44 protein-coding genes and 1 tRNA gene are annotated in these 54,629 nt (G+C 72.9%); 35 read left to right on the top strand and 10 right to left on the bottom strand.

What is annotated here, in order from left to right; genetic code table 11:
• The 4 genes from AC060L_RS02120 to vioD all read left to right on the top strand — a co-directional run.
• Positions 1 to 5,676 (top strand): amino acid adenylation domain-containing protein (locus AC060L_RS02120; RefSeq protein WP_483796615.1); only part of this gene is annotated, 5,676 nt, incomplete at its 5' end.
• A gap of 42 nt (positions 5,677 to 5,718) precedes the next feature.
• Positions 5,719 to 12,957 carry an amino acid adenylation domain-containing protein gene (locus AC060L_RS02125; protein WP_483796616.1) on the top strand — a complete coding sequence of 2,413 codons (7,239 nt, stop codon included), beginning with the start codon at positions 5,719 to 5,721 and terminating at the stop codon, positions 12,955 to 12,957.
• A gap of 88 nt (positions 12,958 to 13,045) precedes the next feature.
• Positions 13,046 to 14,200 (top strand): guanitoxin biosynthesis L-enduracididine beta-hydroxylase GntD, encoded by a 1,155-nt coding sequence (gntD, locus tag AC060L_RS02130; RefSeq protein ID WP_483796617.1) that lies wholly within the window; start codon positions 13,046 to 13,048, stop codon positions 14,198 to 14,200.
• A 50-nt stretch (positions 14,201 to 14,250) separates the two neighbouring features.
• Positions 14,251 to 15,438 carry a capreomycidine synthase gene (gene vioD / locus AC060L_RS02135; RefSeq protein WP_483796619.1) on the top strand — a complete coding sequence of 396 codons (1,188 nt, stop codon included), beginning with the start codon at positions 14,251 to 14,253 and terminating at the stop codon, positions 15,436 to 15,438.
• Between the two features lie 158 nt (positions 15,439 to 15,596).
• On the opposite strand, the gene AC060L_RS02140 is transcribed toward vioD, so the two are convergent.
• Positions 15,597 to 16,589 (bottom strand): LuxR C-terminal-related transcriptional regulator, encoded by a 993-nt coding sequence (locus AC060L_RS02140; RefSeq protein WP_483796620.1) that lies wholly within the window; start codon positions 16,587 to 16,589, stop codon positions 15,597 to 15,599.
• A 211-nt stretch (positions 16,590 to 16,800) separates the two neighbouring features.
• Between AC060L_RS02140 and AC060L_RS02145 the strand changes: the two genes are divergently transcribed.
• Positions 16,801 to 17,103 (top strand): hypothetical protein, encoded by a 303-nt coding sequence (locus AC060L_RS02145; RefSeq protein WP_483796621.1) that lies wholly within the window; start codon positions 16,801 to 16,803, stop codon positions 17,101 to 17,103.
• A 95-nt stretch (positions 17,104 to 17,198) separates the two neighbouring features.
• The gene (locus tag AC060L_RS02150; protein ID WP_483796623.1) at positions 17,199 to 17,387 is read left to right on the top strand and encodes a hypothetical protein; all 189 of its coding nucleotides are present in this window, start codon (positions 17,199 to 17,201) and stop codon (positions 17,385 to 17,387) included.
• A 511-nt stretch (positions 17,388 to 17,898) separates the two neighbouring features.
• On the opposite strand, the gene AC060L_RS02155 is transcribed toward AC060L_RS02150, so the two are convergent.
• On the bottom strand, positions 17,899 to 19,128 hold the full coding sequence (locus AC060L_RS02155; RefSeq protein WP_483796625.1) for a helix-turn-helix domain-containing protein: 1,230 nt from the start codon (positions 19,126 to 19,128) through the stop codon (positions 17,899 to 17,901).
• Positions 19,129 to 19,528: 400 nt separating this feature from the next.
• Here AC060L_RS02155 and dpgA point away from each other — a divergent pair, with 400 nt between their 5' ends.
• From dpgA to AC060L_RS02210, 11 genes are all read left to right on the top strand, one after another.
• The gene (gene dpgA, locus AC060L_RS02160) at positions 19,529 to 20,641 is read left to right on the top strand and encodes a 3,5-dihydroxyphenylacetyl-CoA synthase DpgA (RefSeq protein WP_483796626.1); all 1,113 of its coding nucleotides are present in this window, start codon (positions 19,529 to 19,531) and stop codon (positions 20,639 to 20,641) included.
• A 103-nt stretch (positions 20,642 to 20,744) separates the two neighbouring features.
• The gene (gene dpgB / locus AC060L_RS02165; RefSeq protein ID WP_483796627.1) at positions 20,745 to 21,422 is read left to right on the top strand and encodes an enoyl-CoA-hydratase DpgB; all 678 of its coding nucleotides are present in this window, start codon (positions 20,745 to 20,747) and stop codon (positions 21,420 to 21,422) included.
• A 3-nt stretch (positions 21,423 to 21,425) separates the two neighbouring features.
• The gene (dpgC, locus tag AC060L_RS02170) at positions 21,426 to 22,817 is read left to right on the top strand and encodes a (3,5-dihydroxyphenyl)acetyl-CoA 1,2-dioxygenase DpgC (protein WP_483796628.1); all 1,392 of its coding nucleotides are present in this window, start codon (positions 21,426 to 21,428) and stop codon (positions 22,815 to 22,817) included.
• 44 nt (positions 22,818 to 22,861) lie between these two features.
• Positions 22,862 to 24,319 carry an aminotransferase-like domain-containing protein gene (locus AC060L_RS02175; RefSeq protein WP_483796629.1) on the top strand — a complete coding sequence of 486 codons (1,458 nt, stop codon included), beginning with the start codon at positions 22,862 to 22,864 and terminating at the stop codon, positions 24,317 to 24,319.
• 78 nt (positions 24,320 to 24,397) lie between these two features.
• Entirely contained in the window at positions 24,398 to 24,529 is a 132-nt protein-coding gene (locus tag AC060L_RS02180; RefSeq protein ID WP_483796631.1) for a hypothetical protein, read from the top strand.
• A gap of 212 nt (positions 24,530 to 24,741) precedes the next feature.
• Positions 24,742 to 24,867: a hypothetical protein gene (locus AC060L_RS02185; RefSeq protein ID WP_483796632.1), complete on the top strand. Its 126-nt coding sequence runs from the start codon at positions 24,742 to 24,744 to the stop codon at positions 24,865 to 24,867.
• A 55-nt stretch (positions 24,868 to 24,922) separates the two neighbouring features.
• Positions 24,923 to 25,054 carry a hypothetical protein gene (locus tag AC060L_RS02190; protein WP_483796633.1) on the top strand — a complete coding sequence of 44 codons (132 nt, stop codon included), beginning with the start codon at positions 24,923 to 24,925 and terminating at the stop codon, positions 25,052 to 25,054.
• 79 nt (positions 25,055 to 25,133) lie between these two features.
• A complete protein-coding gene (locus tag AC060L_RS02195; protein ID WP_483796635.1) occupies positions 25,134 to 25,280 on the top strand; it encodes a hypothetical protein in 147 nt (48 codons plus the stop codon).
• A gap of 93 nt (positions 25,281 to 25,373) precedes the next feature.
• Positions 25,374 to 26,543 (top strand): SagB/ThcOx family dehydrogenase, encoded by a 1,170-nt coding sequence (locus tag AC060L_RS02200; RefSeq protein WP_483796637.1) that lies wholly within the window; start codon positions 25,374 to 25,376, stop codon positions 26,541 to 26,543.
• Positions 26,540 to 27,601 carry an alanine racemase gene (locus AC060L_RS02205; protein WP_483796638.1) on the top strand — a complete coding sequence of 354 codons (1,062 nt, stop codon included), beginning with the start codon at positions 26,540 to 26,542 and terminating at the stop codon, positions 27,599 to 27,601. Before AC060L_RS02200 ends, AC060L_RS02205 begins: the two co-directional genes overlap by 4 nt.
• Positions 27,598 to 28,893 carry an MFS transporter gene (locus AC060L_RS02210; protein WP_483796640.1) on the top strand — a complete coding sequence of 432 codons (1,296 nt, stop codon included), beginning with the start codon at positions 27,598 to 27,600 and terminating at the stop codon, positions 28,891 to 28,893. Before AC060L_RS02205 ends, AC060L_RS02210 begins: the two co-directional genes overlap by 4 nt.
• 23 nt (positions 28,894 to 28,916) lie before the next feature.
• Here the strand turns inward: AC060L_RS02210 and AC060L_RS02215 are convergent, their stop codons facing one another.
• The 3 genes from AC060L_RS02215 to AC060L_RS02225 all read right to left on the bottom strand — a co-directional run bounded on the left by AC060L_RS02215 (position 28,917) and on the right by AC060L_RS02225 (position 31,609).
• Complete coding sequence (locus tag AC060L_RS02215; RefSeq protein WP_483796641.1) at positions 28,917 to 30,521, bottom strand: Eco57I restriction-modification methylase domain-containing protein; 1,605 nt, start codon at positions 30,519 to 30,521, stop codon at positions 28,917 to 28,919.
• 87 nt (positions 30,522 to 30,608) lie between these two features.
• Positions 30,609 to 31,133 (bottom strand): hypothetical protein, encoded by a 525-nt coding sequence (locus AC060L_RS02220; protein ID WP_483796642.1) that lies wholly within the window; start codon positions 31,131 to 31,133, stop codon positions 30,609 to 30,611.
• 29 nt (positions 31,134 to 31,162) lie between these two features.
• Positions 31,163 to 31,609, bottom strand: coding sequence for an SRPBCC family protein (locus tag AC060L_RS02225; protein WP_483796643.1), 447 nt, complete (start codon positions 31,607 to 31,609; stop codon positions 31,163 to 31,165).
• Between the two features lie 344 nt (positions 31,610 to 31,953).
• Between AC060L_RS02225 and AC060L_RS02230 the strand changes: the two genes are divergently transcribed.
• Complete coding sequence (locus AC060L_RS02230; RefSeq protein WP_483796645.1) at positions 31,954 to 34,425, top strand: helicase-associated domain-containing protein; 2,472 nt, start codon at positions 31,954 to 31,956, stop codon at positions 34,423 to 34,425.
• 21 nt (positions 34,426 to 34,446) lie between these two features.
• On the opposite strand, the gene AC060L_RS02235 is transcribed toward AC060L_RS02230, so the two are convergent.
• Positions 34,447 to 35,862: an aminotransferase-like domain-containing protein gene (locus tag AC060L_RS02235; RefSeq protein ID WP_483796646.1), complete on the bottom strand. Its 1,416-nt coding sequence runs from the start codon at positions 35,860 to 35,862 to the stop codon at positions 34,447 to 34,449.
• A 93-nt stretch (positions 35,863 to 35,955) separates the two neighbouring features.
• On the opposite strand from AC060L_RS02235, the gene AC060L_RS02240 reads away from it, so the two are divergent.
• Together AC060L_RS02240 and AC060L_RS02245 are read left to right on the top strand one after the other, a co-directional pair.
• Positions 35,956 to 36,825: an SCO6745 family protein gene (locus AC060L_RS02240; RefSeq protein ID WP_483796647.1), complete on the top strand. Its 870-nt coding sequence runs from the start codon at positions 35,956 to 35,958 to the stop codon at positions 36,823 to 36,825.
• A 53-nt stretch (positions 36,826 to 36,878) separates the two neighbouring features.
• Positions 36,879 to 37,466 carry an HhH-GPD-type base excision DNA repair protein gene (locus tag AC060L_RS02245; RefSeq protein WP_483796648.1) on the top strand — a complete coding sequence of 196 codons (588 nt, stop codon included), beginning with the start codon at positions 36,879 to 36,881 and terminating at the stop codon, positions 37,464 to 37,466.
• A 24-nt stretch (positions 37,467 to 37,490) separates the two neighbouring features.
• Here AC060L_RS02245 and AC060L_RS02250 read toward each other — a convergent pair whose 3' ends face one another.
• Positions 37,491 to 39,869: a GH92 family glycosyl hydrolase gene (locus AC060L_RS02250; RefSeq protein ID WP_483796649.1), complete on the bottom strand. Its 2,379-nt coding sequence runs from the start codon at positions 39,867 to 39,869 to the stop codon at positions 37,491 to 37,493.
• A gap of 117 nt (positions 39,870 to 39,986) precedes the next feature.
• Here AC060L_RS02250 and AC060L_RS02255 point away from each other — a divergent pair, with 117 nt between their 5' ends.
• The 4 genes from AC060L_RS02255 (at position 39,987) to AC060L_RS02270 (ending at position 43,485) form a co-directional block, all read left to right on the top strand.
• Positions 39,987 to 40,694 carry a rhomboid family intramembrane serine protease gene (locus AC060L_RS02255; protein WP_483796651.1) on the top strand — a complete coding sequence of 236 codons (708 nt, stop codon included), beginning with the start codon at positions 39,987 to 39,989 and terminating at the stop codon, positions 40,692 to 40,694.
• A gap of 108 nt (positions 40,695 to 40,802) precedes the next feature.
• On the top strand, positions 40,803 to 41,969 hold the full coding sequence (locus AC060L_RS02260; protein WP_483796653.1) for a hypothetical protein: 1,167 nt from the start codon (positions 40,803 to 40,805) through the stop codon (positions 41,967 to 41,969).
• A gap of 146 nt (positions 41,970 to 42,115) precedes the next feature.
• Entirely contained in the window at positions 42,116 to 42,412 is a 297-nt protein-coding gene (locus AC060L_RS02265; RefSeq protein WP_483796655.1) for a type II toxin-antitoxin system VapB family antitoxin, read from the top strand.
• Positions 42,413 to 42,705: 293 nt separating this feature from the next.
• Complete coding sequence (locus tag AC060L_RS02270; RefSeq protein ID WP_483796657.1) at positions 42,706 to 43,485, top strand: LytR C-terminal domain-containing protein; 780 nt, start codon at positions 42,706 to 42,708, stop codon at positions 43,483 to 43,485.
• 90 nt (positions 43,486 to 43,575) lie between these two features.
• On the opposite strand, the gene upp is transcribed toward AC060L_RS02270, so the two are convergent.
• Positions 43,576 to 44,211, bottom strand: a complete 636-nt coding sequence (upp, locus tag AC060L_RS02275; RefSeq protein WP_483796658.1) for a uracil phosphoribosyltransferase — start codon at positions 44,209 to 44,211, stop codon at positions 43,576 to 43,578.
• A 120-nt stretch (positions 44,212 to 44,331) separates the two neighbouring features.
• Between upp and AC060L_RS02280 the strand changes: the two genes are divergently transcribed.
• The 10 genes from AC060L_RS02280 to AC060L_RS02325 all read left to right on the top strand — a co-directional run bounded on the left by AC060L_RS02280 (position 44,332) and on the right by AC060L_RS02325 (position 52,132).
• The gene (locus AC060L_RS02280) at positions 44,332 to 44,640 is read left to right on the top strand and encodes a hypothetical protein (protein ID WP_483796660.1); all 309 of its coding nucleotides are present in this window, start codon (positions 44,332 to 44,334) and stop codon (positions 44,638 to 44,640) included.
• 307 nt (positions 44,641 to 44,947) lie between these two features.
• The gene (locus tag AC060L_RS02285) at positions 44,948 to 45,505 is read left to right on the top strand and encodes a tRNA adenosine deaminase-associated protein (protein WP_483796662.1); all 558 of its coding nucleotides are present in this window, start codon (positions 44,948 to 44,950) and stop codon (positions 45,503 to 45,505) included.
• A 44-nt stretch (positions 45,506 to 45,549) separates the two neighbouring features.
• Positions 45,550 to 46,059, top strand: coding sequence for a tRNA adenosine(34) deaminase TadA (gene tadA, locus AC060L_RS02290; protein ID WP_483796664.1), 510 nt, complete (start codon positions 45,550 to 45,552; stop codon positions 46,057 to 46,059).
• A 68-nt stretch (positions 46,060 to 46,127) separates the two neighbouring features.
• A tRNA-Ser gene (locus AC060L_RS02295) sits at positions 46,128 to 46,217 on the top strand.
• Between the two features lie 381 nt (positions 46,218 to 46,598).
• Positions 46,599 to 47,627 (top strand): sugar phosphate isomerase/epimerase family protein, encoded by a 1,029-nt coding sequence (locus tag AC060L_RS02300; RefSeq protein WP_483796665.1) that lies wholly within the window; start codon positions 46,599 to 46,601, stop codon positions 47,625 to 47,627.
• Between the two features lie 140 nt (positions 47,628 to 47,767).
• The gene (locus tag AC060L_RS02305) at positions 47,768 to 48,772 is read left to right on the top strand and encodes a Gfo/Idh/MocA family protein (RefSeq protein ID WP_483796667.1); all 1,005 of its coding nucleotides are present in this window, start codon (positions 47,768 to 47,770) and stop codon (positions 48,770 to 48,772) included.
• Positions 48,773 to 49,105: 333 nt separating this feature from the next.
• Positions 49,106 to 49,270 carry a hypothetical protein gene (locus AC060L_RS02310; RefSeq protein ID WP_483796669.1) on the top strand — a complete coding sequence of 55 codons (165 nt, stop codon included), beginning with the start codon at positions 49,106 to 49,108 and terminating at the stop codon, positions 49,268 to 49,270.
• Between the two features lie 87 nt (positions 49,271 to 49,357).
• Positions 49,358 to 49,663: a Dabb family protein gene (locus AC060L_RS02315; RefSeq protein ID WP_483796670.1), complete on the top strand. Its 306-nt coding sequence runs from the start codon at positions 49,358 to 49,360 to the stop codon at positions 49,661 to 49,663.
• Positions 49,664 to 49,917: 254 nt separating this feature from the next.
• Positions 49,918 to 50,973 (top strand): RNA polymerase sigma factor SigF, encoded by a 1,056-nt coding sequence (locus AC060L_RS02320; protein WP_483796672.1) that lies wholly within the window; start codon positions 49,918 to 49,920, stop codon positions 50,971 to 50,973.
• A 211-nt stretch (positions 50,974 to 51,184) separates the two neighbouring features.
• On the top strand, positions 51,185 to 52,132 hold the full coding sequence (locus tag AC060L_RS02325) for an RNA polymerase sigma factor SigF (protein WP_483796673.1): 948 nt from the start codon (positions 51,185 to 51,187) through the stop codon (positions 52,130 to 52,132).
• A gap of 12 nt (positions 52,133 to 52,144) precedes the next feature.
• Here AC060L_RS02325 and AC060L_RS02330 read toward each other — a convergent pair whose 3' ends face one another.
• Positions 52,145 to 53,077 carry a tyrosine-protein phosphatase gene (locus tag AC060L_RS02330; RefSeq protein ID WP_483796674.1) on the bottom strand — a complete coding sequence of 311 codons (933 nt, stop codon included), beginning with the start codon at positions 53,075 to 53,077 and terminating at the stop codon, positions 52,145 to 52,147.
• Between the two features lie 152 nt (positions 53,078 to 53,229).
• On the bottom strand, positions 53,230 to 53,433 hold the full coding sequence (locus AC060L_RS02335) for a hypothetical protein (RefSeq protein ID WP_483796676.1): 204 nt from the start codon (positions 53,431 to 53,433) through the stop codon (positions 53,230 to 53,232).
• 142 nt (positions 53,434 to 53,575) lie between these two features.
• Here AC060L_RS02335 and AC060L_RS02340 point away from each other — a divergent pair, with 142 nt between their 5' ends.
• Positions 53,576 to 54,544: an aldo/keto reductase gene (locus AC060L_RS02340; RefSeq protein WP_483796678.1), complete on the top strand. Its 969-nt coding sequence runs from the start codon at positions 53,576 to 53,578 to the stop codon at positions 54,542 to 54,544.
• Positions 54,545 to 54,629 lie beyond the last annotated feature (85 nt).

A 54,629-nucleotide genomic window follows, 5' to 3' on the forward strand; every position in this document is an offset into this window, starting at 1 on the left:
TTCATGACCGTCCAGGCCGCCCTCGCCGCCCTGCTCACCCGCCTCGGCGCCGGCACCGACATCCCCCTCGGCTCCGTCGTCGCCGGCCGCACCGACGAAGCCCTCGACAACCTCATCGGCTTCTTCGTCAACACCCTCGTCCTGCGCACCGACACCAGCGACAACCCCACCTACACCGACCTCATCCACCGCGTCCGCGACACCAACCTCGCCGCCTACGCCCACCAGGACCTCCCCTTCGACCGCCTCGTCGAAGCCCTCAACCCACCCCGCACCCGCAACCGCCACCCCCTCTTCCAGATCGCCCTGATCCTGCAGAACAACGCCGCCGCCGACTTCGACCTGGGCGCTGCCGCCCGGGTCACCGACGCCGACTCACCCGCGCTGGCAGCCCAGTTCGACCTCTGCCTGAACCTCCGGGAGCGGACCGGCCCGCAGGGCGAGGCGGCCGGCGTGCGGATCGAGATCGAGTACGCCACCGACCTCTACGACGAGGCGACGGCGCGGCTGTTCGGCGAGCGCCTGGTCCGGCTGCTGGAGCAGCTGGCCGCCGCACCGGCGCAGCCGATCGGCTCGGCCGAGATCCTCGCCGCCGACGAGCGCGAGCTGGTGCTGGAGCGCTGGAACGACACCGCCCGCCCGCTGCCCGCGATCACCCTGCCGCAGCTGCTCGCCGAGCAGGCCGCCCGCACGCCGCAGGCGCTCGCCGTCGAGCACGGCGACACCCGCCTGACGTACGCCCAGCTCGACGCCGCGGCAACCGCGTTGGCCGCCCGGCTGCGGGAGAGCGGGGTGCGGCACGACGACCTGGTGCTGCTCGCGCTGCCGGCCTCCGCCGAGCTCGTGGTCGCGGTGCAGGCGGTACTGAAGGCCGGCGCCGGCTTCCTGCCGGTCGATCCGAAGCTGCCCGAGGAGCGGCTGCGCGCGATCCTCATCGACGCGGCCCCCGCCGCCGTGCTCACCCGGCGGCAGGTGCTCGCCGCGCTCGGCGGGCTCTTCGACGGCTCCCCCGCGCCGGTGCTCTGCCTCGACGAACTCGAAGACGCTGCCACCGAGTTCAGCAGCGACGAGCTCACCGAGATCACCCCCGAGAGCCTCGCCTGCGCCTTCTTCACCTCCGGCTCCACCGGCCGCCCCAAGGGCGTGATGTTCGCCCACGGCCCGCTGCTCAACTACACCCTGACCATGGTGGAGGCCTTCGAGCTCACCGCCCGGGACCGGATCCTCCAGGTCGCCGCCGTCGGCTTCGACGTGCTGCTGGAGGAGCTGCTGCCGACCCTGGCGGCCGGCGCCACCGTCGTGATCCCGACCGAGCCGGTGCTGACCAGCGGCGCCGACCTGGCCGACTACGTGACCGAGCACCGGATCACCGGCCTGGAGCTGACCACCGCCTACTGGCACGAGTGGGCGCACGAGCTGCACACCGCCGGCCGCACGCTGCCGGCCGGCTTCCGCTTCGTCGCCACCGGCGGCGAGCGGATCCTGCCGGAGCGCCTGGAGATGTGGGAGCGGCAGCCGACCCGGCTGATCCACGTCTACGGTCTGACCGAGGTCTCCTGCACCTCGACCACCGCCCTGCTCGGCTCGCAGGGCGGCCGGACCGAGGCGCTCGCCGCCCCGATCGGCCGGCCGCTCGCCAACACCCGGGCGTACGTGCTGGACGAGGCACTGCGCCCGGTCCCGGCCGGCATCGCCGGCGAGCTCTACCTGGGCGGCGGCGGCCTGGCCCGCGGCTACGTGGGCCGCCCCGGCCTGACCGCCGAGCGCTTCCTCGCCGACCCCTTCGCGCTCGCCCCCGGCGCCCGGATGTACCGCACCGGCGACGTGGTCCGCTGGACGGCCGAGGGCGAGCTGGAGTTCGTCGGCCGCTCCGACGAGCAGGTCAAGATCCGCGGATTCCGGATCGAACTCGGCGAGATCGAGGCCGCGCTGGCCCGCGAGGACGGCGTCGCGCAGGTCAAGGTCGTGGTCCGCGAGGACCGGCCCGGTGACAAGAGGCTGGTCGGCTACGCGGTGCCCGCGCCGGGCGCCCGGCTCGACCAGGAGCAGCTGCGCGGCGCGCTTGCGGCCACCCTGCCCGGCTACATGGTGCCGGACGCCGTGGTCATCATGGACGCCTTCCCGCTGAACCCGAACGGCAAGGTGAACCGCGCGCAACTGCCCGTCCCGCAGTACCCGGTGGCGGCCGGCGGCGGGCGCGCGCCGCGCACCCCGCAGGAGGAGATCCTCTGCGGCCTCTTCGCCGAGGTGCTCGGCCTGGCGAAGGTCGGCGTGGACGACGACTTCTTCCGGCTCGGCGGCCACTCGCTGCTCGCCACCCGCCTCGCCAACCGGATCCGCACCGCGCTGGGCGTCGATCTGCCGGTCAGCGCGCTCTTCGAGACGCCGACCGTGGCCGGCCTGGCCGGTTCGGTCTCGGCCGACGGGGCCCGCCCGGCGCTGACCGCCCGGCAGCGTCCCGAGCACCTGCCACTGTCCACCGCGCAGCGGCGGCTGTGGTTCCTGACCCGGATGGAGGGACCGAATGCCACCTACAACATCCCCCTGGTCCTGCGCCTCGACGGCGACGTGGACCCGCAGGCCCTGGCGGCAGCACTTGCTGACGTGGCTGATCGGCACGAAGCCCTGCGGACGGTGTTCCGGGAGGTGCACGGGGAGCCGGTACAGGACGTACTGCCGCTCGGCAGCGTCCGGCCGCGGCTGACCGTCGCCGCCACGCCCGCCGACGGGCTGGACGCGGCGCTGCTGGAGGCCTCGCACCTGCCGTTCGACGTGGCGGCCGAAACCCCCCTGCGGGCCTGGCTGTTCAGCACCGCCGAGACGCAGCACACGCTGCTGCTGGTGCTGCACCACATCGCCGGCGACGGCTGGTCGATGGGCCCGCTGGGCCAGGACCTGGGCGTCGCCTACGCCGCCCGGCTCGCCGGCAGCGCCCCCGACTGGCAGCCGCTGCCGGTTCAGTACGCCGACTACGCGCTCTGGGAGCGCGAGTTGCTCGGCGACGAGCAGGACCCGGCCGGCCGGGCCGCCCGCAACCTGGCGTTCTGGCGCGAGCGGCTGGCGGGCCTGCCGGAGGAGATCGAGCTCCCCCGGGACCGGCCCCGCCCGGCGGTGCCCTCCCACCGCGGCGAGACCGTGCGCACCGTGATCGAGGCGGGTGTGCACGCCAGGCTGCTGGAGCTGGCCCAGAGCGAGCGAGCGACCCTGTTCATGACCGTCCAGGCCGCCCTCGCCGCCCTGCTCACCCGCCTCGGCGCCGGCACCGACATCCCCCTCGGCTCCGTCGTCGCCGGCCGCACCGACGAAGCCCTCGACAACCTCATCGGCTTCTTCGTCAACACCCTCGTCCTGCGCACCGACACCAGCGACAACCCCACCTACACCGACCTCATCCACCGCGTCCGCGACACCAACCTCGCCGCCTACGCCCACCAGGACCTCCCCTTCGACCGCCTCGTCGAAGCCCTCAACCCACCCCGCACCCGCAACCGCCACCCCCTCTTCCAGATCGCCCTGTGCGCCGAGGACACCGCCGACGTGCGGTTCGAGGCGGCGGGGGTGTCCGCCCGGTCCACCGAGGTGGACTTCCGGGGCGCCAAGTTCGACCTGACCTTCTTCGTCAAGGAGCTGCCCACACAAGCCAGTTCGCCACAGGGCGTCGAACTGGCCGTGGAGTACGCCACCGACCTGTACGACCGGGAGACGGTCGAGCTGCTGGCGGCCCGCCTGGTGCGCCTGCTGGAGCAGCTGACCGCCGCACCGGAGCAGCCGATCGGCTCCGCCGAGATCCTCGCCGCCGACGAGCGCGAGCGGCTCCTGGAGCACTGGAACGGCGCGCCCGCCGACTACACCGCCACGGGCGTCGCCCGGCTCTTCGAGCAGCGGGTCGCGGCGGCCCCGGACGCGGTCGCCGTGTTCGTCGGCGAGCAGGAACTGACGTACCGGCAGCTGAACGAGCGGGCCAACCGCCTCGCGCACCGGCTGATCGCCGAGGGCGTCGGCGCGGAGACCGCGGTCGCGCTGCTGCTGGAGCGCTCGCTGGACGTGGTGGTGGCGACCATCGCGGTGGCCAAGGCCGGTGGCACCTACGTGCCGCTGCCCGCCGCCTTCCCGGTCGAGCGGATGCGGATGGTGCTCGACGGCACCGGCGCCAAGGTGCTGCTGGTGGACCCGGCGCACCGGGAGCACCCGGTCACCGAGGCCGGCGTGACCGTGCTGCTGCTCGACGGCGAGCACGGCCCGGGCGGCGAGCAGGGCCCGGCCGACCTGCCGGTGACCGACCCCGCGGTGCCGGTGACGCCCGAGCAACTGCTCTACGTCATCTACACCTCCGGCTCGACCGGCGTCCCCAAGGGCGTCGGGGTCAGCCACCGGTCGGTGGCCGCCTTCGCCGCCGAGCGGCTGTTCGCCACCCCGACCCAGCGCCGGGTGCTGATGCACTCCGCGCACGCCTTCGACGCCTCCACCTACGAGCTGTGGGTGCCGCTGCTGAACGGGCGGCAGATCGTGATCGCCCCGCCCGGGCGGCTCGACACCGACGCCTACGCACGGCTGCTCACCGGGCACGGGATCACCGCGGGCTTCTTCACCACCGCGCTCTTCAACCTGCTCGCCCAGGAGGTGCCGGCCGCGCTGGCCGGCCTCGGCGAGGCGTGGGTCGGCGGCGAGGCGCTCTCGCCGACCGTGATGGGCCAGGTCCGGGCCGCGCACCCGTCGCTGACGCTGTTCAACGTCTACGGACCCACCGAGTCCACCACCTTCGCGACCTGCGTCCCGATCCCGGAGCCGGCGCCGGGCAGCACCTCGGTGCCGATCGGCCGGCCGATGGACAACACCAGGGCGTACGTCCTGGACGAGCGGCTGCGCCCGGTGCCGGCCGGCGTCGCGGGCGAGCTGTACCTGGGCGGCGAGGGCCTGGCCCGCGGCTACGTCGGCCGCCCCGGGCTGACCGGCGAGCGCTTCGTCGCCGACCCGTTCGCCGCCGGGCCCGGCGCCCGGATGTACCGCACCGGCGACGTGGTCCGCTGGACCGCGGACGGTCTGATCGACTTCGTCGGCCGCGCCGACGGGCAGGTCAAGATCCGCGGCTTCCGGATCGAGCTCGGCGAGATCGAGGCCGCGCTCACCGCGGACCACGGCGTGGCCCAGGCGTTCGTCATGGTCCGCGAGGACCAGCCGGGCGACAAGAGGCTCGCCGCCTACCTCACCGCCCCGCCCAGCACCGTGGCCGACCCGGCGGCGATCCGCGAACGGCTGCGCGAGGCTCTGCCGGACTACATGGTCCCGCAGGCGCTGACCGTGCTGGACGCGCTGCCGCTGAACCAGAACGGCAAGGTCGACCGCAACGCCCTGCCCGCCCCGCTCTACCAGGAGGCGGCCGAGCACCGCGGCCCGCGCGACGAGCGCGAGCAGGCGCTGTGCGCGCTGTTCGCCGAGTTCCTCGGCCGGCCGGAGGTCGGCATCGACGACGACTTCTTCCGGCTCGGCGGCCACTCGCTGCTCGCCACCCGCCTGGCCAACCGCATCCGCACCACGCTCGGCGCCGACCTCCCGGTCAGCGCGCTCTTCGAGACCCCGACGGTGGCGGCCCTGGCAGCCCGACTCGCCACCGCCCCGGCCGCCGCGGCACGGCCCGCGCTCACCCGCCCCGCCCTGCGCCCGCGCGCCCGCGCCTAGACCTCCCGTCCAGCCGGTACATCCACGAGGACACCGATTCCCATGACTCTCGCTCTTTCGTACGCCCAGCAGCGGCTCTGGTTCATGCACCGGGTCGAGGGGCCCAGCCCGACCTACAACCTCCCGATGGCCGTGCGCCTGAACGGGCCGCTGGACCCGGCGGCGCTGGTCGAGGCCCTGGCGGACGTCGTCGAACGGCACGAGGTGCTGCGCACCGTGTACCGCGAGACCGACGGGGAACCGGTGCAGGAGATCCTCGACCGGGTCCGGCCGCAGGTCGAGCGGCAACAGGTCGCCGGCGAGCCCGAGCTGGCCGAGGCGATGGCGCAGGCCGCCCGGCACGCCTTCGACCTGGCCCGCGAGATACCGCTGCGCGCCTGGCTCTTCACGCTGGCCCCCGAGCGGCACGTGCTGCTCCTGCTGCTGCACCACATCGCGGCCGACGGCTGGTCGCTCGGCCCGCTGGCCCGCGACCTGGCCACCGCCTACCGGGCTCGCCGCAGCGGCGACGCGCCGGCCTTCGAGGAGCTGCCGGTCCAGTACGCCGACTACGCGCAGTGGCAGCGCGAGGTGCTCGGCGAGGTCGCCGACCAGGAGAGCGCCGCCGCCGCCCAGCTGGCGTACTGGCGCAGCGCCCTGGCAGACCTGCCGCCGGAGCTCGACCTGCCGACCGACCGGCCCCGCCCGGCCGTGCCGAGCCACCAGGGCGCGATCGTGCGCTGGGCGGTGGACGCCGAGACGCACCACCGGCTGCTGGAGCTCGGCCGGGAGAGCGGCGCGACGCTGTCGATGGCGGTGCAGGCGGCCGTCGCCGCGCTGTACACCCGGCTCGGCGCGGGCACCGACATCCCGCTCGGCTCGGTGGTCGCGGGGCGCACCGACGAGGCGCTCGACGACCTGGTCGGCTTCTTCGTCAACACGCTGGTGCTGCGCGCCGACACCTCGGGCGACCCGTCCTTCGAGCAGCTGCTGGCCCGGGTCAGGGACGCGGCGCTGGCCGGTTACGACCACCAGGACCTGCCGTTCGACTCGCTCGTCGAGGCGCTCAACCCGACCCGGTCGCTGGCCCGCCACCCGCTCTTCCAGACCATGGTGGCGCTGCAGAACAACGCGGCCGCCGACTTCTCGCTCGGTGACGTGGCCGGCGAGGTGGAGGAGATCCGGGCCGGCATCTCCCAGTTCGACCTGTCGATCACGGTGAACGAGCACTACGGCGCGGACGGTTCGGCCACCGGGCTGACCGGCTGGATCGAGTACAGCACCGACCTGTTCGAGCACGGCACCGCGCAGGCCCTGGCCGACCGGCTGGCCCGGCTGTTCGAGGCCGCGGCCCGGCAGCCCGCCGCCCCGATCGGCGCGCTGGAGCTGCTGGACGGGCCGGAGCGGCAGCGGCTGCTGACCGACTGGCAGGGCCCGCTGGCCGAGCCGGCGAGCCTGACCATCCCCGAGCTGTTCCGTGAGCAGGCCCGGCGCACACCCGACGCGATCGCGGTCAGCGACCGCGGCCGGAGCACCGACTTCCGCCGCCTGGACGCCGCCTCGGACCGGCTGGCCGCGCGCCTGACCGCGCTCGGCATCGGCCCCGAGGACCGGGTCGCGGTGCTCCAGGAGCACTCCACCGACGCCGTCGTCTCGCTGCTGGCGATCGTGAAGGCGGGCGCGGCATACCTGCCGCTGGACCTGCGGGCGCCGGTGGCGCGGGCCGCCGGGGTGCTGGCCGACACCGGGGCGAGCGTGCTGCTGGTGGACCGCGCGACGGCCGGGCGGCCGCTACTGGCCGAACTGCCCGAGGGCGTCCGGCACGTGCTGACGGTGGCCGACCTGGCCGACGACGCCGACCAGGCCCCGGCCGCGGCACCCCGGGTACACCCCGACCAGCTCGCGTACGTGATGTACACCTCCGGCTCCACCGGAACGCCCAAGGGCATCGGGATCACCCACCGCGACGTGGTCGCCTTCGCGCAGGACGGCTGCTGGGCCGGCCGGGCCGCCGAGCGGATCCTGATGCACGCGCCACTCGCCTTCGACGCCTCGGTGTACGAGCTGTGGGTGCCGCTGCTGACCGGCGGCCGGATCGTGGTGGCGCCGCAGGGCGGCTTCGACGCCGCCGCGCTCTCCCGCCTGATCACCGAACACGGCCTGACCAGCGCGCTGCTGACCGCCGGTCTGTTCCGGGTGATCGCCGAGGAGGACCCGCAGGTCTTCGCCCCGCTGCGCGAGGTGCTGACCGGCGGCGACGTGATCCCGGTGCTCGCCGTCCAGCGGGTGCTGGACAGCTGCCCCGGCACCGCGGTGCGGGCCACCTACGGGCCGACCGAGACCACGCTGTTCGCCACCCAGACACTGCTGCACCCGGGCACCCGGCTCGGCGCGACCGTGCCGATGGGCCGGCCGATGGACAACATGCGCGCCTACGTGCTGGACGAGCGGCTGCGCCCGGTCCCGGTCGGCGTGGTCGGCGAGCTGTACCTGGCCGGCGAGGGCCTGGCCCGCGGCTACGTCGGCCGCCCCGAACTGACCGCCGAGCGCTTCGTCGCCGACCCCTTCGCGCTCGCCCCCGGCGCCCGGATGTACCGCAGCGGCGACCTGGTGCGCTGGACCGCGGACGGGCTGCTCGACTTCGTCAGCCGCGCCGACGGGCAGGTCAAGCTGCGCGGCTTCCGGGTCGAACCCGGCGAGATCGAGCTGGTGCTGGGCCGGGGTGCGGACGTCGCGCAGGCCGCGGTGCTGGTCCGCGAGGACCGCCCCGGTGACAAGCGGCTGGTCGGCTACGTCGTGCCGGACGGCGGCGCGGCGCCGGACGCCGACGAGCTGCGCGCCCGGGTCGCGGCCGAGCTGCCGGAGTACATGGTGCCCTCGGCCTTCGTCCTGCTGGACGCGCTGCCGCTGACCCCGAACGGCAAGGTGGACCGCCGGGCGCTGCCCGCCCCCGCCGGGGCCGAGGGCGGCCCGCAGGAGCGCCGGGCACCGCGCGACGCCCGCGAGGAGACGCTCGTCGCGCTCGTCGCGGACGTGCTCGGCCTGGCGGAGGTCGGCATCGACGACGACTTCTTCGCCCTCGGCGGCCACTCGCTGCTGGCCACCCGGCTGGTCAGCCGGGTCCGCGCGGCGCTCGGCGCGGAGCTCGGCCTGCGCGCCGTGTTCGAGGACCCGACGGTCGCCCGGCTGGCCGCCCGGATCGCCCGGCAGGAGTCGGCCGGCCACGAGTCCGCAGGCCATCAGTCCGCCGGACAGGCGACGGCCGGCGCAGGCCGGCCCCCGGTGCGGGCCGCCGCCCGCCCCGAGGAGCTGCCGCTCTCCTTCGCCCAGCAGCGGCTCTGGTTCATGCACCGCCTGGACGGCCCCAGCGCGATCTACAACCTGCCGATGGTGCTGCGGCTGACCGGCGAGCTGGACCGCGCCGCGCTCACGGCCGCGCTGGACGACCTGGTGCAGCGGCACGAGGTGCTGCGCACGGTCATCCGCGACAGCGGCGGCCGCACCACCCAGGTCATCGCGCCGACCGCGTCGATGGAGCTGACGTTCAGGGACGTCGCCGCCGGTGAGCTGGCCGAGGAGCTGGCGAAGGCCGCCCGCCATCCGTTCGAGCTCGCCGACGAACACCCGGTGCGCGCCTGGCTCTTCCGCGCCGGCGAGCAGGACCACACGCTGCTGCTGCTGGTGCACCACATCGCCGGCGACGGCGGGTCGATGGGCCCGCTGGGCCAGGACCTGAGCGCCGCCTACGCCGCCCGCCTCGCCGGCTCGGCCCCGAACTGGGCGCCGCTGCCGGTCCAGTACGCCGACTACGCGCTCTGGCAGCGCGAGCTGCTCGGTGACGAGCAGCTCCCCGGCAGCATCCTGGCGACCCAACTGGACTACTGGCGCACGGCGTTGGCCGACCTGCCGGACCAGCTGGAGCTCCCGTTCGACCGGGCCAGGCCGGCGGTGCCCTCGCACCGCGGTTCGTTCGTCCCGCTCACCATCGAGGCGGACGTGCACGCCAGGCTGCTGGAGCTCGCCCAGGGCGAGCGCGCCACGCTCTACATGACCATCCAGGCCGCGCTCGCCGCGCTCTTCACCCGGCTCGGCGCCGGCACCGACATCCCGCTCGGCGCCGCCGTGGCCGGCCGCACCGACGAAGCGCTCGACGACCTGATCGGCTTCTTCGTCAACACGCTGGTGCTGCGCACCGACACGAGCGGCAACCCCAGCTACACCGAGCTGGTGCACCGGGTCCGCGACACCAACCTCGCCGCCTACGCGCACCAGGACCTCCCGTTCGACCGGCTCGTCGAGGCGCTCAACCCGGTGCGCACCCGGGCCCGTCACCCGCTCTTCCAGACCACGCTGGTGCTGCAGAACAACGCCGCCGCGGCCTACGAGCTCCCCGGACTGCACGTCGAGGACCAGGCGGTGGGCGTCGAGAGCGCCCAGTTCGACCTGATGTTCAACCTCACCGAGCGGTACGGCCCGGACGGCGCGCCCGCCGGGGTCGAGGGCGGCGTGGTCTTCGCGACCGATCTCTTCGACCGGCGGACGGTGGCCTCGCTGGCCGACCGGCTGGTGCGGCTGCTCACCCGGGCGGCCGCCACCCCGGACCTGCCGATCAACCGACTGGACCTGCTCGCCGGGCCGGAGCGCACGCAGCTGCTGCGCGACTGGAACGGCCCCGAGCGCCCGGTGCCGACGCACGACCTGGCCACCCTGTTCCAGGAGCGCGTCGCCGCCGCCCCCGACGCCGTCGCGGTCACCTCCGACCGACTGCGTCTGACGTACGCACAGCTGAACGCGCGGGCCAACCGCCTCGCGCACCGGCTCGCCACGCTCGGCATCGGCCCCGACCGGGCCGTCGCCACCCTGCTGGAGCGCTCCGCCGAGGTGGTGATCGCCACCCTGGGCATCACCAAGGCGGGCGGCGCGTACGTCCCACTCCCCTCCGGCTACCCGGTCGAGCGGATGCGGTTCGTGCTGGAGGGCACCGCATCCCACGTCCTGGTCGTCGATGCCGCGATGCGCAACCACGCGCTGGTCGCGGCCGAGCGGGAGCGGGGCACCCTGATCGTCGAGCTGGACGACCCCACGCTCGACAGCGAACCGGACACCGACCCCGGTGTGCGGATCCACCCGGATGCCCTGGCCTACGTGATCTACACCTCGGGCTCGACCGGCACGCCGAAGGGCGTGGCGGTCAGCCACCGCAACGTCGCCGACCTGGCCGCCGACGGCTGCTGGGCGGGCGGCACCCAGCGCAGCGTGCTGATGCACGCACCGCACGCCTTCGACGCCTCCACCTACGAGCTCTGGGTGCCGCTGCTGACCGGCAACCGGATCGTGGTGGCGCCGGCCGGCGCGCTGGACACCCGCGAGTACGCCCGGATCATCACCGAACAGCAGGTCACCTCCGCGCTGTTCACTCCGGTGCTCTTCAACCTGATGGCGGAGGAGGAACCCGCCGCCCTCGGACGGATGGCCCAGGTCTGGACGGGCGGCGACAACGTCCCGGTCAGCGCGGTGCAGCGGGCGATCGACAGTTGCCCGGACACGCAGGTGGTGGCGACCTACGGTCCCACCGAGACCTCCGTGATCTGCTCCTGGCACCCGATGCGCGCACCCCACCGGGTGGGCCGTTCGGTGCCGATCGGCCGGGCCATGGACAACACCAGGCTGTACGTGCTGGACGAGCACCTCGCGCCGGTCCCGGTCGGCGTCGCGGGTGAGCTGTACATCGGCGGGCCCGGTGTGGCGCGCGGCTACCTGGGCAAGCCCGGGCTGACCGCGAGCCGCTTCGTCGCCGACCCGTTCACCACCGAGCCCGGCGCCCGGATGTACCAGAGCGGCGACGTGGTGCGCTGGCTCGCCGACGGGACGCTGGAGTTCGTCGGCCGGGCCGACGGCCAGGTCAAGGTGCGCGGCTTCCGGATCGAGCTGGGCGAGGTGGAGAAGGCGCTGGCCGCCGACCCCGCGCTGGTCCAGGTCGCGGCGGTGGTCCGGGAGGACCGGCCCGGTGACAAGCGGCTGGTCGGCTACCTGGTGGCCGGTCCCGGCGAGAGCGTCGATCCGGCCGCCGTCCGGGAGCGGCTGGCCGCCGGCCTGCCGGACTACATGGTGCCCACCGCGTTCGTCCTGCTGGACGCGCTGCCGCAGACGCCCAACGGCAAGCTGGACCGCAAGGCCCTGCCCGCCCCGGACGCCACGGCCGCGAGCGGCCGGGCCCCGCGCACCGCCCGTGAGCAGCAGCTGTGCACGCTGTTCGCGGAGGTGCTCGGTCTGCCCGAGGTCTCGATCGACGACGACTTCTTCGCGCTCGGCGGCCACTCGCTGCTGGCCACCCGGCTGGTCAACCGGATCCGCCGCACGCTGGACAGCTCGCTCGCGGTGGCCGCGCTCTTCGCGGCACCCACCGTCGCCGCGCTCGCCGCGGCGATCGGCGAGGGCCACAGCGGAGCGGAGACTCCGGACGAGTCGGACGGCACCTTCGACACGGTGCTGCCGCTGCGCCCGGCCGGCGAGCGGGCGCCCCTCTTCGCCATCCACCCCGGTGGCGGGATGGGCTGGTGCTACGCCGGTCTGACCCGGCACCTGGACCGCGAAGTGCCGCTCTACGCCTTCCAGTCACGCGGCCTGGCGCAGCCGGTGCAGCTGCCGGACAGCGTCGAGGAGATCGCCGCCGACTACCTCGCCGAGATCCGCCGGATCCAGCCCTCGGGCCCGTACCGGCTGCTCGGCTGGTCCTTCGGCGGGGCGGTGGCGCACGCCATCGCGGTGCTGCTGCGCCAGGACGGGCAGGAGGTGTCCCTGCTGGCCATGCTGGACGCCTACCCGGGCGGTTCGAACGGCGAGCACGAGGTGATGGACGAGCGCTCGGTGCTCCAGCTCGCCTTCGACGGCATCGACATCCTCGACGGCCTGACCGAGGACGAGCTGCCGGTCACCCCGGCCCTGGTTCTGGAGCGGCTGCGCAGCCACGGCAGCTCGCTCAGCGCGCTGGACGAGCGCGCGGTCCGCGCTCTGATGGCGGTCACCGTCAACAACGTCCGGCTGATGCGCGACTACACGCCCCGCCCGTACGACGGCGAGGTGCTGTTCTACCAGGCCGGCCGCGAGGAGATCACCCCCGCGCAGGCCGCCGCGATGTGGAGCCCGTACATCGGCTCCTTCGACCACCACGTCATCGACGCCACCCACGCGGACATGACCAGGCCCGAGACGCTCGACCTCATCGGTCCGGCGATCGACAGCCGCCTGCGGGCCGACGACAGCCAGTCCGGGACCCGGACCGCGCTCGTCCTGACCGCCTGACCCGCCGCCGGCCGGACCGCGGCATCCCGCTCCGGCCGGCGGCGACCCACCTACTTCAGACACACCAGACCTGCCCAGGAGTCCTCCCATGCCCAGCCAGACCATGACCAGCCAGACCATCTCCGACCAGGCGCTCGTCGAGCAGGCGCTGCTGACCGACGCCTTCCTGAACGACGCCGAGCTCCCGCCGCTGGTGACCACGACCTCGCACACGAGCCCCGCCCGGGTGGCCGTGCACCGCTACCACCTGAGCCACGCGGAGGCCGAGCAGGCCCACCAGCTCGCCGCGCGCTGCCTGAGCGAGTACTCCCGAGTGGACTCACCCAGATTCCTGGCCGAGGTCGCCGTGCTGGCCCACGAACTCCCGCGCGGGCTGCGCCTCGCCGTCAACGCGGCCCGCCTCGACGACCGCAAGCACGGGCTGGTCGTCTCCGGCAACCTGATCGACGAGCAGACGCTCGGCCTGACCCCGCCGGGCTGGCAGCACGCGGACACCGCGGGCAGCAGGGTCTACGCCTTCCTGATCATGCTGTACGGCGCGCTGCTCGGCGACGTCGTCTCCTGGGCGACCCAGCAGGACGGCCGGGTGGTCACCGACGTCGTGCCGGCCCCCGGCATGGAGGACAGCCTGGTCAGCTCCAGCAGCCGCACCGAGCTGGGCTGGCACACCGAGGACGCGTTCTCCGAGTGCCGCGCCGACTTCGTCGGACTGCTCTGCATGCGCAGCCCGGAGCTGACCGCGACGACCATCGGCCCGCTGGACCTGGCCGCGATCCCGGCCGGCGTGGAGCGGGTGCTGCGCGAGCCGCGGTTCCACATCCTCCCGGACACCTCGCACGACGCCGCGCTGAACACCGACCCCGGCGAGGCCGGCCGGGCCGGAGCCTTCGGACGGCTGGACGCGGTGCGCCGCCGGCCGCCGCACATCCCGCTGCTCTCCGGCCACCCCGAGGCCCCGGTGCTGCGGATCGACGGCGACTTCGTGGTCGCGGCCGACGGCGACGAGGAGGCGGCGGAGGCGCTGAGCTGGCTCAAGGAGCACCTCAGCGCGAACCTCTACGACTTCCCGCTGTCGCCCGGCGACGTCGGCTTCATCGACAACCGCAACGTCGTGCACGGCCGCCGGCCGTTCCGCCCGCGCTACGACGGCACCGACCGCTGGCTCAAGCGGGTCAACGTCGTCGAGGACCTGCGCCGCACCCGCCCGGGCCGCAGCAGCACCAACACCCGCGTCATCGGCTGACGACACCCTCCTCAAAACCTTCTCAGGCTGACACACCCTTAGGAGTAACCATGACTTCCGACCCCACCCGTGCAGCCGGTGAGCCCCAGTTCCCCGGGGCGGCGCTCGGTGACATCGAGCCGGCCCTGCTGGAGGACTGGTTCCGCTCGCGCTACTTCGAGGCGCGCGTCGATATCTCCAGCTCGGGCATGCAGAACTACTCGCTCGGCCAGCTGCGCAAGATGCTGGACATCAGCGTGGACGAGCTCGACCTGCTGCCGTTCCGGGACAGCCCCTCGCTCGGCTGCGAGCCGCTGCGGGCCGCGATCGCCGCCCGGTACGCGCCGACCCGCTCGGAGCGGGTGATGGTGACCCACGGCTCGACCGAGGGGATCTTCCTGGCACTGTCCGCGGTGGTCCGGCCGGGCGACGAGGTGGTCGTGCTCAGCCCGGTCTACCAGTCGCTCTCCTCGGTCGCCTCGGCGCTCGGCGCCCGGCTGCGGGTCTGGGAGCTCGGCGCCGCCGACGACTTCGAGCCCGACCTCGACCGGCTGCGCGCGCTGATGTCGCCGAAGACCCGGGCCGTGGTGGTGAACTTCCCGCACAACCCGACCGGTGCCATGCCGGACCTGGCCGGCTACCACCAGCTGCTGCAGATCGTCGAGTCCGCCGGCTGCTACCTGTTCTGGGACGCGGCCTTCGGCGAGCTGGTCTACGACCGGACCCCGCTGCCGGACCCCTCGACGCTGATCGACCGCGTCGTCTCGTTCGGCACGATGTCCAAGGCCTTCGGACTGCCGGGGCTGCGGATCGGCTGGTGCATCGCGCCGCCGGACGTGCTGGCCGGCATGGTCAAGCTGCGCGACTACGTCACCATCAGCACCTCGCCGCTGAACGAGCTGCTGGGCACCCGGGTGATGGAGAACGTGGACAAGGTGGTCGGGCCGCTGCTCGCGCAGTCCCGGTTCAACCGGCTGCTGCTGACCACCTGGGCGGCCGAGAACTCGGACGTGATCTCGCTGCCGCTGCCGCACGGCGGGGTCAGCGCCTTCCCCGCGCTGGCGCCCGGCACCGACACCATCGCGCTCTGCGACAAGCTGCTGGACGAGCACGGCGTGCTGCTCGTGCCGGGCCTGTGCTTCGACCACCCCGACCGGGTGCGGCTCGGCTTCGGCGGCCCGACCGACGAGCTCCAGGCGGGCCTGGAGGCCCTGGCGCTGGTCGCCCGCGAGCTCAGCTCACCGCTGGTGAAGCGGTGAGTGTGAAGCGCTGAGCAGCTGAGACAAGCAGGCACATGACAGAGAGCCCCGCATGGATATGGGCAGACCGTATCCACGCGGGGCTTCTGCGTGGTCGGCCGGCTCAGGTCGGGGCAGTCAGGCGAAACAGACGTGCAGACGTGCAGACGTGCGGACGATCAGCGCGTGGTGGGCAGCAGGCCGTCCTGCACGGCGTGCACCCCGGCCTGGAACCGGCTCTGGGCGCCGAGGCGCTCCATCAGATCGGCCGCGATCCGGCGGGCGGTGCGCGGCGAGACGCCGAGCCGCTTGGCGATCGTCTCGTCGGTGTAGCCCTGGGCCAGCAGCTGCAGCGTGGCCCGCTCCTGCGGCGAGATGCCGCTGGGCTCCTGGCTGGGGCTGGCGCCGAGCGGCGTGGCCGCGTCCCAGATGCTCTCGAAGAGCGCGACCAGCGCCGCGAGCGTACCGACGCCGCGCAGCACGACGGCACCGGCCAGCGCGTCGGTGTCGATCGGCAGCACCGCGTGGCAGCGGTCGGCGATGATCATGCGCAGCGGCAGCGTGGGCGCGGTGCGCACCTGGGCGCCCTGTGCGCTGAGCCAGGCGACGTGCTCAAGGGTCGGCTGGTGGTTGCGGACGCTGTCCAGGTAGATGGTCCTGCTCTTCACCCCGCGCTCGAACATCGCGGAGTTGCCGGGGCGGCTGGCCAGCAGGTCCTCGGCAGTGTGCGCTCCACCGGGCGCGAAGGTCATCATCTCTTCGGTGGTCTCGCGGGAGAGCCGGGTGAGCCGCTCCCGGATCTCGTCGGCACCGACCAGTTGCTCCGCGTGGGCGTCGACGGTTCTGGGACGCAGTGCCGAGCACTCCGCGATCAGCTGCGCGGCCGCGGCCCGGGAGGCCTCGACCCGCATCTGCTGCGCGGCCAGGTCCGCCTGCTGGCGCGCGAGCAGCACCTCCATCGCGGTCTCGGGCGAGATCGCCCGGAACCCGATGTGCTCCGCCTGGGAGGGATGGATCAGCGCGAGCTCGCTGAGCCGGCTCAGGCCCTCGCGCACCTGGGACTCCGGCACGCCCAGCCGCGCCGCGAGCTGCACGACCCCTTCTGCCGGGTTGGTGAGCATTGCCCGATAGACAAGTTCGGCGTGCGCATCGAGCCCCAGGACCTCAAGCACTGTTCCCCCATTCTCGGCCTGCGAATACTGATGCGGATTCTAGGAGAAGCTTAGGCCTCATGGGTGGACGCTTTATGCCATCGCCGGAAGCGTCCAACTTGGGCGGTTGTGAGCAGTATTGTCAGCGCCCGAAGATGGCTTCATGTATCTGATTCACACTCATCTACGCTGTGCGGACGGGACATCACTGCCAGCGGACACCGCGGAAATAGTGGCCGACTTCGCCGAGCCGCAGGACGGGCTGGAGCACGTGGCGGTCCACCCCGACGCGGCCGGCGGCCCGGTGGTCGGCCTCTTCCTGACCTCCGACAGTCTGGCGACTGCCGAGGCCAGCGCCCTGCGGCTGTGCCGCGCGGCGGTCACCCGGCACCCCCGGCTGCGCCGGATCGCCGTACTCAGCAGTCAGGCCGTCCTCGTGCCGGGCCCCTGGGACGCGGCCACCGAGCCGGTGGGGGGTGGACAGGTTATGCCAATGCCGGATCCGTCCAGCCGGAACCCGTTCCATCCGTTCTGAGAGTCGGCCAGAGTAGAGCCATCGGCAGGAACGAGGCGCCGAGAAAGCCCGGAAATACATTCCGGGAAATCACCGAAACAATCAAGGAGAATCCCATGCTGGCCACCCGTGTCGCCAAGTTCACCGCCGCCGCTCTTATTGCGCTCAGCAGTGTCACGGCAATTGTGGTCGCATCGGGTACTCCGCAGAACTCCACCGCGACGGTTCAGGTGGCCGACGGCACGGTCGGCACCACCGCCGGCACCACCCAGGTCGCCCCGCTCGACATCACCTGGGGCCACTGAAACGCCCAGGTCAGACGACCTGACAGCTACTGACAGGTAACACCGACCTGACGTAGCACCGGCCTCCGTGCGAAATATCCCGGACAACCTGACGAAGTCCACACAACCTGGCCGATGAAAGCTCAACCAAGGCTCAAGTAGCGCTCAAGCGAGACCAGAGCAATCCGTGCAGGCACGACACGATTACAGCCCGTCCGAATAACACCGGATGACCGGCTCAGAACAACCCGCGGAGCACGTCGCCGCGCACCCGTCGCGGCCCCGGTGCCCGCCACCGATTCGCCCCCCGGACCGCAGCCCTGGCGCCCAGCGCCGGCCGGCCCGATCAGGACAGGCCCGATCAGGACAGCCCCCGCCCGTCGAGGTGGCCCCTTCGGGCCAGAGCCTGCCCACGACTTCCGCACACCCCTCGCGACCTGCCCGGCCGCTCGCCTGAGCAGGCAGACCCCGCAACCATCACCGACTCGGAGGACGAAAGATGACACAGGATGTTGCGCCGCTCATGGCGGCGTCATCCCCGCACCCGGACCAGCGCCTCCGCGAGCGCTCGCCAGGCCTCGGCCGCGAGGTCGAGGTTGCCGGAGCCCTGCAGCTGCTCGGCGACCGTCCGGAGCGCGCCGACCGCGTCGTCGCCCCGTCCGAGACTGATCTCGAGCTGGTGGAAGAGGATCTCGACGCTCATCCGGTCCTGAAGAGACAGGCCGGAGGGATCGTCCAGGACCTCTCGGGCGAGTCGGGACGCCCGCTCGCGATCGCCCTGGTGAAAAGCGAGACGAGCAGCGATGGCCTTGAGCTCAGCCTGGTGTCCGGGGCTGCCGTGGACGGCGATGACCTGATCCGCCTCGCGGAACCAGTCGAGGACCTGCGGGGTGACCTCCTGGCGCATCCGCAGGTAGAGCGAGATGGCCGCCGTGCGCAGTCGGCCCCAGGTGAGGATGTCGCGCTGGTCGGCGACCGCGAGCGCCTGCTCCAGCAGGGCCAGCCCCTGCTCGCCCGCCCCCTGGCGGACGGCGACGGTCGCCGCGGTCCAGAGCACCTGAACGCGCAGCGTCCCAAGCTCCGCTGGCGGGATCTGCTGGGCCAGCTCGGCATGCTGGGCGGCGGCGAGGAGGTTCCCGGACTCGGTCTCGGCGGCGATCAGCGCGAGGAGCGCGCGGGCGACGTCCGAGCGGGGGACCTCCACGTGCTCCTCGCCGAGCGCGAACGCCTGTCCTGCCACAGTCACGGCCTCCTCGACCTCACCGAGGAGCCGCGCGCAGACTGCTAGTCCGGTCAGCGCCTTGACCTCCAGCACCGGCGAACCCAGCCGGCGTGCGGTGTCCAGCGCCCGGCCGAGCGTCTCGCGACGCTCGGCGTGCCGGCCCAGCAGCTCGTAGGCACGGGACAGGTTCAGCAGCAGCAGCCAGAACATCTCCGGCGCCAAGTGCTGTTCCTCGTCCCTGGCCTGACCGAGCGCCAGGATGGCCGCCTCGTAGCGTCCGTCCTCCACGGCGGTGGCACCCTCCGCGATGCGGACGGCGACCATCTGCGGGGAGTGCGCGCGGAAGGTGTCCTCGGGCACGCCGAAGCGGTCGGCGAAGTGCCGCACCGCCGCCGAGGTCGGCGCGCGCAGACCGGCCTCCAGTCGGGAGACGTAGCTGGAGGAGACGCCGTCGCCGGCCAGTTGGGCCTGCGAGAGACCGCGCTCCCGCCGCAGCTCGCCGACCAGCTGCCCGAATGCCGGTTGAGCCAAGTAGTCCATCTGTCGCCAGCCTCGTTCCCAGACGTGTCAAGAAAGAGAGAGGAGGTTCGCCGTGAAGCGTCGCTCCGTCGCCATCACCGTGCTCGCCGGCGAAGGGGAGTGGCCGTAACCCTGCGGCCCCCGTCCTGGCAGTTGCCAAGCCGACATCCTCTCGATGACAAATCTTCCATCGTCCTGGCACGTTCAGTCAAGGCACCTCAGTGCCGACGGCGTGGCCCCAGCCGATGAGGCACCAGCAAGCCGCGCAGAGCAGGCCATTCAAGCTTGATGCCAAAATCTGACAAACACTGGACGGATCTTGTCATCACTGGCTAGTGTTGCGGCCACCGAGAGCCCAACGGCAGCGAACGCACCCCGTTGAGTGCACCCCGTTCCCCGACCCACTCCTAGGTGGAGAGCCTTGCTTACCGACGTCAGGACCCTCGACACCGAGACCACGGTGCTTCCCCGCATCCTCGGGATCGGCACGGCCAATCCGGCCACCAGCTACTCGCAGGACGACATCCTGGAGGCCTACGGGATCACCGACCCCACGGTCACCTCGGTCTTCCGCAACAGCCACATCGACAAGCGGCACCTGACCCTGCCGCCGGTCGGTCCCGACGGCGTACCGCAGCCCGAGACCCAGTCCCAACTGCTGCGCAAGCACCGCGAGAAGGGCATCGAACTCGCCGCCGAGGCGCTGACCAAGTGCCTCGCGGAGATCGGCGCCTCGCTCGACGACCTCGGCTACCTGGTCTGCGTCACCTCCACCGGCCTGCTCACCCCCGGCTTCAGCGCGCTGCTGATCAAGGAGCTGGGCATCCCGGTGACCTGCAGCCGGCTCGACGTGGTCGGCATGGGCTGCAACGCCGGACTCAACGGCCTCAACCCCACGGCCGCCTGGGCCGGCCGCAACCCCGGCCGACTGGCCGTGATGGTCTGCGTGGAGTGCTGCTCGGCCGCGTACGTCTTCGACGGCACGATGCGCACCGCGGTGGTCAACGGCCTGTTCGGGGACGGCGCCGCGGCGGTCGCGGTGATGGCCGGCGACGAGCCCAAGGGCCCGCAGTCGCAGGGCCCGCAGTCGCAGGGCCCGCAGCTGGTCAAGTTCACCAGCCGGATCATCCCCGAAGCGGTCGAGGCGATGCGCTTCGACTGGGACGAGGAGCACGGGAAGTACAGCTTCTTCCTGGACCGCGACGTCCCCTACGTCGTCGGCGCGCACGCCGAGGAGGCGATCGACAACCTGCTCAAGGACACCGGTCTGCGCCGCTCGGACATCGCGCAGTGGATCGTCCACTCCGGCGGCAAGAAGGTCATCGACGCCGTCAAGATCAACCTGGGGCTCACCTCCCACGACGTCCGGCACACCACCTCCGTGCTGCGCGACTTCGGCAACCTCTCCAGCGGCTCCTTCCTCTTCTCGCTCGACCGGCTGCGCGCCGAGCACGTCGTCGAACCCGGCGAGTACGTCGTGCTGATGACCATGGGCCCCGGCTCCACCATCGAGAACGCCCTGGTCCGCTGGTAGCTCCCGGCGGCGCCGCCCCGGACCCCACATCCGACCGGAACCCAGGCACCCAGAACCCCCTATAGGCCTCGGCCAACCCTCGACTCAGGACGGACAAACCCAGATGGTCAACCAGACCGAACTCGCCCCCGCCACGACCGGCCTCACCATGGCCTTCTACGGCCCGCAGACCCTGTCCCCCGGCCTCGTGGGCACCATCACCGACGCCTGCGACCGCGCCGAGGCCGGCAGCCACGACACCCTGGCGATCCGGCTGGAGAGCAGAGTCGCCAGCAAGGACGTCCAGCTTCCCGGCGTGCACCTGGTCAACAAGTGGGAGCGGGCGCTGCGCCGGCTGGAGCGGCTGCCGGTCGCCACCGTCGCGGTGGCCACCGGGATCTGCGACGGCCACAGCACCGAGACGCTGCTGGCCACCGACTACCGGATCGCCGGTGCGGACCTGCGGCTGCGGCTGCCCGCGAGCAACGACGCCACCTGGCCCGGCATGGCCCTGTACCGGCTGGCCCAGCAGCTCGGCGTCGCCCGGGCCCGGCAGATCGCGCTCTTCGGCACCGAGCTCTCCGCCTGGCAGGCCCTGGAGTTCGGCCTGGTCAACGAGATCGCCGAGGACCCGGACGCCGCGCTGGCCACCGCCCTGGAGAGCTTCGCCGGGGTCCGCGCGACCGACGTCGCGATCCGCCGCCGGCTGCTGATGGACGCCACCTCGACCGACTTCGAGAACGCGCTCGGCCCGCACCTGGCCGCCTGCGACCGCTCGCTCCGTCAGCAGACGGCGGACTGACCGATGCCCAGAGACCTGGCCGAACAACTGATGGGAAACATCATGACCGCGCGCCGGCCGGTCCGGGCGCACCGCGCCGACACGCCCCTGCGCCTCAACGGGGTCTTCGACGCCGACTCCACCGCCCTGAGCGGCCACCTAGGCCGACTCCTGGAGCAGTTGGACACGCTGCCGGTCCGCCCCGAGCGTGGCGCCTGGGAGCAGCGGCAGGCCGAGGAGCTCCTCGCCGCCGGCCGCGCCGCCCGGATGGCCTTCGTCCGCACCCACGGCGAGCGGCTCCACCGCGAGCTGACCGACGACGGCCGGCGATCGGTCCGGCTCGAAGAACTGGCCTATGCTGCCGCCGAGTTGATTCCCGGCCTGGTCCCCACCCGGGACCGGATCGCGGCCGAGCGCCGGTACATCCAGCCCGAGAAGGACGGCCACGAGGTCGACCAGGGCATCCTGATGTGGGGCATGCTCCGCTCGCCCGCCGCCGGCACCCACATCCTCGACAGCATGCTGGCGCCGACGCCCCGGGCGCTCGCCGAGCTGGCGGCCTACCGCGCAAGCGGGGTCGCCGAGTTGGGCACCGTCTCGATCGTCCGCCAGGACGGCGTCGCGCACCTCACCGTCCACAACACGTACTGCCTCAATGCCGAGGACGACGTCCTGGCGGAGGACCTGGAGACCGCGGTCGACCTCGTCCTGCTGGACGAGGACAGCCGGGTCGGCGTGGTGCGGGGCGGCGAGATGGACCACCCCCGCTACCTCGGCCGCCGGGTCTTCTGCTCCGGCATCAACCTGACCCGCCTCTACAACGGGCAGATCTCGCTGCTGGACTTCCTGCTCCGGCGCGAGACCGGCTACATCCAGAAGATCATCCGTGGTGTGCGGCTGCCCGGCGCCGACCCGCTCAGCTCCGACGGGCTGCAGGAGAAGCCGTGGATCGCCGCGGTGGACTCGCACGCCATCGGCGGCGGCATGCAGCTGCTGCTCGCGTTCGACCGGGTCATCTCCGAGACCGGCGCGCAGTTCTCGCTGCCGGCCCTCCAGGAGGGCATCGTGCCCGGCGCCGCGAACCTGCGGCTCTCCCGGGTGATGGGCCCGCGGCTGTCCCGCCAGGTCATCCTCGGTGGCCGCCGGATCCTCTCCGACGAGCCCGCGGCGCAGCTCTTCTGCGACGACGTGGTCGCCCCCGAGCTGATGGACAAGACCATCGCCGCCGCCGCGGAGGCGCTGGACAACCCGGCGGTGGCGAGCAACCGCAAGATGCTCAACCTGGCCGACGAGCCGGCCGACGCGTTCCGCGGCTACATCGCCGAGTTCGCGCTGGAGCAGGCCAAGCGACTGTACAGCGCCGACGTCATCGACAACCTCGAACGCACCTGGATCAGCCGCAGCCGCCAGGGCTGAACCGTACTGAACTACCGGACCAAGACCTCAGATTGGGGTGTGAGATGCCTGGAACCGCGACTCTCCTCGGAGCCTCCGCGGTCGAGTTGGACCGTGGTTCGCTGCACGCAGCCGTGAGCGACCCGGTACTCACCTCGATGAACTTCCTCAATGAGGTGATGACGCGGTTCCCCGACGCCATCTCCTTCGCCCCCGGTGCCCCGCACACCGTCTTCTTCGACACCGTGGACGTGGCCCGCCACATCGACAGCTACCTGGGCCACCTGCGGGAGTCCCGCGGCTGGGACCACGCCAGGGCCGAGCACCAGCTCTACCAGTACGGGCCGGCCGCCGGGCAGATCAACGACCTGGTCGCCCAGCAGCTCCGGCTGGACGAGGGCATCATCGCCTCGCCCGAGTCACTGGTGGTGACGGTCGGCTGCCAGGAGGCCATGTTCATCACGCTGCGGGCGCTGCACGCCACGCCCGAGGACGTGCTGATCGTCGCCGACCCCTGCTACGTCGGCGTGGTCGGTGCGGCACGACTGCTCGGCATCGAGGTGCGCACGGTCAACCAGTCGGACGGCCGGTTCGACGTGGCGGAGCTGCGGCAGGTCTGCGCCGCGATCCGCGCCGAGGGGAAGCGGCCGCGCGCCGTCTACCTGGTCCCCGACTTCGCGAACCCCACCGGCGCCCGGATCGACGTGGCGACCCGCAGGGCACTGCTGGATGCCGCGAACGAGGAGGACGTGCTGCTGCTGGAGGACAACCCGTACGGCTTCACGGCGGCCGCGCTGAGCGAACTGCCCACGCTGAAGCTGCTCGACCAGCACCGCAGGGTGGTCTACCTGGGCACGTACGCCAAGGTCTGCCTGCCCGGCACCCGGGTCGGCTTCGTGGTCGCCGACCAGCTCGTCCGCGCCGCCGACGGCAGCACCCGGCCGCTGGCCGCCGAACTGACCGCCATCAAGAGCATGGTCACGGTCAACACCTCACCGATCACCCAGGCCATCATCGGCGGCATCATCGTCGAACAGCGCGGCTCGCTCAAGGCGGTGGCCCGCGAGAAGGCCGCCTTCTACCAGCGCAACCTCGCGATCCTGCTGCGAGCGCTGAACCGGCACTTCCCGGCGGCGGTCCGGGCTCGCACCGGCATCGACTGGCTGACACCCGACGGCGGCTTCTTCCTGGTGATGAACCTCCCGTTCCGGGTGGACAAGGACCTGCTGGAGATCTCCGCCCGCGACTTCGGGGTGCTGTGGACGCCGATGAGCGACTTCTACGTCGGCGCCGGCGGCGAGCAGCAACTGCGGCTCTCCTTCAGCTACCTCGACAAGGCGCGCATCGAGGAGGGCGTGGCCCGGCTCGCCTCCTTCCTGCGCAGCCGACTCGCCCCGGAGGACCGGATCGCGTTCCCCGCCGTGCGGCGCCAGCCGGCCAACCCGCTGGAGACGGCCTCCGAGCTCTTCGCCGAGTTCCTCGGCGCGGGCCTGCGCCGCTCCCTCTCCCCCGCCCAGGCCTGAGCGCCGGGCCCCATGAACCTCCCGCGGCCGATCAGCCCGGGACCACCCGCAAGACCCGACACCCCAAGGAGAACCACCATGTCCGACATCCGCCGCAACCTCAACGACGACCTCGGCATCGAGCTCGGCATCGACCGCGACCTCAACATCGAGCTGCTGGAGGGCAACGAGTACGACCGCCCGCAGACCTGCCTCATCTCCCCGATCTAGTCCCCCACCCCCACCAACACACCAACACACTTACACCCCAAGGAGAACCACCATGTCCGACGACCTCCGCATCGGCCTCGGCATCGACCGCGACATCAACATCGAGCTCCTCGACGGCGACGAGTACGACCGCCCGCAGACCTGCCTGCTCCCCGTCGGCTGACCAGCCCACCGACCACCACCCAACTCACCTACACCCAAGGAGAACCACCATGTCGGACATCCGCCGCAACCTCAACGACGACCTCGGCATCGAGCTCGGCATCGACCGCGACATCGAGCTGCTGGAGGGCAACGAGTACGACCGCCCGCAGACCTGCCTCATCTCCCCGATCTAATCCCCCACCCCCACCGTCACCCCACCAACTCACTTACACCCCAAGGAGAACCACCATGTCCGAGATCCGCCGCAACCTGGACCGCGACCTGAACATCGAGCTGGGCCTCGACCGCGACCTCACCATCGAGCGCCTGGACGGCGAGCAGCTGGACCGCCCGCTGGGCCGCATCAGCCCCGCCGCCTGATTCCGCTGTACCGGCCGACAGCCCCCAGCATCCGCAACCCCCGTACAAATCCGCTTACTTCACACCGAGGAGAAACCCCATGTCCGAGATCCGCCGCAACATCGCCCGCCGTGACCTGGAGCAGGAGCTGGGCATCGAGCTCGGCCTCAGCGAGCGCAGCATCGAGCTGCTGGACCGCAGCGAGTACGACCGCCCGCAGACCTGCCTGGCCCCGCCGGCCGTCTGAGCTGCTGCACCTCACCTTCGAGAACCCTCGGGTGCCGGGACGCAGTCCCAGAGCCTTCCGGCACCCGAGCTTGTCCAGCAGTCAAGGAGAGAGATGACCCGGCTTCGTGTCTCACAGCTCTGCGTCTTCCTGTGGCGCAAGGGACGGCTGGTCTGCGATGACCCGCTGCGCCACCGGCAGCTCGCGCTGAGCGCGGAAGCCGGCAGTCTCCTCGGTCGGTTCGCCGACTGGAACGACCCGGACCTCGTCCTCCGGGAGACCGGGCACGATCCGCAGCTCGTCAGCCAACTGCTCGGTGCCCACGTCCTGGTGGCGGAGGGATCCCCCGAGCACGACCGCGAGGAGCAGCTCGGCCCCTGGGCCGAGTGGGGAACCGCCGCCACGTACTACCACCTCGCCTCGCGCACCCAGGAGTCCGACACGTTCGTCAGCGCGAACGAGGACTCCGCCTGGCTCCGGGGCAACCTCGACACCCGGCCGCAGCCGGCGCACTTCAAGGAGTACGCGCCGGAGGGCCGGCTCCACCTGCCGGCCGCCGACGACACCGCCCTGCACGCCAACAGCCTGCAGCAGACCCTACGCAGTCGCCGCACCACCCGTCAGCTGGACCCGCAACAGAGTATGTCCCGCGAGCAGTTGGCCACCCTGCTGCGCTGGGTCGCCGGCCCGCTGCACCAGGTGCAGGCGCCCGGCCTGCAGCCCTCGATGCTCAAGGCCAGCCCGTCCGGCGGCTCGCGGCACGCGATCGAGGTCTACCCGGTCGTCCTCAACGTCGAGGGCGTCCCGGCGGGCGTCTACCACTACCACTCCACCGAGCACGCGCTGGAGCCGATCGCACTCGGCGAGCGGGACCCGCAGGAGCTCATCGACTGGTGCGGCGGCCAGACGTACGTCCAGAACTCCGGCGTGCTGCTCCTCTACACCGCCGTCCTGGAGCGAACCGCCTGGAAGTACCGCATGGGCCGGGTCTACCGGTCGCTGTACACCGAGCTGGGCCACCTCAGCCAGACCGCCTACCTGGTCGGCACCGCTCTCGACCTCGGCGTCTTCTTCACCGCCGCGACCCGCGACGAGCCGGTCGAGAAGCTGCTCGGCCTGGACTGGAGCCAGGAGATCCTGCTCGGCCTGAACGGCGTCGGCCCCCGCACCCCGGCGGAGACCGAACGGCAGCGCCGGATGCTGGACGGCGGACCGGCCGACTTCTCCTTCCTGGGCGACGAGTGGGACGGCCGCGGCGCCACGGCCGCCGAGGAGGCGGCATGAGCACCGCCGTCCTCAACTCGGCAGTCCTCACCGACCCGGCCGCCCGGGGCGCCTCCCTCACCGCGACCATCGACCTGGCCGTCGCCGAACGCAACATCGCCCGGTTCCACGAGCGGGCCGCCGCCGCAGGCGTCACCGTTCGCCCGCACGCCAAGGGGCATCGCACCCTCGCCCTGGCGGTCCGTCAACTCGACGCCGGCGCCCAGGGGATCTCGATCACCCAGGCGAACCAGGCCCGCCGGTACCTGCAAGCGGGCGTCACCGACGTCGTGATCGCGCATCCGTTCCGCGACCAGTGGCGCTTCGCGCTCTACGCCGAGCTGGCCCGCGACTGCCGGCTGGCCGTCCACGTGGACTCCCCCGAGGTGGTCCCCGGCCTGGCGGCCGCCGCCCGTGCGGCGGGCAGCACCATCGGCGTGCTGGCCAGGATCGGCGACGGCTACGACGCCACCGCCAGCACCCCGCAGCAGTTGCTCGCGCTCGCCGAGCTGGTCGGCCGCACCGCGGGCCTGCGCTTCGACGGGGTCACCGCCTACCAGGGCATGATCACCCCCGACAGCGGCGAGAACCGCTTCGCCCTGGGCCAGAGCACCGCCCGCTACGCCGTGCACTGCGCCGAGTACCTGCGCGCCCGGGGCACCGCCTGCCCCACCGTCTCGGTCGGCGGCACGCCGACCGCGGCGGGCATCCTCTCCGTCCCCGGCGTCACCGAGATCGGCTCCGGCGCGTACGCGCTCTACGACGAGGGCCTCGCCCGGATCGGCGTCTGCCGGCCGCAGGACGTCGCGATCACCGTCGCCCTCGCCGACCCCGAGCTCCGCGACACGGCCGAGGACCTCCTCGCCCAGCACCGGTACCCGTGGCAGCCGGCCGGCCCGGTCCTGCTCGGCACCGGCGAGCCGATCGCGCCGCCGCACATCTGCCCGCTGCTCCAGGAGCTGCCCGCCCTGCACGTGAGCAACAGCAGCAGCGGCCTGCGCGATCGCTGGCCCGTCCTCGCCAGCCCCGACACCCCCAGCACCTCAGGCACTCCCGACACTCCCGGGACTTCCGCATGAGCAGCACCTTCACCGACCGTCTCAAGGTCCTCGGCGTCCCCCGCTTCCGCCTCTTCTTCATCGGCCAGTGCACCTCGCTGCTCGGTGACTTCATGTCCGCACCGGCACTGGCCTTCGCCGTCCTGGCGCTGACCGGCTCCGCCGCCGACCTGGGCCTCGTGCTCGCCCTGCGGATCATCCCGATCGTGCTGTTCCTGCTGCTGGGCGGCGTGATCGCCGACCGGCTGCCGCGCCACCGGGTGATGCGCTTCGCCGACCTGGTGCGGGCCGCCGGGCAGGGCACGGCCGCGGTCCTGCTGCTCACCGGGCACCTGCGGCTGTGGGAACTGGCGGTGCTCCAGGTCGTCCACGGCACCGCGAGCGCGCTGTTCACCCCCGCGATCACCGGCCTGGTGCAGGAGACCGTGCCGGCCGAGCAGCGCCAGGCCGCCAACGGGCTGCGCAGCCTGTCCCAGTCGGCCGCGATGATCGCCGGGCCGCTCTGCTCGGCCGGCCTGGTGGTCGCCGTCGGCGCCGGCTGGGCGATCGCCGCCGACGCCGCGACCTTCCTGGTCAGCGCCGTCTGCCTGAGCCGGCTCGGCATCGACGGCTCGGCCGGACGCCTCCAGGCCAGCCGGGTGCGCGCCGACCTGCTGGAGGGCTGGCGCGAGTTCAGCGGCCGCACCTGGATCTGGAGCACGATCTCGGTCGCCTCTCTGGCCAACATGGCCTACGCGATGATCTCGGTGCTCGGGCCGCTGCTCTGCCTGCGCGACTTCGGCGGTCCGGGTGCCTGGGGCGCGTTCCTGGCCGCCTTCGGCCTCGGCGCCGCGGCCGGCGGCGCGCTGGGCATGCAGGTCAGCCCGCGGCACCCGCTGCGCTTCGGGCTCATCGCGGTGTCGCTCTTCGCCGCGCCGTCGCTGCTGCTCTCCCAGACCCACAGCGTGCCCGCGGGCCTGGCGGCGTTCTTCCTCGGCGGCGCCGGGATGATGGTCTTCAACCCGGTCTGGGAGACCACCCTCCAGGCCCACGTCCCGGCCGACCGGCTGTCCCGGGTCAGTGCCTACGAGTGGACCGGCTCCTACGGCGCCCAGCCGCTGGGCCTGGCCGTCGCGGGCCCGCTCGCGGCGAGCTTCGGCCTGCGCCGCACCCTGCTCGCCGCCGGTGTCTTCCAGCTGACCGCCACGCTGGCGCCGCTACTGGTCCGCGAGGTCCGCAACCTCACCCCGGCGCCGGAGGCCGCGCCTCCCGAAGCCGCACCGACCGTCAGCGCCGTCCCCGCCGCTGCCGTCTCCACGGCTGCCGCCGCTTAGCGACGGAACGTCAGTTCGCCTGACTACAGCGGCAGTTGCTCGGAGTCGCCGAGCAGCTCGGGCGCCAGCGAGACGATGCAGTCGGCCGGCAGCGAGGAGAGCTCCTTCGGCTCCATCTTGTGCAGGCCGCCGCCGTAGACCCGCCCGCCACCGCGGAAGTCGGTGACGGACATCGAGAGCAGCGCCCGGTGCACGAGGGCGATGCCGTCGGGCGTGCTCTCCAGGAACCGCTGGAGGCGCGGGGTGGGGTAGAGCATCAGGTACATGTTCGTCGCGACCGCGGCCGAGTGGTTCAGGATGAACCGGAGCGGGTGCTCGTCCTCCTTCCCGCGCCCCATGTACGTGAGCAGGATCGGCGCCGGCCCGCGCTCCTCCTGCTTGTACCAGGGCTTGCGGCGGCTGACCAGGTAGCCGTCGGTGACCTTCTTGTCGGCCGCGTCCAGGTAGGCGCCCAGCTCCGGGTTGACCGAGCGGACCTTCTCGATCGGGTGCGGGCAGTCGATCAGCGCCAACTGGTCCGGGATCAGCGGCCAGTGGGACTCGTCGGCGGCGATCACGTCGGTCTTCAGCCCGCGCGGGCTGGGCAGCACCGGGCGCAGGAACTCCGGGTCGATCCCGATCCGCTCGGCCTCGGCGCGCTTGAGGATGAAGAAGGCGTTGGAGCCGGTCGCCAGGCCGCGGCGGATCTTGAAGAAGTCGGACAGCACCGGGCCGCCCACCGCGTCGGCCTGACCGGCGCCGCGGATGTACCGGGACCACTTGATCGCGGGGTCGATCTCCCCAACCCGGATCCGGTGGTCCACCCGCGGGTTCGCGAGGTCGCCGCCGAACGAGAACGACGTCTCGAAGTCCGGATCGGCCGGCTCGTTGCTGAACACCACCACGCTGGAGGTGACCAGCGCATCGTCGAACTGGACCTCAGCGGCGTCGAATTGGTGCACGCGCAGCAGCTTGACCTTGCGAGTCAGGTACTGCTTCAGCGACTTCCCGTAGTTCACGTCCATGAACTCGCTCGGGATCAGCCAGGCGGACACGGCACCGGGCGCCAGCAGCCGGTGGCTCAGCAGGACGAAGTAGACGTAGAGCCCGGTCAGCCCGTTCGGCTTGATGTCGACCTCGTCGAACGCGATCTCGCCAAGCCGCTTCTTGTCGGCGGCGGCCAGGTGGTGGTGCCTGACGTACGGCGGATTCGCGATCAGCAGCGAGGCCGCGAGCGAGGGAACGGTCTGCGGCAGCGTGAAGTCCCCCTGGACGACCGTCAGTCCTTCACCCGCCCAGGTCTCCCGCGCGGCCTGCGCGAACCGCGGGTCGAGCTCCACACCGAGCGCGGATCGGATCCGCTTGCCGCCACCGCTGCCGCTGCCGCTACCGCCGTCGCCGTCCTCGGCGGTGGCCCTGCTCTGCCGCAGCAGCGCCGAGAAGAAGGAGCCGGAGCCGCAGGACGGCTCGATGAAGTCGATCTCGGCCGCCTCGTGCAGGCCGAGCACATACCGGGTGATCTCGTCGGCGAGCTTCGGCGGCGTCGCGAACTGGCCGGCCTCGTTCCGCTCGCGGGCAGAGCGCTCGGCGTCCAGCGTGGCCTGCAGCCTCAGGCGCCGCAGCTCCAGCTCATGCCACTGCTCAGACACCCGTTGCCTCCACGTCGGCGATCCGCTGCTCCCAGACCCGGTCGAGGCCTACCACAGCAGCGTACTCCAGCGGTCTGACCAGCCCGTTCAGTTCGACCGACCGGCGGCGGCCGCCCGCCGCGCGTGCTCGCGGTAGCCCGGCAGGACGGCCGCCCGGGCGGTGGTGGCGGGTGCCACGGCCGTCGCGAGCACGTCGAAGTCGTGGTCGTTCAGCGGCACCAGCGGGCGCCGCAGATGCGTGGCCCAGGACGCCGGGAAGGTCTCCAGCCACTCGAGCAGCCCGGCCAGCTCCGGCCCGGTCCTGACCGGCGCCACGGCGGGGATCCTCAGCTCGCAGCCCCGGCCGAAGGAGCGGCCGGCGAACTCGACCGGGGCGTCGAGCGGCCGGACCGGGGTCGTGACGGTCGCGGTGCCGATCAGCCGGCCCCGGTCGGCCGTGGGCCGGTTGAAACAGCTGCGGGTGGTGTAGAGGACCAGCCGGTCGCCAGCCCGCAGCAGGTCGGCGGTGCGGCAGCGCTTCACCGGGAACGCGGTGCGCTCCTCGTGCAGGATCCAGCTCAGCGCCTGACGCTCTCCGATGACCAGGAGATAGGGAGTCGGTTCCTCTGCCACGGCCCCGACCATACCGGCCCAGCCCCTGCTCAGGTGTAGCGCAGCGACCCCGGGGTGGTGAGCTGCTCGCCCGTCTCCAGCCAGGTCTTCAGGCCGGAGAGGATCATCGGCCAGCCCCCGTAGAGCTCCTCGTTGGCGTTCTCCCGCAGGTGGTCGTGAGTGAGCACGAGGCGGCAGGTGTCGGCGATCCTGTCGATGTCCCAGGCCACCCGCGAGTTGCCCTCGCTCTTCACGTCCTCGCTCCAGAGCGCCACCATGCTGTGCACCAGCCGGTTCGGCGGCTCGACGTCGAGCACCTCACCGTCGCCGAGCAGACCGGGCACGCCCGGCGCGCTCACCTCGATCCGGGATCCCGGCTGCCAGTCCGACTCGACACGGGTGCCGAAGCTGTACCTGCTGCGGATCTCCGGATCGGTGATCGCCTCCCAGAGGCGCTCCGGCGTGGTGCGGATGTAGAACTCGTAGACCTTCTCCATGGCGATCCTCCCAGTCCCATTCCACCCCCGGCGGGCCGAACGGGCAGCCCGAGCAGCTGTCCACCACTCCAGACCAGCACGTTCTGCCACCCCTTTATCACCCACCGTGCACACCCACCCGATCCCGGCAAACCCGCCCCGGCGGTCACCACCCCGCACTACACTGACGGACAGTCACGTATCCGTCGCATTCCGCAGGCGCGCAGCGCCGCCGCGTCGTCCACCGGCGCTCCGGCGCCGCTGCCGTCCGTGCGCTCCGAGCGAGGTGAGCTGCCATCACCGACTCCGCCGGCTCCCCGCTGGCCAGCTGGCTGTGCGGGCTGGACGAGGACGAGCTGTACCGGGTGCTCCGGTCCCGGCCGGACGTCGCAGCGGATCCCGCGCCCCGGGGCCTGGTCGAGCTGTCCGAGCGGCTGGAGCGCCCGTCCTCGGTCGCGGTGGTGCTCCGGCGGCTGCCCCGGCCGTTCCTGCAGGCAGCCGAGGCGGTGGTGGCGCTCGGCCGGGTGGCCGACCGGCCCGCGCTGGCCCGGCTGCTCGGCGCGCACGGCCCGGAGCGGCTGCGCGGCCTGGACACCGCACTCCAGGCCCTGGCCGCGCACGCACTGGTCTGGCCGGACGAGCACGGCACGCTGCATCCGGCCGCCGCGCTGCGCCAGGTCTGGCCGAACCCGACCGGGCTGGAGCCGGCACTGGCCGAGCTGCTCGCCGACGCCACCTCCGAGGAGCTGCGGGCGATCATGAGCACGCTGGACCTGCGCGTGCCGGCCACCAAGCAGCAGCGGCTCGCTGCGCTCGTCGAGCGGTTCGGCTCGACCGCCTGGGTCGCCGGCGTGATCGCCCAGGCGCCCGCCGGCGCACGGCGGTTGCTGGAGCAGTGCGCCCTGCGCGGCATGCCGGCGACGGTGCAGGGCGGCCCGGCGAGCACCGAGGCGGGCCGGGCCGCGCAGTGGGCCCGCGAGCGTGCGCTGCTGGTCCGCACCCACCACGGCCACGGTGCGACCCGGATGCCCGCCGAGGTCACCGTCGCGCTGCGCGGGCCGGCCTGGCACGCGCCGTTCGATCCGGTGCCGCCGACGCCGGAGCTGGTCCCGGTCGCCGCCGCGGAGGTGGCCCGCGAGGCGGCCGCGGCGGCCGGCACGTTCTGCGGCCAGGCCGCCTCGGTGCTCGCCGCGTGCGCCGCCGGGCCACCGGTGCTGCTCAGGACCGGCGGGGTCGGGCCGCGCGAACTGGCCAGGATCGGCAAGGCCGCGCAGTGCGCCGAGCCGGTGGTGCGGCTGGTGCTGGAGTGCGCGGCCGCGGCCGGCCTGATCACCGGCGGCGCGGCCGCCAGTGCTGGTACAGGTACCCGGCACGGCAGCGCCGGTGCGCGGGCCCGGGGCACCGGCCGGGTCAAGGGCGGCGGTGACCCGGCGGCCGGCAGCGGGCAGTCCGCGATGACCCGGGCGTACGACGCCTGGGCGGAGCAGGAGCCGGCCGGGCAGCTGACCGCGCTGCTGCTCGCCTGGTGGTCGCTGCCGTTCACCCCGACCGCCGCCCGGGACGCCGAGGGCAAGGCCTGGCCCGCACTGATCTGCCGTCCGCCGAGCCCGAGTTGCCGCCAGGCACGGCGCGCACTGCTGCTCGCGGCCGGCCGGCTGCCGGACGGGCACGGCGCCGCCAGGGCGACCGCGCTGGCCCCGGTCGTGGCCTGGTACCGGCCGCTGGCCGACCAGCTGGCGCAGGACGCCGGCACGCCGTTCGCGACCGTGATCCGGGAGGGCGAGCTGCTCGGCGTCGTCGCGCGCGGCACGCTCAGCCCGCTCGGCGCCGCACTGTCGGCGCCGGCTGCCTCCCGCGCACCGACACCGGGGGCACCGGCCGGCGAGCAGTCCGCGGAGCTGCTGGCCTGCGCGGCCCGGCTGCTGCCGCCGGCGGCCGAGCGCGCCCGGTTCGGCACCGACCTGACCGCCGTCGTCACCGGCACCCCGTCCGGCCGGCTGGCCGCCCTGCTGGACGCCACCGCCGAGCGCGAGACCCGCGGCACGGCGTCGGTCTGGCGGTTCAGCGCGGCCGGCATCCGCCGCGCGCTGGACGCCGGCCGCACCCCGGAGCAGCTCACCGCCGAGCTGGCCGCGGTCAGCGCCGCACCCGCGGACGCCCGGCTGCCCCACCCGCTGGCCTATCTGATCAGCGACACCGCCCGCCGGCACGGCCGGATCCGGGTCGTCACCCCCGGCTGCGTGCTGCACGGCGCCGACGCCGGCCTGCTCGCCGAACTCGCCGTCCACCGCAGGCTCGGCGCGCTGCGGCTGCGCACCCTCGCACCGACCGTCCTGGTCAGCGGCGCCACCCCGGAGGTCACCCTGGCCGCGCTGCGCGCCGAGGGCTACGCGCCCGTCGCGGAGGCGGCCGACGGCACCGTCCGGGTCGAACGCGCCACCTCCGACCGCGCGCCGGCCGTCCCGCAGCAGCGCGGCGCGGCCACCCGTCAACCGGCCCGCAGCGCCCCGGCTCCGGCCGAACTCCGGGCGCTGGCCGGTCGGTTGCTGAGCCAGTTCGCGGTGCAGGGGGAGATCGGCGAGGAGCAGGCGCAGACCGAGGAGGAGCTGGCCGGCCACGCCCGCCAGCTCTCCCCCACCGACATCCGCCGGCTCGCCCGGGCGATCCACACCGAGGGCTCGGTCCGGATCGAGTACCTGGCGTACACCGGCAGCCGCACCGTGCACGTGCTCAGCGAGCTGGAGTTCGACTCGCCCTACCTCTACGCCCGCTGCGAGCCGAGCAGTTACCCGAAGGAGTTCACCCTCGCCCGGATCCAGTCCGTCCTCCCCAGCTAGCGCCTGTCCCACCGAGGCGCACTACCTGCTGGCCGCCAGCCGCCTGCTGTGCTCCTCCCACGCGACGGCCAGCCGCTCGACCCCCGACTCCAGCGTCCGCGGTGACTCGGCGATGGAGAGCCGCACGCCGCCCCGGTGCCGCCCGTCCACGCAGACCGCCGCGCCCGGCAGCACCCGCACGCCGTACCGGGTGGCGGCCAGGTGCACGAAGGTCTCGCTGTCCTGCACCGGCAGCTCGGCCCAGAGTGAGAGCCCGGCCTGCGGTCGCACCGCCCGCCAGGCCGGCAGCCGCTGCCCGAGCAGCTCCAGCAGCAGCGCGCGCCGCTCCCGCAGCGCCCGGCGCAGCCCGTCCTGCCAGGGCTGATCGGCCGCCGCCAGCAGCGCGACGGCGAGCAGCTGGGACGGCACCGGCCCCGCCAGGTCGCTGGTCGCACGCAGCCGCAGCAGGTGGTCGCGCAGCGCGGCCGGCGCCCGGATCCAGCCGATCCGCAGGCCGGCCCAGAGCGTCTTGGAGAGCGAGCCGATCGCGATCACCGAATCGTCCCGCGCCGCGAGCGGCTCGGGCACGGCCGCGCCCTCGTCGAGGTCGAGCCCGGCCTGGGCCAGGTCCTCCACCAGCACCGCCCCGCTGCGCCCGGCCACGGCGAGCAGATCGGCCCGGCGGTGCTCGGCCAGCACCGCGCCGCACGGGCTGTGCGCCGCCGAGTCCAGGTAGACCACCGGCGCGGCGGCGCGGCGGGCGGCGCGCTCCACCGCGTGGACGTCCAGCCCGCGCTCGTCCACCGGTACGCCGATCAGCCGCCCCCGGTGCTGCGTCACCACGTCGGGCAGCCCCGGGTACGTCGGGCAGCCGGTGATCACCGTCCGCCCCGGCGCGAGCAGCGCGGCGGCGACGAGCGAGAGCGCGTGCTGCGCGCCGGAGGTGACGATCAGCTGCTCGGGCCCGGTCGGCAGCCGCAGCCGGGTGCTGAGCTGGCGGGCCAGAGCCTCGCGCAGCGCGGGCAGCCCGGCGGGGTGCAGCCCGTGCCCCTGGCCGTCCAGCCCGGGAAAGGCGCCGATCGGCGGCAGGTGGCCGGTGCCGGCCGGCACCGCGCGCGAGAGGTCGATCAGATCGACTTCCGACGCGGGCAGTTCGGCGGGACGGGCCACCGGCGCCTGCGTCCAGGCCGGCCGCGGCCGCAGGTACGTCCCCGCGCCCTGGCGGCGCTCGACCAGCCCGGCCTCGGCCAGCTCCTCGTACGCGCGCACCACGGTGCCCCGGCTGACCCCGAGCGCGTCGGCGAGCAGCCGCTCCGGCGGCAGCCGGTCCGGGGCGGCGACCAGCCGGCGCCCCACCGCATCGGCCACGGCGGCCTGGATCCGGCGGTACCGCGGCCCCTCGCGCCGCTGCCAGCCGTCCAGCGCGATCCGCACCCACCAGCCGAGATCCTGGTCCATTCGCCCAGATTGGCACTGTCCGCACACCCCGGACAAGGTCCACGCTGATCACCAGAGCACCGAACCAGCCCACCTGTCGAAGGAGCCGAAACCGTGCACCCCAGCCCCACCCTCGCCCGCCGCTTCTGGGAGGCGATCGAGCCGATCCACGCCGTCGCGTACTTCGCCCCCGAACCGGCCGAGGCCGCCCGCGCGATCGGCCTGACCGGCTGGTGGATGGGCTACTTCGCCGGCCGGCTCGCACCGGTCGGCCCGATCGACGGCCCGACGGCCGCCGCGCTCAGCTTCGCCTTCGCCCCCGCCAGGCCGGCCCGCGCGCTGCCCGAGGCCTGGGCCTACGCGGACCCGGACCGGGTGCTGCAGACCCGGCTCGGCGCCGTCCGCGCCGCGCTGGAGCGGGTGCTGCCCGGCGGCGCGGACGGGGTGCCGCCGCGCCTGGTCGAACTGCTCGAACGCGCCGTCGAGGGCTGCGGCTTCGAGGGCCGGGCACTGGCCGCCGCCTGGTCCAAGGTGCCGCGCCCGGCCGACCCCGCCGACCTGCTCGGCCGGCTCTGGCTGGCCACCACCGTGCTGCGCGAGCACCGCGGCGACGGCCACGTGATCGCCGTCGTGCACGCCGGCCTGACCGGCCTGGAGGCCGGCCTCACCCACGTGGCCACCGGCAGCGTCACCCGCGAGATGATCCAGGGCACCCGGGGCTGGACCGACGAGGAGTGGGAGCAGGCCCGCCGCCGCCTCGTCGCCCGTGGCCTGCTGGACCGCGACGGCCGGCTCACCAAGGCCGGCGGCGCACTGCGCCGCGAGGTCGAGAACGCCACCGACCGGCTGGCCGCCGATCCGGTCACGCTGCTCGGCGAGTCCGGCGTGCTGGAGGCGATCGACCTCGCCGCCCCGCTCAGCCGCCACCTGATCGACACCCAGGCGATCCCCGTCCCCAACCCGATCGGCACCCCGCGCCCCTGAGCCCCGGCGTGTTGCCCGGCGGCCCCGGCGCCCGTTCGACCACCATGGACGGCATGGCCACCACGCTCCGCCTCGCCCAGCAGCCCGACGCCGACGCCCTGCTCAGCCGCAGTCCACTGGCCGCGCTGGTCGGCATGCTGCTGGATCAGCAGGTGCCGATGGAGAAGGCGTTCTCCGGTCCGCTGGTGATCGCGCAGCGGCTGGGGGCCGAGGACCTCGACGCGCGGGTGATCGCCGAGTACGACCCCGAGGAGTTCGCGGCGCTGATGGCGCAGAAGCCCGCGGTGCACCGGTATCCGGGGTCGATGGCGCACCGGGTGCAGCAGCTGTGCCAGTTCCTGGTCGAGCACTACGGCGGCGAGGCCGAGGCGCTCTGGCGCGACGCGGCGAGCGGGCCGCAGCTGCTGGAGCGGCTGACCGCGCTGCCGGGGTTCGGCACCCAGAAGTCGCAGATCTTCCTCGCGCTGCTCGGCAAGCAGCTGGGCGTGCGGCCCGGCGGGTGGCGGGAGGCCGCGGGGGCCTACGGGGAGGACGGTTCCCGGCGGTCCGTGGCCGACATCACCGATCCCGAGTCGCTGCGCGAGGTGCGCGCGTACAAGCAGGAGATGAAGGCGAAGGCCAAGGCCGCCGGGAAGAAGTGAGCCTGCGTCGGACGTGCTCCGGCGTCAGATCCCGAACGACGGCGGCGCGTCCTGCGGGGCGCTGCCCCAGGCCGGCGCCGGATCGGCGGCCAGCTGGAACTCCAGGCTGCCGCCGTGCTCGATCAGCCCGGCGTCCACCCATGGGCGGGTGGACGGCGCGCCGTTCAGCTGGAGGCCGTGCACGTAGCGGTTGTCGGCCGAGGCGTCCTTGGCGCCGATCTCGATCAGCACGCCGTTGCCGCGGGTGATGGTGACGTGCGGGAAGAGCGGGCTGGCGAGCACCAGCTCGGCCCGGCCCGGAGTCTGCGGGTAGAGGCCGAGCGCGGCCCAGACGGCCCAGGAGGACATCTCGCCGAGGTCGTCGTTGCCGGCCTCGCCCTCGGGCGTGTCGCCGTAGAGCGTGGTCAGCGCGCGGCGGACCACGTCCTGGGTGCGGTCGGGGCGACCGGCGTAGTCGTAGGCCCAGGGGATGGCGACCGACGGCTCGTTGCCCAGGTAGCAGTACGCCGAGTCGGGCCCGCCGTTGAGCTTCTCGAAGAAGGTGTCGAGCCGGTCGACCACCGCCTGGTTGCCGCCCATCGCGTCGAACAGGCCGCGCAGGTCGTGCGGCACCATCCAGCTGTACTGGGCGCTGTCGCCCTCGGCGAAGCCGTCACCGCTGGTCGGGGAGAAGGCCGGCCAGCTGCCGTCGGCGGCGCGCTGCTGGAGGTAGCGGCTGCTCGGGTTGAAGAGATTGCGCCAGTTGCCGGTGCTCTTCAGGAACGCGTCGCGGTCGGCGCCGTCGCCGGTCCGGTCGGCGAGCTGGGCGAGCGCGAAGTCCGCGTTCTCGTACTCCAGCGTGGTCGAGACCGTCCCCCAGGCGTCGGGGGTGCCGACCGGGAGGTAGCCCTTCTCCTGGTACGCCCGCTGGCCGGGCCGCTCCGCCGTGATGTGGCTGCCCGCCTTGGCCAGGCGCAGCAGCTCGGCGGTGTCGAAGGCGGTGCCGCCGAAGGCGTGGATGTTCGCCGCGATCAGCGGGATCGGGTCGCCGACCATCACACCGGTGCCGCCGTTGGCCAGCGTCCAGCGGTCGAAGTAGCCGCCCTGGGCACCCTGGTTGACCAGCGACTGGGCGATGTCCGAGGCCTCGCGCGGCGCCAGCAGCGCGAGCAGCTGGATCTGCGAGCGGTAGATGTCCCAGCCGGAGAAGTCGGCGTACTGGACTTTCTTGCCGGTGGTCTGGTGGATCCTGCCGTCGAAGCCGGGGTAGTGCCCGTCCACGTCGCTGAGCGCGCTCGGGTGCAGCAGCGAGTGGTAGAGCGCGGTGTAGAAGGTGCGCAGCTGCTTGGTGGTGCCGCCGGCCACGGCGAGCCGGCCGAGCATGCCGTTCCAGTCGTGCCGGGTCTGCGCCCTGATCTGGTCGAAGTCGACCCCGCGCTGTTCGGTCGCCAGGTTGGCCCGGGCGCCGTCGGCGCTGGTGAAGGAGATGCCGACCCGGGCCGTGACGGTGGTGCCGGTGCCGGTGCCGGCGTCCGCGAAGGAGACCAGCGCCCGCGCGTCCGAGCCGTCCGCCGGCGCCTCCGGGTGGACCTGCTGCGCCGCGCCGCGCGCGTGCTTCGCGGCCGCCGCGACGGCCGCGGCGGTGCGCGGCGGCTGCGGGGCGATGCCGTGGCTCTCGCCGCTGGCGGTGCGCCTGGCGTCGTCCAGCACGCCGCCGTGCACGGTGGCCGCGTGGCTGAACGGCCGGTCGAAGACGGCGGTGAAGTAGATCCGGTAGTGGTTGTCCGCGCCGCAGAAACCCCCGCCGTCGGTGTAGCCGGAGATGCTGTCGGTGCCGATGGTCAGCGCGCCGGCGGCGTTGTTGAAGGCCCGGCCGGCGTCCACCACCAGCGAGGCGGTCTGCCCGGCCGGGTAGCTGAACCGGGCGACGCCCGAGCGCTGGGTGGCGGACAGTTCGGCGCGCAGCCCGTTGTCGAAGGTCACGTCGTACGCGCCCGGCGCCGCGCTCTCGTGCGCGTGCGAGAACGTGTAGTGCCCGACCGGGGCGTCGCCCAGCACCGGCATGAACGGGATGTTGCCGTAGTCGCCGCAGCCCGCGCCGGAGATGTGGGTCAGGCTGAAGCCGCGGATCCGCTGGTCGTCGTAGAAGTAGCCGCCGTGCTGGTAGGTCACGGTGTCCGGGCTCCACTGGACCATGCCGAACGGCGCGCTCGCACCGGGGAACGTGTTGCCGGCCCCGCCGCCGTTGCCGAAGTCGGCGGCGCCCTGTCTCGTGCCGACGAACGGGTTGACGTACTGTGCCGGGTCATTGATGGCCACCACGGGCTTGCTCGGCCGAGCGGTGACGGCGGCGGCGGACGGCACTGCTGAGGCACTCAGCAGCAGGACGCCCGTGGCCGCGGCGATGATCTGACGGACACTCATGTGATCAGCGTGTAGTCGTCGCGGAACTGACGCCCGGCGTAGCGCCCCGGCTGTCGCCCGTTCGGCCGCCGCAGCCCTACCATCGGGCCAATACGGGTACCCGAACGAGGAGCGGTCATGGCGGAGAGCGAGCTGCGCGGCGCGGAGGCCCGGATGATCGCGGAGGCCAGGAAGGCCTTCTTCGTGATGTTCGGCTTCCTCTGCCTGCTCTGGGTGATCCAGCTCGCCAACTGGTCGGACGACAACGACCTGGCCCGCCGCTTCGGGGTCGTCCCGCACCGGCTGGGCAGCCTGCCCGACCTGCTCACCTCACCGCTGCTGCACTTCGGCTGGGCGCACCTGGAGTCCAACTCGGGCCCGCTCTTCGTCTTCGGCTTCCTCGCGGCCTACCGCGGGGTGAAGAAGTTCCTCGCGCTGACCCTGCTGATCGCGATCACCAGCGGACTGTCGGTCTGGCTCTTCCAGGGCGGCGGCACGCTCACCGTCGGGGCGAGCGGGCTGGTCTTCGGCTACTTCGGCTACGTGGTGCTGCGCGGCCTCTTCGACCGGCACCTGATCGACACGCTGATCGGCCTGGTGATGGCGGCCTCCTTCGCGTACCTGGTGTTCGGCGCCGTCCCCGGAGCGCAGGGCGGCGTCAGCTGGCTGGGCCACCTCGGCGGGCTGGTCGGCGGACTCGCGGGCGCGTGGATCTTCCGCGACCGCGGCGCCGCCCGGACGGCCACCGGCACCATCGGCCGGGCGGCGGGCGCGGCCGAGCCGGCCGGCGGGGAGCCGAGCTCGCGCGCCGACCTGCTCAAGCAGCTGGACGACCTCGGCCTCTGACCCAAACCCTGAGCCCGGCCCCTGACCTGGGCCCTACAGGTGTAGACCATTGCCCACACGGCCGCTAGCGTGGCTGCTCCGAGACCCGTCCCGCCCCGGAGCCGCGCCGTGCACTCGTCCGTCCTCGCCTTCGCCACCGACCTGATCGACGAGGGTGCGGACACCTTCTTCGGCAACCTCACCGACCGGGCCGGGGTCGGCGGCGTCACGCTGGCCTCGGTCTACCACGCGGCCCGCGACGTCTTCCCGCACCACCCGACCCGGGTGGTGCGGTACCTGGAGCCGGGCGCGGCGTACTTCCGCCCCGACCCGGCCCGCTGGTCCGGCCGCCGCCTGGCCCCCGTCGCGGCCGCCGCCATCGGCGACCGGGACCCGTTCGCCGAGGCCGCCGAGCAGACCCGCCGGCGCGGCCTCAAGCTGCACGCCTGGACGGTCTTCCTGCACAACGACCGGCTCGGCTTCCAGCACCCCGACTGCGCACCGGCCAACGCCTTCGGCGACCGCTCGCTCACCGAGCTCTGCCCGTCCCACCCGGAGGTCCGCGACTACGCGCACGGCCTGGTGGACGAGCTGGCCCGGTACGGCGTGGACGCGATCCGCGCCGAGTCGCTGCACTTCCACGGCCTGCGGCACGGCTACCACCACGAGCGCTACTTCGAACGGCTGGGCCCGGTCGCCGAGGCGCTGCTCGGGATCTGCTTCTGCGCGCACTGCCTGGCCGCCGCGACCGACCGGGGCGTGCCGGCCGAGGAGGTGCGGCGGGTGGCCGCCGCCGAGATCCGCCGCCGGCTCGCCGACGAGCAGGCCGCCGAACAGCCGGCCGCGCTGGACGAACTGGCCGGCGGCGCGCTGGCCGCCTACCTGGACGCCGGCGCGGCGACCGTCACCTCGCTGGCGGCCGAGCTCGACCGGCGGGCCCGCGCGCACGGGATGCGACTGAGCTTCATGGACGGCGGCGGTCCGGGCACCGGCTGGCTGGCCGGCATCGACCTGCCCGCGCTCGCCAAAGCCGGCATCGGGATCGAGACGCTCGGCTACGCCAAGACCCCGCAGGCCGTCCGGGAGAAGGTCGCCGCGTTCGCCCTGCACGGCGTACGCCCGGCGGACCTGGCGGTGATCCTGCGCCCCATGGCCGAGGACTGCGACGGCCCGGCGAATCTCGCCGCGAAGATCACCGTGCTGCGCGAGCTCGGCGTGCCCGAGGTCGAGTTCTACAACTACGGCCTGATGCGAATCTCCTCACTGGACCGGATCGGCGCTGCTCTGCACGGCTGAACGGGTGCTGATCAGCGGATTAACGCCATCCAGCAGCCAATGGAAGATCAGCTGACATGATTGTCCAATGGCGGATTCCGGCCGCCTCGCGTCCCCGGGCAGCGCGCTTGCTGCGCCATGCGCCGCCAAAACGGTAGGCTTTCCGTGTGATCTTCAAGCGCATCGGCAACGGGCGGCCGTACCCGGATCACGGCCGGCTCAGCACCCGCCAGTGGGCGGACGTCGCCCCTCGCCCGGTGCGACTCGACCAGTTGGTGACCACCAAGGGCCAGTTGGACCTGGAAACACTGCTGGCCGAGGACTCCACCTTCTACGGGGACCTCTTCGCCCACGTGGTGAAGTGGCATGGCGACCTCTACCTGGAGGACGGGCTGCACCGCGCCGTGCGCGCTGCCCTGCAGCAGCGTCAGGTGCTGCACGCCCGGGTCCTGGAGATGGACTGAGCCCGGTCACGGACTGACCCGCGCTCAGCCCTCCCCCCGGCGAGCCACATCCTCACGTACACGGTTCGCGTCCGACGCACTCCTCCGGTTCCGCCGATCGATCGTCAGTGCATCCTTTCGAGTGTCGGGGTGCGCCAAATGATGATCATTTATTACCTTCATCCTGAGAACCGGACTAGGCTGCCGAGCACGGCCGCACCGCACTGCGGACTTACCGTCCCACCGCCTCGCGGGTCGTTTCCGTCACCCGCCGGCAAGGCTGCCCTTCCATCAAGGGGAGACAGACTGTGAGCATGTTGACTCCCCAGGGGTTGAAGGGGAAGCAGTTCCGGATCACCGGCACCAGCTATCCCCGGCTCGGCCCACCACCGCGGCGCGGTCGGCGGATCCTGATGCTGGTGGGCTCGGTGCTCGCGATGTCGCTGATCGCGCTGGGCGGGGTGCAGGTGTTCGACATCTTCACCGGCAAGGGCAAGCACGCCGCCGCCCAGGCCTGTGCCAGCGCCCGGCCCTCCACCGGCGCCTCCGGCGCGGGTGCGGCCAAGCCGATGGCCGCGCCGAACACACCCGGTGCGTCCGGCGCAGCCAGTGCCCAGGGCTCCCCGGCCGCCTCCGGTTCACCGGCCGCCCAGGGCTCGCCGGCCGCCTCCGGTTCGCCGGTCGCCGCCGGTTCACCGCTGCCGGCCAGCACCGCCGTCCCCCAGCCGCAGGCCGTCACGGTCAACGTGCTGAACGCCACCGACAAGGCCGGCCTGGCCGCCCGCACCGCCGACGAGCTCAAGAAGCGCGGCTTCACCGTCGGCAAGGTCGGCAACGCGCCGTCCGCCCTGGCCAACAAGGTGCCCGGCAGCGCCCAGCTGATCGGTGGCACCGGCGGGGCCGGCGCGGCCACGCTGCTCGGCTCCGAGGTGGCCGGCGCCACCACGATGGCCGACGGCCGCACCGACGGCAGCATCGACTTCGTGATCGGCGACGGCTACACCGCGCTGCTCGACCCGACCGCCCAGGCGGCCGCGCTCGCCGAGGCGACCAAGCCGTCCCCCACGCCGTCGCCGCTGCCCGGCAGCTGCTGACCGCAGACGGACGGGAAGGCCGCAGAGCGAACCTCGCTCTGCGGCCTTCCCCTTGCCGCGTTCTGCCGTGTCCGGTTTGCTACCGCGCGGTCAGCCTGCCGTCCCGTACAGCCGGTCGCCCGCGTCACCGAGGCCCGGCACGATGTAGCCGTGCTCGTTCAGCCGCTCGTCCAGCGCGGCGGTGACCACCGTCACCGGCAGGCCGGCCAGCTCCTTCTCCATCACCGCGACGCCCTCCGGCGCGGCCAGCAGCACCACGGCCGTGACGTCGGTGGCGCCGCGCTCGATCAGCAGCCGGATCGCGGCGACCAGCGTGCCGCCGGTGGCCAGCATCGGGTCGAGCACGTAGACCTGGCGGCCCGACAGGTCGTCCGGCATCCGGGTCGCGTAGGTGGACGCCTCGAGCGTCTCCTCGTTGCGGACCATGCCGAGGAAGCCCACCTCGGCGGTCGGCAGCAGCCGGGTCATCCCGTCCAGCATGCCCAGGCCGGCCCGCAGGATCGGCACGACCAGCGGCCGGGGGTAGCTGAGCCGGATGCCGGTGGTCACGGCGACGGGCGTGGTGATCTCGACCTCGTCGGTGCGCACGTCCCGGGTGGCCTCGTAGGCCAGCAAGGTGACCAGCTCGTCGGTCAGGCGACGAAAGGTCGGGGAGTCGGTGCGCTCATCGCGCAGCGTGGAGAGCTTGTGGGCCACCAGGGGGTGGTCAACGACGTGGATCCGCATGACAACGACCTTAACGGCGTTCGGCCACCTCGAACGACCGCCGCGTCGTCGCCTGTGGCGCAGCCATCCGGGTGGGTCTGCTGTGGTATCAATCGGGCACTTCTGGGAAAGTCAGACCGTATGAAGAGAAACCCGGGCTCAACCGAACGGGGTGGGGCCACCCAACCCAAGGCCGCCCGGAGCAGGACCGACCGGGGCAAGGCGGGGAAGAACGGCCGCAAGGCCGAGCGGAGCGAGCCGGCCGGACCTGACGAGAAGTCCGCGCCCGACGATCAGCCGCCCGAGACCGAGGCGCAGCGCCGCCGTCGCCGGGCCGTCTTCCTGCGCGAACTCGCCGAGGCCCGCGAGCTGCGCGCCCGGGTGCAGCCCCGGAAGACCAAGGAACGCCGGATGCGCGAGGCCCTGCGTATGCGCACGTTCCGGATCTGAGCCGACGCCACGCCGCAACCCGGCCGAACCGGCACACCATCGGTCCAACCCCTGGCGCATCCCTTCGCCTTCCCAGCCCCACCACGTGGCCGGGTCGCCACCAAGACTTCATCAACTCCCGGGGACAAACCCCGGGATTCCGACACGACCTGCGAAGACGCGCTGCCGAACACTCCCCGCAGAGGCAGGCTTTCTGTCACGATTCCGAGTGGGACGGTCCGAACAGCGGACCGCCTCTGGTGCGGGGGCGGCCAGACCGCGTTCGCCCGAGATCGCCTACGGCCGAGACCATTTGGGAGAGTCCCTGGTGGCGTACTTCGCTGCAGTGCTTGCTCGCACCGAGGACGGGTGGGATGTGAGCGAGACCGAGTTGGACAACGTCGAAACTCTTGCCGATCTTGCCGACCTGGCACGCGAAGCGGCAGAGGACGACGACACCGTCCTGGTGTTCATCGAACAGGAGGACGCCTGGTTCGCCATCGTCCGGGTGGACGGCGAGGAGGATCCACGGATCTTCGTCTCGGACGCCGCCGCTGCCGCGCGCAGCTCCTACGGGGACGTGGTCCTCACCGAAGAGCTGGTCGGCCGCGCCGGCGACAGCGAGTTCGAGGATCTGGACAGTCTGGTCGACGAGCTGGAGGACAGCGAGACGACCGACTCCGAGGAGGACGACGAGGATGCCCCCGCGACCGGTCCCGGCGGCGTGCCGGTCGGTCCGCTGGGCGACTCCGAACTGCTCGGCGACTTCGGGGTCACCGCCTCGGACCTGCTCGACCTGGCCGGCGAAGGGGCCGAGCCGGGCGACGCGCTGAGCGAGATCGCCGACGCCCTCGGCTGCGCCGAGGTACTGGAGGCCGTCCGCTGACAGCAGGCGGGGTCGGGACCGGGCCAATCCCCCACACTGGTGGGATGCAGCCCTCTCTCGACCTCGCCCCGCTCCCGGCCCCGGTGCGCCCCGACCCGGTCCGCGACCGCTGGACGGCGTCGATGCGCCTGGCCATCACGGAGGCCGCCCTGGCCACCGCCACCGGCGACGTCCCGGTCGGCGCGCTCGTCCTGGGCCCCGACGGCGGCATCCTCGGCCGCGGCCACAACGAACGCGAGGCGATCGGCGACCCGACCGCGCACGCCGAGGTCCAGGCCATCCGCGAGGCCGCCCTGGCCGTCGGCGAGTGGCGCCTCAGCGGCTGCACCCTGGTGGTCACCCTCGAGCCCTGCACCATGTGCGCGGGCGCGATCGTGCTCTCCCGGATCGACCGGGTGGTCTACGGCGCGCTCGACGAGAAGGCCGGCGCCGCCGGCTCGCTCTTCGACGTGATGCGTGACCGCCGTCTCAACCACCGACCCGAGGTGATCTCCGGCGTCCTCGCCGAGGAGTGCGGCGCCCAGCTGCGCGGCTTCTTCGACACCCACCGCTGAGCCCGCTGCGGCCCCCGCCACCGGAACGGATTTCGTTCCCGCGCCGCCCGTCCGGTAGAGTCTCTCTCGGTAGCGTGTCCGAGCGGCCAAAGGAGCACGCCTCGAAAGCGTGTGTGGGGGCAACTTCACCGTGGGTTCGAATCCCACCGCTACCGCCAGCAGACCGAAGGGCCCGTCCGATCCGGACGGGCCCTTCGGCGTTCCCGGCTCCCGCAGCCGCCGCCACCGCCGGGCGGCCCGCTGCACCGGAAGAGCACGGCCACGGTGACTGTCCAGTCCCATACCGGCAAATGAGTGCTGATTTCCGACAAACCACTCGTTAGTGGACGTAGCACCCCAAAGCGAATTGACTTCCCGCTGACTCGATCGCCATCCTGACGCCCACCGCGGCAGCGCCACGGACCGATCTCGGCCGGGCGGCACCTGCCGCGGCGCATCGCCCGTCGCCGCCACCGGCCGTCGCCAGCGAGCCCGGACGCCGACGGACCCCGAACTCACCCCCGCAGATCGGCAAGCAGCCGAGCAAGGGAGTCGACACCATGTCCACGGAACAGTCCACCGAGCGCTCCGGCGGGCCCAGCGGCTCGCCGGGATGGTCCACCGCAGTGGCCGCCTCGCACCCGCACGCGCCGCCGCCGGCGGCGACGGCGCCGGCCGAGCCGCCCGTCCTGCGCCGCATCGGCTACTGCGGAGTGGCCGACGAGGCCGCCGCCGACCTCGCCGGACAACTCACCGCGACCCGCGAACTCAGCTGGCGGGAGATCGAGTTGCGCACCATCGACGGACAGCCGGTGGAGCTGCTGAGCGGCCCGGCCTTCGCCCGCGCCGCGGCCAGGATCGCCGAGGCCGGGTTCACCGTTCCGGTGGTCGCCTCCCGGATCGGCAGCTGGTCCCGCCCGATCAGCACCGATCTGGACCGCGAACTCGCCGAACTCGCGCTGCTCGCCGACCGCTGCGCCGTGCTGGGCGCGGGCTTCGTGCGGATCATGTCCTACCCCAACGACGGCCTGTCCGAGCTGGACTGGGAGCGCGAGGTGCTGCGCCGGATCCGGGTGCTGGCCAGGAGGGCCGCCGACCTCGGCCTGACCCTGCTGCACGAGAACGGCGCGGGCTGGGCCGGCCGGGACGCCGGCCGAGCGCTGCGCCTGCTGGAGGCGGCGGCCGACTCCGCCGCCTTCGGCTTCCTCTTCAACACCGGCAACGGCGTGGCCGACGGCTACCAGCCGCTCGCGATGCTGCGCACGCTCGCCCCGTACGTGCGGCACGTGCATGTGAAGGACGCCGTCGCCGGGCCCGACGGACCGGTCCACCTGCCGGCCGGCGAGGGAGCCGCGGCGGTGGACGACTGCCTGCGGCTGCTGCTGGCCGGCGGCTACCAGGGCAGCTGGTCGATCGAACCGCAGATCGCGGTGCGCCCGCAGGAGGAGTACCGGGCCAGACCGGCCGAGTGCCGCGCCGCCTTCGACAGCTGCGGACGGCGGCTGCGTGGGCTCGCCGAACGGCTGGCCGCCGAGGAGGGCGAGGGCTGGAGCTGCGGCCCGGCCGGGCTGGAGCTGCGCCCGTGCTGAGCCGCAGCACCCACCTCGGCACTCCCCCGCCACGCTCGTAGGCCCTCGGGCCTGTCCGGCGGATCCTGTCGCGCGCCCGGCAGGATCCGCCGGACGGACCCCAAGCCACCCCACCCGATCCCACCCATCGGAGGCACCCCATGAGCAGCACTCCCCGCCCATCTCCGCGCAGGCTGGCCCTGGTCGGCCTGGGCGCCGTCTCCCCGTTCTACCTGGCCGCGATCGACCGGGACCCGGCCCTGGAGCTGGCCGCGGTCTGCGACCTGGCCGAGGCCAACCTGACCCCGTTGCGCAAAGCCGGTGTGCCCGGCTTCCGTGACCACCGCGCGCTGATCGCCGCGCACCCCCGGCTGGACGGCGTGATCGTCGCCGTCCCGGACGACGCGCACGCCACGGTCTGCCGGGACCTGATCGCGGCCGGGCTGCCGGTCTGCGTGGAGAAGCCGCTGGCCACCGATCCGGCCGACGCGCGGGTGCTGGTGGAGCTGGCCGCCGCGCGCGGGGTCCCGCTCTTCACCGCGTTCCACCGCCGGCACAACACGGCGGTGCTCGACCTGGCGGCCACCTGTGCGGGCAGCGGCGCGCCGGTCGAGACGGTGCTGGTCCGGTACCTGCAGAAGATCGAGGAGCACGTCGGCGGCGACCGCTGGTACCTGGATCCGGAGCGGTGCGGCGGCGGCTGCGTGGCCGTCGGCGGACCGAACGCCTTCGACCTGGTCCGACTGCTGCTCGGCGAGGCCGAACTGACGGTCAGCCGGGTCCGGATCGAGCGGGACGTGAACGGGCTGGACCGCCAGGCGGTGATCGAGCTCGCCACGGCGGACGGCGCGGCGACGGCCCGGGTCGAGCTGGACTGGGGCTACCCGGGCGAGCTCAAGGACGTCGAGGTCGGGCTGGCCGACGGCACCGTGCACCGGGCCGACATGCTGGGCGGTTTCCAGGGCTTCCGGGGCTCGCTCTGGCACGAGTACCGGGCCGTGCTGACCGCCTTCACCGACGTACTGGCCGAGCCGGCGGGGCACCGGGACGGCGGACGGGCGGTGCTGGAGCTGGTCGCGGCCGCCTACCGGGCCGAACGCGCGGTGGTACCGGCTCCGGCCGGCGCCCCGGCCGCAGCCACGGCCGACGTGCTGGAAGCGCGCTGACCGCCTGGTGAGAGGGGGTCCGGTGGGGGGAGCGGCTCCGGGGGGACTGAGCCGCTCCCCCGGCGGAGGTCCCACAACCGGTGCCGCATCAGGGGGAAGCGCGGCACCCGGTCCCACAGCGGGGAACTCCGGACCCATGTACCGGCGATTCCTGCCAGATCCTCGGTACATCAACAATCCTGCCGTCCGGCGGCACCCCGGGCATCCGTACAAGGGCCCCAGTCAATGGGACCTTCGTCCTCCCGAGTGAACGCGTCTCACACCTGGTTGAGCCATCCGGTGGATAAGCTGCGTGCGGGACACGGTGGCCAGGAGACGTACAGGGGCGGTTCGATGGCGCAGGCAAGGAAGATCGGCATGTACCTGCTGCTGATTTTCGTGGTTTACACGATCATCCACTCACCCGCACGCGCGGCGGAGCTGGTCCAGTCGGGTTTCGTCGGCATCTCGGACGCGGCGAAGTCGGCCGGGGACTTCATGACCGGCCTGATCAAGTAGCAGGCCAGTAGCGGGCCACCTGGCGAACAGCCCGTTCGAATCACCAGGGGCACGCGTTACCGTGTCCGGGTCCGGCACCCTCCCGCATTGGAGCACCCAGTGATCCGCCACCTCGTCCTGTTCAAGCTCAACGAAGGCATCGCCAAGGACGACGAGCGCGCGCTCGCCGCCGCCAAGGGCTTCGAGGGCCTCGACCAGCAGGTTCCCGGCGTGCTGGAGTGGCAGCACGGCTGGAACGTCAGCCCGCGCGATGTCGCGTACGACTATGCGATCAACAGCCTGTTCGCCGACGAAGCCGGACTGCAGGCCTACGCCACCCATCCGGCGCACGTCGCGGTCGGCCAGAAGTGGCGGGAGATCGCCACCCTGGCGGTCGCCGACTTCGAGGTCTGATCCTCCCGCGACCCGGCCCGAAGCATCGGTCGCACCCGCACGACCCAACGGCCCCCCGCCTCCCGAGTGCTCCCCCGGAGCCACCGACGAGCCGGGGGGCCGTCCTGCGCGCACCCGCGCAGCCTCGGCGGACTGGCGGCCCCGAACCCCCGTCCGTCAACACGCCTCCGCCCGGTGCTTGAACCAACCTCGCCCGTCTTGTGATGCTATGACCGATTTTGCCGGGCAGGGCGAGGTGGTGAACCGAGGGAGGGGTGACGCGTCCGTTGCGGATCCAGAACGATGCGCCGGACACCGGCACGGGCAGCACCCCGGAGGGCCCGGCCACCCCGCCGCGCCGGGAGCCGGGCCGCCCCCAGGCCCAGGAACCACCCCGGCAGCAGGCCGGCACCTCCGACCGGGAACCCGCCGACGAACCCCCCGACGAAACAGCCGAGGACCCGGCCGACGAACCGGCCGAGGAGCTGCCCGATGAGCTGCCCGATGAGCTGCCCGACGAGTTCCCGGCGGCGGCGACGACGGACGAGCTGCCCAGTGGCCTGCCCGGCCGCCCGATCGACGTCCGCACGCTCACCCGGGTGCTCTTCGAGCGGCTCGCCGAGCTGCCCGCCGACGCCCCCGAGCGGGAGCAGGTCCGGGCCGCCCTGATCGAGGTCAACATCCCGCTGGTCCGTTACGCCGCCACCCGGTTCCGCAGCCGCAACGAGCCGATGGAGGACGTGGTCCAGGTCGGCACGATCGGCCTGATCAACGCGATCGACCGGTTCGACCCGGGCCGCGGCGTGCAGTTCCCGACCTACGCGCTGCCGACGATCCTGGGGGAGATCAAACGTTACTTCCGCGACAACGTCCGCACCATGCACGTCCCGCGGCGGCTCCAGGAGCTCTGGGTCCAGGTCAGCGGCGCCATGGAGGAACTGACGATCACTCACGGCCGCACGCCCAAGGTGCCGGAGATCGCCGCCAACCTGCGGATCCCGGAGGAGGACGTGCGGGCCTGCCTGGACGCCGGCCGGGCCTACAACGCCGCCTCGCTGGAGGCCGCCCAGGAGCACGAGGGCGGGCTGGCCCTGCTCGACCGGCTCGGTTACGAGGACTCGGCGCTCACCGACGTCGAGCACCGCGACATGGTGCGGCACCTCCTGGTGCAGCTCCCCGAGCGCGAGCGCCGGATCGTCATACTGCGCTTCTTCGCGAACCTGACGCAGTCCCAGATCAGCAACGAGCTGGGCATGTCACAGATGCACGTATCCCGGCTGTTGTCACGAATCCTTACTAGGCTGCGGACCGGTAACTCCTGGGAGGAGTGAACCAGTCGTCGCGAGCGGCGGCAGGGTGTCGGGCGGCCGGCAGACGATCAGCGGATAGCGGGGCGTTACTGCCACGTGACATCTTGCGACGTTCGGGTTTGCCGGGGTCCGTGGGCCGGTAAGCAAGCGATGGGGGACGCCGATCATCGGCGCGTACCGGGGAACCGCCGAGCGGAGGCTCCCGTTGGACCAGTTACGAGGGGGTGGGTGCATGTCCACAGACCTGGGCAGCGCAGAGATCCACGGGGGCACGGCAGTAGTCGAGCACGCCCCTGAGCACCGTCCGGCCACCGACGGCCCGCCCGTGGCGCTGCCGGCTCCCCGGCAGCCCGACCTCGCCGCCGACGCTGCCGATGCCGCCGCCGACGCGGCCGTCGCCGCCGCCACGACCGTGCCCGGTCTGGACACCCGCACGCTCTCCCGCTCGCTCTTCCGCCGGCTCGCCACGCTGTCGCCCGGCAGCGCCGAGCACGGCTACGTGCGGGACACCCTGATCGAGCTGAACCTGCCGCTGGTCCGCTACGCCTCGGCCCGGTTCCGCAGCCGCAACGAGCCGATGGAGGACATCGTCCAGGTCGGCACGATCGGCCTGATCAAGGCGATCGACCGGTTCGACCCGGAGCGCGGGGTGGAGTTCCCGACCTTCGCGATGCCCACCGTGGTCGGCGAGATCAAGCGGTTCTTCCGGGACACCAGCTGGTCGGTCCGGGTGCCGCGCAGACTCCAGGAGCTGCGCCTGGCCCTGACCAAGGCCGGCGACGACCTCTCCCAGCGGCTGGACCGCTCCCCCACCGTCGCCGAACTGGCCGCCTGCCTGGGCGTCAGCGAGGAGGACGTGGTCGAGGGACTGGCCGTCGGCAACGCGTACACCGCCAGCTCGCTCGACTCCAGCCCCGGCGAGGAGGACGGCGACGGCCCGCTCGCCGAGCGGCTCGGCTACGAGGACCTCGCGCTGGAGGGCGTCGAGTACCGCGAGTCGCTCAAGCCGCTGCTGGCCAAGCTGCCCGCCCGCGAGCGCCGGATCATCATGCTGCGCTTCTTCGGCAACCTGACCCAGTCGCAGATCGGCGAGGAGATCGGCATCTCGCAGATGCACGTCTCCCGGCTGCTGACCAAGACCCTCACGCAGCTGCGTGAGGGACTGACCAGCGAGATCTGAGCAGCCCGCCCGTCACTCCCCCAGCAGGTTCGCGCGCAGACCGGCCAGCACCGTGTCGTCCAGACCGAGGCCGGTCCGCCAGAACGCCTCGAAGTCGGCCCAGCCGGCCGTGACCTCGGCGAAGGCCGCGTCCAGGTACCGGGTGTCGGCGCGGAACAGCGGCAGCAGCAGCTCCGGCTCCTCCATCAGGCCGCGGGTGCCGAAGCTGTCCACGACCCGGTCGATGAGCACGGCGGAGCGGACGTTGGTGAGCAGGTAGTCCTCGTACACGGTCGCCCGGTCGACGCCGAGCACGGTGAGCAGCAGCGCGGCCACCCAGCCGGTCCGGTCCTTGCCGGCGGTGCAGTGGAAGAGCACCGGCGGGGCGTCCGGGGTGGCGAGCAGGCGAAGCACCGCGGCGAAGCGGTCGCGGGCCACCGGGTCGGTGACGAACCAGCGGTACAGGCCGATCATCATCTGAGCGGCGTTGTCGCCGCCGAGCAGCTCGCGCTGCTTCACCGGGTCACGGTCGGCCAGCGCGTCCCGCAGCGCGACGTAGATGTCGAAGTCGGCCGCGAAGACCGGCAGGTGGTGCAGCGTGATGCCGCCGGGGTCGGCGGGGGCCAGGCTGAGCGGTTCGGCGGACAGCTCGGCGGCGGCGACGTCCGCGACCGGCAGGCCGGGCACCCGGTCCGGACCGGCCTCGCGCACCTCCTCCAGGCTGCGCAGGTCCACCACGTGCCGCAGACCGAGGGCGGCCAGCAGCTCCAGGTCGCCGTCGGCGAGCCGGTGCAGGCCGTCGCTGCGCAGCGCCACGCCGGTGCGCAGCACCCGCCCGTCCGCCGTCCGGTACCCGCCGAGGTCGCGGCCGTTCACCGCGCCGGCCAGCCCCAGGCTGCGGGCGGCCAGCTCCTCGGCGGCCGCGGCAGCAGCGGGCGGCACGGTCACGGCAGGCTGCTCGGTCACGGCGGGTCCTCCTGGTCTCGCGTACGCCGACCAGCCGGCCGACCCGACAAGAGTACGAAGTCGGGTACGCCGACGGACCCGGGAGGGCCAGGTCCTGGTTCCGGGACCGTGCCCTGCCACGGGTGAGCTGCGGGGGTGCCGCGGAGTGGGGCCTACTTCACCGCCAGCCAGACGACGGCGACCACGATCGCCAGGCCGATGACGGCCGAGATCGCGATCACACCGGTGCGGCTCCCGCCACCGCTGCCACTGCGGTGCACGGAGACGTTGCCGGGCGCCTGCTCCGGGGCCGGGGTTTCCACGAAAGCCCGGAACATCTGAGTGCTGCCGGCGGGGTCTTCATAGTTGTCAGCCATGGGATGGGACTCTAACGAACTCCCGGCCCCCCGGAACAGTCCGGCCCCTCGCCGGGGTGACATCCCCTCACCACCCCCGACCTGCCACGGCGTTTCGCCACCGGCGCGGAATGTCGTGTGCACCCCCTCAGTTGAACGCATCATGACTGACACCAACCGCGCACCTTCCGGCACCGTGCTGCTCGGCAACTCCGACCTGGCCGTCTTCCCGCTCTCGCTCGGCGGCAACGTCTTCGGCTGGACCGCCGACGAGGCGCAGTCCTTCGCCGTGCTGGACGCCTACGCGGCCGCCGGCGGCAACTTCATCGACACCGCCGACATGTACTCGGCCTGGGCGCCGGGCAACCGCGGTGGCGAGTCGGAGACCGTCATCGGCCACTGGCTGCGCTCGCGCGGCAACCGCGACCGGATCCTGGTGGCCACCAAGATCGGCAACCACCCCGAGGCCAAGGGCCTGAAGGCCGACAACATCAAGGCCGCGACCGAGGCCTCGCTGACCCGGCTCGGCATAGAGCGGATCGACCTGCTCTACACGCACTTCGACGACGTCGAGACGCCGGTCGAGGAGATCATCACCGCGCTGGACGCGCTGGTGCGGGAGGGCAAGGTCCGCGAGATCGGCGCCTCCAACATCAGCCCCGAGCGGCTGACCGCCTCGCTGGCCTACTCCGACCAGGCGGGTCTGGCCAAGTACGTCGCGCTGCAGCCGCACTACAACCTGGTGTCGCGCGACACCTACGAGGGCAGCCTGGCCGACGTGGTCGCCGCGCACGGCCTGTCCACCGTCCCGTACTTCGCGCTCGCCTCCGGCTTCCTCACCGGCAAGTACCGCGCCGGCGGCCCCGCCGTCGACAGCGCCCGCGCACAGGGCGCCGCCCGCTACCTGGAGGACCCGCGCGGCCCCCGGGTGCTCGCCGCGCTGGACACCGTCGCGGCCGCGCACGGCGTCGAGCCGGCCGCCGTGGCGCTGGCCTGGCTGGTCGCCCAGCCGACCGTGGCCGCTCCGATTGCGAGCGCCCGCACGCCCGAACAGCTGGCCCCGCTGCTGGCCGGCGTGGCGCTGGAGCTGACCGCGGCGGAGCTGGAGCTGCTGACCGGGGCCTCGGCCTGAGCTGCGGCTGGTGAGAAGCGGGGGGGGGGGGGGGGGGGGGGGGGGGGGGCGGGGGGGGGGGGGGGGGGGTTTTTTTTTTTTTTTT

Source organism: Kitasatospora sp. NEAU-69 (genome assembly GCF_057158765.1).

Coding starts and splice junctions, on each gene's coding strand:
- AC060L_RS02125 (WP_483796616.1), top strand. CDS start 5,719: ATGACTCTCGCTCTTTCGTACGCCCAGCAGCGGCTCTGGTTCATGCAC.
- gntD (WP_483796617.1), top strand. CDS start 13,046: ATGCCCAGCCAGACCATGACCAGCCAGACCATCTCCGACCAGGCGCTC.
- vioD (WP_483796619.1), top strand. CDS start 14,251: ATGACTTCCGACCCCACCCGTGCAGCCGGTGAGCCCCAGTTCCCCGGG.
- AC060L_RS02150 (WP_483796623.1), top strand. CDS start 17,199: ATGCTGGCCACCCGTGTCGCCAAGTTCACCGCCGCCGCTCTTATTGCG.
- AC060L_RS02155 (WP_483796625.1), bottom strand. CDS start 19,128: ATGGACTACTTGGCTCAACCGGCATTCGGGCAGCTGGTCGGCGAGCTG.
- dpgB (WP_483796627.1), top strand. CDS start 20,745: ATGGTCAACCAGACCGAACTCGCCCCCGCCACGACCGGCCTCACCATG.
- dpgC (WP_483796628.1), top strand. CDS start 21,426: ATGCCCAGAGACCTGGCCGAACAACTGATGGGAAACATCATGACCGCG.
- AC060L_RS02175 (WP_483796629.1), top strand. CDS start 22,862: ATGCCTGGAACCGCGACTCTCCTCGGAGCCTCCGCGGTCGAGTTGGAC.
- AC060L_RS02180 (WP_483796631.1), top strand. CDS start 24,398: ATGTCCGACATCCGCCGCAACCTCAACGACGACCTCGGCATCGAGCTC.
- AC060L_RS02185 (WP_483796632.1), top strand. CDS start 24,742: ATGTCGGACATCCGCCGCAACCTCAACGACGACCTCGGCATCGAGCTC.
- AC060L_RS02190 (WP_483796633.1), top strand. CDS start 24,923: ATGTCCGAGATCCGCCGCAACCTGGACCGCGACCTGAACATCGAGCTG.
- AC060L_RS02195 (WP_483796635.1), top strand. CDS start 25,134: ATGTCCGAGATCCGCCGCAACATCGCCCGCCGTGACCTGGAGCAGGAG.
- AC060L_RS02200 (WP_483796637.1), top strand. CDS start 25,374: ATGACCCGGCTTCGTGTCTCACAGCTCTGCGTCTTCCTGTGGCGCAAG.
- AC060L_RS02205 (WP_483796638.1), top strand. CDS start 26,540: ATGAGCACCGCCGTCCTCAACTCGGCAGTCCTCACCGACCCGGCCGCC.
- AC060L_RS02210 (WP_483796640.1), top strand. CDS start 27,598: ATGAGCAGCACCTTCACCGACCGTCTCAAGGTCCTCGGCGTCCCCCGC.
- AC060L_RS02225 (WP_483796643.1), bottom strand. CDS start 31,609: ATGGAGAAGGTCTACGAGTTCTACATCCGCACCACGCCGGAGCGCCTC.
- AC060L_RS02235 (WP_483796646.1), bottom strand. CDS start 35,862: ATGGACCAGGATCTCGGCTGGTGGGTGCGGATCGCGCTGGACGGCTGG.
- AC060L_RS02245 (WP_483796648.1), top strand. CDS start 36,879: ATGGCCACCACGCTCCGCCTCGCCCAGCAGCCCGACGCCGACGCCCTG.
- AC060L_RS02250 (WP_483796649.1), bottom strand. CDS start 39,869: ATGAGTGTCCGTCAGATCATCGCCGCGGCCACGGGCGTCCTGCTGCTG.
- AC060L_RS02255 (WP_483796651.1), top strand. CDS start 39,987: ATGGCGGAGAGCGAGCTGCGCGGCGCGGAGGCCCGGATGATCGCGGAG.
- AC060L_RS02270 (WP_483796657.1), top strand. CDS start 42,706: ATGTTGACTCCCCAGGGGTTGAAGGGGAAGCAGTTCCGGATCACCGGC.
- upp (WP_483796658.1), bottom strand. CDS start 44,211: ATGCGGATCCACGTCGTTGACCACCCCCTGGTGGCCCACAAGCTCTCC.
- AC060L_RS02280 (WP_483796660.1), top strand. CDS start 44,332: ATGAAGAGAAACCCGGGCTCAACCGAACGGGGTGGGGCCACCCAACCC.
- tadA (WP_483796664.1), top strand. CDS start 45,550: ATGCAGCCCTCTCTCGACCTCGCCCCGCTCCCGGCCCCGGTGCGCCCC.
- AC060L_RS02300 (WP_483796665.1), top strand. CDS start 46,599: ATGTCCACGGAACAGTCCACCGAGCGCTCCGGCGGGCCCAGCGGCTCG.
- AC060L_RS02305 (WP_483796667.1), top strand. CDS start 47,768: ATGAGCAGCACTCCCCGCCCATCTCCGCGCAGGCTGGCCCTGGTCGGC.
- AC060L_RS02310 (WP_483796669.1), top strand. CDS start 49,106: ATGGCGCAGGCAAGGAAGATCGGCATGTACCTGCTGCTGATTTTCGTG.
- AC060L_RS02325 (WP_483796673.1), top strand. CDS start 51,185: ATGTCCACAGACCTGGGCAGCGCAGAGATCCACGGGGGCACGGCAGTA.
- AC060L_RS02335 (WP_483796676.1), bottom strand. CDS start 53,433: ATGGCTGACAACTATGAAGACCCCGCCGGCAGCACTCAGATGTTCCGG.
- AC060L_RS02340 (WP_483796678.1), top strand. CDS start 53,576: ATGACTGACACCAACCGCGCACCTTCCGGCACCGTGCTGCTCGGCAAC.